At 71.7% G+C, this 51190-nt stretch carries 53 protein-coding genes and 2 pseudogenes; 32 read left to right on the top strand and 23 right to left on the bottom strand.

Features of this window, described 5'->3' with window-relative positions; all coding sequences use genetic code 11:
- Positions 1-152 precede the first annotated feature (152 nt).
- The 4 genes from ACIQV3_RS38165 (at position 153) to ACIQV3_RS38150 (ending at position 3045) form a co-directional block, all read left to right on the top strand.
- On the top strand, positions 153-467 hold the full coding sequence (locus tag ACIQV3_RS38165; RefSeq protein ID WP_403721266.1) for an SCO5918 family protein: 315 nt from the start codon (positions 153-155) through the stop codon (positions 465-467).
- Positions 468-644: 177 nt separating this feature from the next.
- Positions 645-1448: an alpha/beta fold hydrolase gene (locus tag ACIQV3_RS38160; protein ID WP_403721278.1), complete on the top strand. Its 804-nt coding sequence runs from the start codon at positions 645-647 to the stop codon at positions 1446-1448.
- Positions 1448-2722, top strand: coding sequence for a PP2C family protein-serine/threonine phosphatase (locus ACIQV3_RS38155; protein ID WP_403721262.1), 1275 nt, complete (start codon positions 1448-1450; stop codon positions 2720-2722). Before ACIQV3_RS38160 ends, ACIQV3_RS38155 begins: the two co-directional genes overlap by 1 nt.
- Positions 2719-3045, top strand: coding sequence for an STAS domain-containing protein (locus tag ACIQV3_RS38150; RefSeq protein ID WP_403721258.1), 327 nt, complete (start codon positions 2719-2721; stop codon positions 3043-3045). Before ACIQV3_RS38155 ends, ACIQV3_RS38150 begins: the two co-directional genes overlap by 4 nt.
- A 160-nt stretch (positions 3046-3205) precedes the next feature.
- On the opposite strand, the gene ACIQV3_RS38145 is transcribed toward ACIQV3_RS38150, so the two are convergent.
- Positions 3206-3550, bottom strand: coding sequence for an STAS domain-containing protein (locus ACIQV3_RS38145; protein WP_403721255.1), 345 nt, complete (start codon positions 3548-3550; stop codon positions 3206-3208).
- Positions 3551-3899: 349 nt separating this feature from the next.
- On the opposite strand from ACIQV3_RS38145, the gene ACIQV3_RS38140 reads away from it, so the two are divergent.
- From ACIQV3_RS38140 to ACIQV3_RS38125, 4 genes are all read left to right on the top strand, one after another.
- Positions 3900-4694, top strand: coding sequence for a SigB/SigF/SigG family RNA polymerase sigma factor (locus ACIQV3_RS38140; RefSeq protein ID WP_403721276.1), 795 nt, complete (start codon positions 3900-3902; stop codon positions 4692-4694).
- A gap of 36 nt (positions 4695-4730) precedes the next feature.
- Positions 4731-5069 carry an STAS domain-containing protein gene (locus ACIQV3_RS38135; RefSeq protein WP_403721251.1) on the top strand — a complete coding sequence of 113 codons (339 nt, stop codon included), beginning with the start codon at positions 4731-4733 and terminating at the stop codon, positions 5067-5069.
- Positions 5066-6022, top strand: coding sequence for an anti-sigma factor RsbA family regulatory protein (locus ACIQV3_RS38130; protein ID WP_403721248.1), 957 nt, complete (start codon positions 5066-5068; stop codon positions 6020-6022). The genes ACIQV3_RS38135 and ACIQV3_RS38130 overlap by 4 nt, the downstream gene beginning before the upstream one ends.
- A 74-nt stretch (positions 6023-6096) precedes the next feature.
- On the top strand, positions 6097-6561 hold the full coding sequence (locus ACIQV3_RS38125) for an ATP-binding protein (protein WP_403721245.1): 465 nt from the start codon (positions 6097-6099) through the stop codon (positions 6559-6561).
- Between the two features lie 138 nt (positions 6562-6699).
- Here the strand turns inward: ACIQV3_RS38125 and ACIQV3_RS38120 are convergent, their stop codons facing one another.
- A complete protein-coding gene (locus ACIQV3_RS38120; protein ID WP_403721240.1) occupies positions 6700-7134 on the bottom strand; it encodes a VOC family protein in 435 nt (144 codons plus the stop codon).
- 166 nt (positions 7135-7300) lie between these two features.
- A complete protein-coding gene (locus ACIQV3_RS38115) occupies positions 7301-7783 on the bottom strand; it encodes an ATP-binding protein (RefSeq protein ID WP_403721274.1) in 483 nt (160 codons plus the stop codon).
- A 414-nt stretch (positions 7784-8197) separates the two neighbouring features.
- Here ACIQV3_RS38115 and ACIQV3_RS38110 point away from each other — a divergent pair, with 414 nt between their 5' ends.
- On the top strand, positions 8198-8743 hold the full coding sequence (locus tag ACIQV3_RS38110; protein ID WP_403721234.1) for a hypothetical protein: 546 nt from the start codon (positions 8198-8200) through the stop codon (positions 8741-8743).
- Between the two features lies 1 nt (position 8744).
- On the top strand, positions 8745-9302 hold the full coding sequence (locus ACIQV3_RS38105) for a hypothetical protein (RefSeq protein WP_403721231.1): 558 nt from the start codon (positions 8745-8747) through the stop codon (positions 9300-9302).
- A 46-nt stretch (positions 9303-9348) separates the two neighbouring features.
- Here the strand turns inward: ACIQV3_RS38105 and ACIQV3_RS38100 are convergent, their stop codons facing one another.
- Positions 9349-10107 carry a restriction endonuclease gene (locus tag ACIQV3_RS38100; protein WP_403721228.1) on the bottom strand — a complete coding sequence of 253 codons (759 nt, stop codon included), beginning with the start codon at positions 10105-10107 and terminating at the stop codon, positions 9349-9351.
- 89 nt (positions 10108-10196) lie between these two features.
- On the bottom strand, positions 10197-10370 hold the full coding sequence (locus ACIQV3_RS38095) for a CsbD family protein (protein ID WP_403721225.1): 174 nt from the start codon (positions 10368-10370) through the stop codon (positions 10197-10199).
- 161 nt (positions 10371-10531) lie between these two features.
- On the opposite strand from ACIQV3_RS38095, the gene ACIQV3_RS38090 reads away from it, so the two are divergent.
- The gene (locus ACIQV3_RS38090) at positions 10532-11647 is read left to right on the top strand and encodes a glutamate--cysteine ligase (protein WP_403721222.1); all 1116 of its coding nucleotides are present in this window, start codon (positions 10532-10534) and stop codon (positions 11645-11647) included.
- 796 nt (positions 11648-12443) lie between these two features.
- Here the strand turns inward: ACIQV3_RS38090 and ACIQV3_RS38085 are convergent.
- Both ACIQV3_RS38085 and ACIQV3_RS38080 read right to left on the bottom strand, forming a co-directional pair.
- The gene (locus tag ACIQV3_RS38085; RefSeq protein WP_403721220.1) at positions 12444-12797 is read right to left on the bottom strand and encodes a PRC-barrel domain-containing protein; all 354 of its coding nucleotides are present in this window, start codon (positions 12795-12797) and stop codon (positions 12444-12446) included.
- A 328-nt stretch (positions 12798-13125) separates the two neighbouring features.
- Positions 13126-13395 (bottom strand): GlsB/YeaQ/YmgE family stress response membrane protein, encoded by a 270-nt coding sequence (locus ACIQV3_RS38080; RefSeq protein WP_403721218.1) that lies wholly within the window; start codon positions 13393-13395, stop codon positions 13126-13128.
- A gap of 376 nt (positions 13396-13771) precedes the next feature.
- Between ACIQV3_RS38080 and ACIQV3_RS38075 the strand changes: the two genes are divergently transcribed.
- From ACIQV3_RS38075 to ACIQV3_RS38060, 4 genes and pseudogenes are all read left to right on the top strand, one after another.
- On the top strand, positions 13772-15001 hold the full coding sequence (locus ACIQV3_RS38075) for a PP2C family protein-serine/threonine phosphatase (protein ID WP_403721214.1): 1230 nt from the start codon (positions 13772-13774) through the stop codon (positions 14999-15001).
- Positions 15002-15235: 234 nt separating this feature from the next.
- Positions 15236-15428 (top strand): annotated as a pseudogene (locus ACIQV3_RS38070) (NAD(P)-binding protein); the annotation flags it as partial.
- 4 nt (positions 15429-15432) lie between these two features.
- Positions 15433-15633: pseudogene (locus ACIQV3_RS38065) on the top strand (hypothetical protein); the annotation flags it as partial.
- A 50-nt stretch (positions 15634-15683) separates the two neighbouring features.
- Complete coding sequence (locus tag ACIQV3_RS38060; RefSeq protein ID WP_403721212.1) at positions 15684-16082, top strand: ATP-binding protein; 399 nt, start codon at positions 15684-15686, stop codon at positions 16080-16082.
- 135 nt (positions 16083-16217) lie between these two features.
- Here ACIQV3_RS38060 and ACIQV3_RS38055 read toward each other — a convergent pair whose 3' ends face one another.
- Complete coding sequence (locus ACIQV3_RS38055; RefSeq protein ID WP_403721210.1) at positions 16218-16484, bottom strand: DUF4235 domain-containing protein; 267 nt, start codon at positions 16482-16484, stop codon at positions 16218-16220.
- Positions 16481-17227, bottom strand: a complete 747-nt coding sequence (locus ACIQV3_RS38050; protein WP_403721208.1) for a phage holin family protein — start codon at positions 17225-17227, stop codon at positions 16481-16483. The genes ACIQV3_RS38055 and ACIQV3_RS38050 overlap by 4 nt, the downstream gene beginning before the upstream one ends.
- A 194-nt stretch (positions 17228-17421) precedes the next feature.
- Between ACIQV3_RS38050 and ACIQV3_RS38045 the strand changes: the two genes are divergently transcribed.
- The 5 genes from ACIQV3_RS38045 to ACIQV3_RS38025 all read left to right on the top strand — a co-directional run bounded on the left by ACIQV3_RS38045 (position 17422) and on the right by ACIQV3_RS38025 (position 22064).
- Positions 17422-17832 carry an STAS domain-containing protein gene (locus ACIQV3_RS38045; protein WP_403721206.1) on the top strand — a complete coding sequence of 137 codons (411 nt, stop codon included), beginning with the start codon at positions 17422-17424 and terminating at the stop codon, positions 17830-17832.
- Positions 17833-18205: 373 nt separating this feature from the next.
- On the top strand, positions 18206-20485 hold the full coding sequence (locus ACIQV3_RS38040) for a catalase (RefSeq protein ID WP_403721204.1): 2280 nt from the start codon (positions 18206-18208) through the stop codon (positions 20483-20485).
- Positions 20486-20714: 229 nt separating this feature from the next.
- Positions 20715-21080, top strand: a complete 366-nt coding sequence (locus ACIQV3_RS38035) for an STAS domain-containing protein (RefSeq protein ID WP_403721202.1) — start codon at positions 20715-20717, stop codon at positions 21078-21080.
- Positions 21081-21183: 103 nt separating this feature from the next.
- Positions 21184-21471 (top strand): hypothetical protein, encoded by a 288-nt coding sequence (locus ACIQV3_RS38030; protein ID WP_403721199.1) that lies wholly within the window; start codon positions 21184-21186, stop codon positions 21469-21471.
- 305 nt (positions 21472-21776) lie between these two features.
- Entirely contained in the window at positions 21777-22064 is a 288-nt protein-coding gene (locus ACIQV3_RS38025) for a hypothetical protein (RefSeq protein WP_403721197.1), read from the top strand.
- 837 nt (positions 22065-22901) lie between these two features.
- Here the strand turns inward: ACIQV3_RS38025 and ACIQV3_RS38020 are convergent.
- Both ACIQV3_RS38020 and ACIQV3_RS38015 read right to left on the bottom strand, forming a co-directional pair.
- Entirely contained in the window at positions 22902-23255 is a 354-nt protein-coding gene (locus tag ACIQV3_RS38020; protein ID WP_403721195.1) for a PRC-barrel domain-containing protein, read from the bottom strand.
- A gap of 72 nt (positions 23256-23327) precedes the next feature.
- On the bottom strand, positions 23328-23513 hold the full coding sequence (locus ACIQV3_RS38015) for a hydrophobic protein (protein ID WP_403721271.1): 186 nt from the start codon (positions 23511-23513) through the stop codon (positions 23328-23330).
- Positions 23514-23780: 267 nt separating this feature from the next.
- Here ACIQV3_RS38015 and ACIQV3_RS38010 point away from each other — a divergent pair, with 267 nt between their 5' ends.
- Together ACIQV3_RS38010 and ACIQV3_RS38005 are read left to right on the top strand one after the other, a co-directional pair.
- Positions 23781-24035 (top strand): hypothetical protein, encoded by a 255-nt coding sequence (locus ACIQV3_RS38010; protein ID WP_403721191.1) that lies wholly within the window; start codon positions 23781-23783, stop codon positions 24033-24035.
- Positions 24036-24472: 437 nt separating this feature from the next.
- Positions 24473-24886 (top strand): TraR/DksA family transcriptional regulator, encoded by a 414-nt coding sequence (locus ACIQV3_RS38005; RefSeq protein WP_403721189.1) that lies wholly within the window; start codon positions 24473-24475, stop codon positions 24884-24886.
- Between the two features lie 107 nt (positions 24887-24993).
- Here the strand turns inward: ACIQV3_RS38005 and ACIQV3_RS38000 are convergent, their stop codons facing one another.
- The 5 genes from ACIQV3_RS38000 to ACIQV3_RS37980 form a co-directional block, all read right to left on the bottom strand.
- On the bottom strand, positions 24994-25395 hold the full coding sequence (locus ACIQV3_RS38000; protein WP_403721187.1) for an SsgA family sporulation/cell division regulator: 402 nt from the start codon (positions 25393-25395) through the stop codon (positions 24994-24996).
- Between the two features lie 168 nt (positions 25396-25563).
- Entirely contained in the window at positions 25564-25992 is a 429-nt protein-coding gene (locus ACIQV3_RS37995; protein WP_403721185.1) for a hypothetical protein, read from the bottom strand.
- A 49-nt stretch (positions 25993-26041) separates the two neighbouring features.
- The gene (locus ACIQV3_RS37990; RefSeq protein WP_403721183.1) at positions 26042-26263 is read right to left on the bottom strand and encodes a hypothetical protein; all 222 of its coding nucleotides are present in this window, start codon (positions 26261-26263) and stop codon (positions 26042-26044) included.
- A gap of 95 nt (positions 26264-26358) precedes the next feature.
- Positions 26359-26589 carry a DUF6479 family protein gene (locus ACIQV3_RS37985; protein WP_403721181.1) on the bottom strand — a complete coding sequence of 77 codons (231 nt, stop codon included), beginning with the start codon at positions 26587-26589 and terminating at the stop codon, positions 26359-26361.
- Positions 26590-26598: 9 nt separating this feature from the next.
- Entirely contained in the window at positions 26599-27087 is a 489-nt protein-coding gene (locus tag ACIQV3_RS37980; RefSeq protein ID WP_403721180.1) for a hypothetical protein, read from the bottom strand.
- Positions 27088-27782: 695 nt separating this feature from the next.
- On the opposite strand from ACIQV3_RS37980, the gene ACIQV3_RS37975 reads away from it, so the two are divergent.
- A complete protein-coding gene (locus tag ACIQV3_RS37975; RefSeq protein WP_403721177.1) occupies positions 27783-28727 on the top strand; it encodes a helix-turn-helix domain-containing protein in 945 nt (314 codons plus the stop codon).
- On the opposite strand, the gene cynR is transcribed toward ACIQV3_RS37975, so the two are convergent.
- Complete coding sequence (cynR, locus tag ACIQV3_RS37970) at positions 28712-29623, bottom strand: transcriptional regulator CynR (RefSeq protein WP_403721175.1); 912 nt, start codon at positions 29621-29623, stop codon at positions 28712-28714. The genes ACIQV3_RS37975 and cynR overlap by 16 nt on opposite strands.
- A 124-nt stretch (positions 29624-29747) precedes the next feature.
- Here cynR and ACIQV3_RS37965 point away from each other — a divergent pair, with 124 nt between their 5' ends.
- Together ACIQV3_RS37965 and cynS are read left to right on the top strand one after the other, a co-directional pair.
- The gene (locus tag ACIQV3_RS37965) at positions 29748-30347 is read left to right on the top strand and encodes a carbonic anhydrase (protein ID WP_403721174.1); all 600 of its coding nucleotides are present in this window, start codon (positions 29748-29750) and stop codon (positions 30345-30347) included.
- Between the two features lie 100 nt (positions 30348-30447).
- Positions 30448-30918 carry a cyanase gene (cynS, locus tag ACIQV3_RS37960; RefSeq protein ID WP_403721172.1) on the top strand — a complete coding sequence of 157 codons (471 nt, stop codon included), beginning with the start codon at positions 30448-30450 and terminating at the stop codon, positions 30916-30918.
- Positions 30919-30928: 10 nt separating this feature from the next.
- Here cynS and ACIQV3_RS37955 read toward each other — a convergent pair whose 3' ends face one another.
- Genes ACIQV3_RS37955 through ACIQV3_RS37945 form a run of 3 tightly spaced genes read right to left on the bottom strand, consistent with a single transcriptional unit; the run spans position 30929 to position 34439 of the window.
- A complete protein-coding gene (locus ACIQV3_RS37955) occupies positions 30929-31282 on the bottom strand; it encodes a UBP-type zinc finger domain-containing protein (RefSeq protein ID WP_403721170.1) in 354 nt (117 codons plus the stop codon).
- Positions 31279-32766, bottom strand: coding sequence for an ATP-binding protein (locus ACIQV3_RS37950; RefSeq protein ID WP_403721168.1), 1488 nt, complete (start codon positions 32764-32766; stop codon positions 31279-31281). The genes ACIQV3_RS37955 and ACIQV3_RS37950 overlap by 4 nt, the downstream gene beginning before the upstream one ends.
- Positions 32763-34439 carry an FAD-dependent oxidoreductase gene (locus tag ACIQV3_RS37945; RefSeq protein WP_403721164.1) on the bottom strand — a complete coding sequence of 559 codons (1677 nt, stop codon included), beginning with the start codon at positions 34437-34439 and terminating at the stop codon, positions 32763-32765. Before ACIQV3_RS37945 ends, ACIQV3_RS37950 begins: the two co-directional genes overlap by 4 nt.
- Before the next feature lie 286 nt (positions 34440-34725).
- Between ACIQV3_RS37945 and ACIQV3_RS37940 the strand changes: the two genes are divergently transcribed.
- Positions 34726-35379: a TOPRIM nucleotidyl transferase/hydrolase domain-containing protein gene (locus ACIQV3_RS37940; protein ID WP_403721161.1), complete on the top strand. Its 654-nt coding sequence runs from the start codon at positions 34726-34728 to the stop codon at positions 35377-35379.
- Between the two features lie 60 nt (positions 35380-35439).
- Here the strand turns inward: ACIQV3_RS37940 and ACIQV3_RS37935 are convergent, their stop codons facing one another.
- Together ACIQV3_RS37935 and ACIQV3_RS37930 are read right to left on the bottom strand one after the other, a co-directional pair.
- Positions 35440-36309: an alpha/beta hydrolase family protein gene (locus tag ACIQV3_RS37935; protein ID WP_403721159.1), complete on the bottom strand. Its 870-nt coding sequence runs from the start codon at positions 36307-36309 to the stop codon at positions 35440-35442.
- A 55-nt stretch (positions 36310-36364) separates the two neighbouring features.
- Positions 36365-37618, bottom strand: a complete 1254-nt coding sequence (locus ACIQV3_RS37930) for a serine hydrolase domain-containing protein (protein ID WP_403721156.1) — start codon at positions 37616-37618, stop codon at positions 36365-36367.
- Between the two features lie 308 nt (positions 37619-37926).
- Between ACIQV3_RS37930 and ACIQV3_RS37925 the strand changes: the two genes are divergently transcribed.
- The 6 genes from ACIQV3_RS37925 to ACIQV3_RS37900 all read left to right on the top strand — a co-directional run bounded on the left by ACIQV3_RS37925 (position 37927) and on the right by ACIQV3_RS37900 (position 50746).
- Positions 37927-40836: a collagenase gene (locus tag ACIQV3_RS37925; RefSeq protein WP_403721153.1), complete on the top strand. Its 2910-nt coding sequence runs from the start codon at positions 37927-37929 to the stop codon at positions 40834-40836.
- 145 nt (positions 40837-40981) lie between these two features.
- Complete coding sequence (locus ACIQV3_RS37920; protein WP_403721150.1) at positions 40982-42307, top strand: ROK family protein; 1326 nt, start codon at positions 40982-40984, stop codon at positions 42305-42307.
- A gap of 562 nt (positions 42308-42869) precedes the next feature.
- Positions 42870-44627, top strand: coding sequence for a glycosyltransferase family 2 protein (locus ACIQV3_RS37915; RefSeq protein ID WP_403721147.1), 1758 nt, complete (start codon positions 42870-42872; stop codon positions 44625-44627).
- Positions 44628-44644: 17 nt separating this feature from the next.
- On the top strand, positions 44645-47680 hold the full coding sequence (locus ACIQV3_RS37910; protein ID WP_403721269.1) for an acyltransferase family protein: 3036 nt from the start codon (positions 44645-44647) through the stop codon (positions 47678-47680).
- Between the two features lie 160 nt (positions 47681-47840).
- Entirely contained in the window at positions 47841-48569 is a 729-nt protein-coding gene (locus tag ACIQV3_RS37905) for an SOS response-associated peptidase (protein WP_403721144.1), read from the top strand.
- 362 nt (positions 48570-48931) lie between these two features.
- Positions 48932-50746, top strand: a complete 1815-nt coding sequence (locus tag ACIQV3_RS37900) for an IPT/TIG domain-containing protein (protein ID WP_403721141.1) — start codon at positions 48932-48934, stop codon at positions 50744-50746.
- 165 nt (positions 50747-50911) lie between these two features.
- On the opposite strand, the gene ACIQV3_RS37895 is transcribed toward ACIQV3_RS37900, so the two are convergent.
- The gene (locus ACIQV3_RS37895) at positions 50912-51109 is read right to left on the bottom strand and encodes a hypothetical protein (protein WP_403721139.1); all 198 of its coding nucleotides are present in this window, start codon (positions 51107-51109) and stop codon (positions 50912-50914) included.
- Positions 51110-51190 lie beyond the last annotated feature (81 nt).

Here is a 51190-nt window from a genome sequence, read left to right as displayed (position 1 = left end):
CGATGGCCGAGGCCGAGCACGCGATGCGCTACCGCAACGTCACCGCCCTGCCCGTCGTCGATGAACAAGGCAGCGCCCTGGGCGTCCTCGCCCTCGCCCGCTGAACCACCCACCCTGGCAAGACCCTTCACCTCTTCACTCTGTGAGGCAACATGCGCTGTGTCATCGCCCGCTTCCCGTTCGACCTCACCAAGAGCGGCGTCCTGGAGTCCATGAAGGGCATCAAGCCCGAGCAGGTCATCGGCGAGTCCGTGATCATCGGCCGGCGCACCTACCCCGTCAAACAGGTCGGCCAGGTCATCACCCGCCAGGACCGCCGCGACTTCAGCGCCGGCGAAGTCCTCCGCGCCATGACCCAGCTCGGGTTCACCTGCCGTGAAAGCCTTCCGCGGACCGCCGTGGCCACGCACGCGCCCAGTCCGCTCCAGCGGGCCTCCGCGATGCTCGGCACCCCCGTCACCGCCTGACCGGTGGGCCCGGCACCTACCGCCACCCGAACGACGAAGAGGGCCCGACCGGCACGCGCCGCTTGGGCCTTCCGCGTACCCGCAGTCGGCCGAGAACACATGTGAAGGCGACGGGTGGGGCGTGGGGGATCGGACAACACACGGGGTAGGCGAGTGACTCCTGGGAAGCAGCGGTACATGGATATAGAGCACAGGAACAACGTGACCGTGGCCGGCAACCCGCAAGGCCGGACGGTGGTGCTGGCGCACGGGTTCGGCTGTGACCAGAACATGTGGCGGCTGACCGTACCCGCGCTGACCGATGACTACCGGGTGGTGCTGTTCGACTACGTGGGTTCGGGCCGCTCAGATCTATCGGCGTTCGCGGAGAACCGTTACAGATCCCTGGACGGCTATGCCCAGGACGTGGTGGAGGTGTGCGAAGCGCTCGACCTGCGCGACGCGGTGTTCGTGGGGCACTCCGTCAGCGCGATGGTCGGTGTTCTGGCGGCCGGGAGGGCCCCGGAGCGCATCGGTGCGCTGGCGATGATCGCTCCCTCCCCCCGGTACATCGATGACGACGGCTATCGGGGCGGCTTCAGCGAACAGGACATCGACGAGCTCCTGGAGTCGCTGGAAGCGAACTATCTGGGCTGGTCGGCGGCGATGGCGCCGGTGATCATGGGGAATGCGGAGCAGCCCGCGCTCGGTGAGGAGCTGGCGAACAGCTTCTGTGCCACCGACCCGGACATGGCGCGCGTCTTCGCCCGGACCACGTTCCTGTCCGATTCGAGGGACGCGCTGGGGAACGTGAGCGTGCCGACGCTGGTGCTGGAATGCACGCAGGACGCCATCGCACCTCGGGAGGTCGGCGCCTTCGTCCACAAGGCAATCCCCGGCTCGACGCTCATCACCCTTGACGCGACCGGGCATTGCCCGCACCTGTCCGCTCCCGAGGCCACCAACGAGGCGCTCACCGGGTTCCTGGCAGGCCTGCGTTGATGTGCCGCACAGAGCAGCAGCCCGACCCACACGGCGCCGGCGAAGAGGAGACGCCGGACGCGGCCTTCGCCGGCCTGCTGGAGGACAGCGCCGAGGAACTCTACGAGAGCGCACCGTGCGGGTACCTGTCCACGCTGATGGACGGCACCATCGCCAAGATCAACACCACCTTGCTGGACTGGCTCGGCCTCCAGCGGGACGCGGTGGTGGGCCGGATGCGGTTCACCGACCTGCTGACCATGGGCGGCAAGCTCTACCACGAGACCCACTTCGCACCGATGCTGCGCATGCGGGGCGAGATCGGCGGCGTCGCCCTGGAGATCCGACAGGCCGAAGGCGTCCGGCTGCCCGTGCTGGTCTCCTCCGTGGTCAAGCGCGGAGCCACGGGCGAGCCGCTGCTGATCCGCACCACCGTCTTCGACGCCCGCGACCGCCGCGCCTACGAGGAGGAACTCCTGCGGGCCCGCAAAGCGGCCGAGGACGCGCGCAGGGAAGCTGAGATCGACCGTGCCCGGCTGCAGGACGCCCTCGCGGTACTCCAGCAGTCGCTGTTGCCCGAAACCCTGCCGGCCATCCCCGGGATGGAGACGGCCGCCCACTACCGCACCGCGTCCACCGACCGGCTCGGCGGCGACTTCTACGACGTCTTCCCCATCAACGCCCGGCGTTTCGCCTTCTTCCTCGGCGACGTGTGCGGCAAGGGCCCCCAGGCCGCCGCGGTCACCTCACTGACCCGCTACACCCTGCGCGCCGCCGCCCTGCACGACCCCGACCCCGTGTCCGCCCTGTCGACCCTCAACAAGGTGCTCCACGAGCGCTACAGCGGCGGCGACCCCCGCTACTGCACCGCCGTCTTCGGCATCCTCGAAACCGCCCCGGCGACGGGGCACGTCGCCGTCGTCCTCGCCTCGGGCGGCCACCCGCCGGCCCTCCTCCTGCGCGCCGACGGCACAGCCGACTTCCTGACGACCCCGGGCGGCCTCCTCGTCGGCATCCTGCCGGACGCGCACTTCACCACCGCCACGACCACGCTCGCCCCCGGCGACACCCTCCTGCTCTACACCGACGGCCTCACCGAAGCCCGCACCGGCGAAGGACGCACCTCCTTGTACGGGGACGAGGCCCTGCACGCCTTCGCGACCGGCCACGCCGGCCGGCCCCCGGCCGAGATCATCGAAGCCCTGTCCGGTTTGCTGGACGGCTTCGGCGACGGCCTCGACGACGACACCGCCCTTCTCGCCCTCGGCGTCCCCACGACGAAGAACCAGCGATGACACCACTGAAGATCACCACCCGAGACTCCCCGACCGGCACCGTCCTGCAGATCATCGGCGAACTCGACTACACCACCGCCCCCGACCTGCGTGACGTCCTCGGCACGCTCGACATCGAACCGGGCCGGCTCCTCGTCCTGGACCTCGCCCGCATGGAGTTCTGCGACTCCAGCGGCATCAGCGCGCTGATCGCCGCCCGCAACCACGTACAGGCCGCCCAAGCCGACATCGCGCTCGCCGGCGTCCCCGCGCACACGCTGCGCGTCCTGCGGATCATCGGCCTGGACCAGGTCTTCCGCCTCCTCCCCGGCACCGAGCCCTGACCGCCGGGAATCCACACGGAGCCTGGAAAGGCCGAGCAGTCGCGCCAGGCCGGAATGCCGGTCAAGCGCGACCGCACGGCCGCTGACGTACCCGAGGTATCCGGAGACCGCCGGCCGGTCCGAACACGACGGGCCCGTACACCGGCTGACCGGTGCGCGCTCACGCCCCGAGGGCGTCCTCGACGCTCGCGTGTACGGAAAGGACCGTATCGGCACCTGTCACGGCGAAGAGCCGGCGCAACTGCTCGCCCGGGGCGGCGATGCGCAGGGCCGTGAGGTGGTGCAGTCGCAGCAGCAGGTTCAAGAAGGAGGAGTCGCCGAAGGTGACGGCCCCCACGTCCAGGACCACCAACGGGTACCGGTCCGCGGCGGAGACGAGAGCCTCCTCCAGCGGAGCCAGCGTGTCCTGGTCCAGCTCTCCGCGGGCCGCCACCACCCACCCGCTCCCCGCCGGGTAGCCGTCCCCGACCACACCTGGCTGGAACTCGTCCCCTGCTCCGGTCATGCCCGCCTCCCGGCTCGCCACCTGTAACGTCGTCGTCAAGGGAGTATGCCTGGTCGCTAGATCGACTCGTTCACCGCAGGGCGCGGTGCGGGCCGCCGGGACGCACCGGATGGCCCGGGAACGAAAAGATTCCGTGCGAAGGGTGTAGGACCGATGAACCGGGGCACAAGCGCCCGGGCAGCCGTCAGCCAATCGGGAGGGAGTGGCCACCATGTATCGCTCGGCCACCGTCATGGGACCCATTCGCGCTACAGACGTACAAGCCCCCGCTTGTGACCGGGGCATCGTGGGAGCGCCAACGCGGGACGTCGACCGCCTGGACCACGTCGAGGTAGAGAACGCCCGCGAGATGGCGCCGGCTGACGCCCGTGAGCTGTCGCGGCACTTCTTCGCGAGACTGCGCACGCTGGAGGAGGGGACGCGCGAGTACCAGTACACGCGCAACACCCTGATCGAGATGAACCTCTCGCTCGTCCAGTTCGCCGCGCGGCGCTTCCGCGCCCGCGTCCTCGGCGGCGGTCTCGACATGGACGACATCATCCAGGTGGGAACCATCGGCCTGATCAAGGCCATCGACCGCTACGACCTGGAGCGGGAGGTCGAGTTCTCCACGCTCGCGCTCCCCTACATCATCGGTGAGATCAAGCGCCATTTCCGTGACACCACCTGGGCCGTGCACGTACCGCGCCGCCTGCAGGAGCTGCGTACGGAACTCGCCAAGGCCCAGGAGGCCCTGAGCGACGACCTGGGCAGGGCGCCGACGGTCAAGGAGCTGGCCCTCCACCTGAAGTTGTCCGAGGACGAGGTCATCGACGGGCTGGTGGCCGCGAACGGCTACACGAGCAGCTCCCTGGACGCCACCGCCGACGGCGACGAGGCGTCCTCGGCGGGCCGGAGCGCCCGGCCGGTGGCGGAACGCCACGGCGCCGTCGACCCCGGCATGGAGCTCTTCGAGGATTTCCACACCCTCGCGCCCCTGCTGGAGCAGTTGGACGAACGCGACCGGCTCATCCTGCGGATGCGATTCGGCCAGGAGCAGACCCAGGCCGAGATCGGCGCCGAGCTGGGCATCTCCCAGATGCAGGTGTCGCGCATCCTGTCGCGCACGCTGGCCCGGCTGCGCACCGGCATGCTCACGGAGTAGGGACGGAGTAGGGGCAGAATAAGGACGGAGTGGGGAATGGACCCGGCGACTCCTGCGGCGCCCGCGACGCCGCTGACCGCCCAGCCGCTGCGGGACCGGCCCGGAGCGCGGCTGAGCGGCAGCTGCGACCTGGACTCCCGTCCAGCCCTGGGGGCCGCCCTAGGCTTCGTGACGGGGATTCCCGGCCCCGTCGTCCACCTCGACCTGTCCGCCGTGGTCTTCCTCGACACGGCCGCGGTCGCCGCCCTCGTAGGGGTGGCGGCCGCCCTCAACGGGCAGGGCAGGCGCCTGCTGCTCCACGACCCGCCGCACTCGCTCCGCAAGGTCGTGGAGATGTTTCCGGACGAATGCGCCGCGCTGGAGGTCGCAGCATGATCCCTCTTCCCGCGCCCGCCGCACACGGGGCCTTCGTCCACCCCGCCCTCTTTTACCGGGACCTCCCCGAGTACGTGGCCGGAGTGGGCGGCTTCGTACGCGACTCCCTCTCCGCCGGCGCGCCGGTGCTCGTCGCCGTGCCGGGTCCGCACCTGGACTCCCTGCGCGAGAGCCTCGGCGCGGACGCCGCCGGCGTCACCTGGACGGACATGACGGAGCTGGGCCGCAATCCCGGCCGCATCCTGGCCGCCCTGCAGGACTTCGCCGACCTGCACGTGAGCCGGCCGGCCCGGATCGTCGGAGAGCCGATCTGGCCCGGCCGCTCCCCCGCCGAGGTCCTGGAGGCCACGCGCCACGAAGCCCTCATCAACACGGCCTTCTCAGGCCGGCAGGCGACCATCCTGTGCCCCTATGACGTACAGGGGCTGGCTCCCGCGGTGCTGGCCGACGCACGGCGCACGCACCCCACGCTGATCGAGGACGGCCAGGACCTGCCGAGCCCGGCCTACACCGACGCCGCGCGGGTGTCCGCGGACTGCGACCGGCCGCTGCCCGAACCCGAGGGCGAGGCGGCCCGGTTCGCGTACGCCCACGGAGGACTGGCCGAGGTGCGCGAGTACGCCGAGGCCTGGGCCCGCGGGACCGCACTGGCCCCGGCCCGCCGCAGCGATCTCGTCCTGGCCGTCAGCGAGGCGGCGGCCAACTCCCTCTCCCACGGAGGCGGGAAGGGCACCCTGCGCCTGTGGACCACCAGCGGCGCCCGGGTGGGAGTCGTCGCCGAGATCCACGACGGCGGCCACCTGGCCGACCCCCTGGCGGGGCGGCGCCGGCCCTCCCTCGCGACGACGAACGGCGGCCGCGGCCTGTGGATGATCCACCAGCTCTGCGATCTGGTCGAGGTCCGCGCCACGGACACGGCCTTCACCCTGCGGCTCCACATGGCAACGACGTGAGAACGGCGGCCTAGACTGTCACGGGCGGGGCCAGGGAACACAGACCAGTACCAACGTGGGGGTGGAAGACCTCGGTGGCGACCATCGGACCTGAAACGGGTGATCCGTTCAGCGCGGGCCTTCCCACCGGAGGACAGCGCCGCAGACTCGCCCTGAGGGGCGTCCGCGGCGCCGTGGCCAAAGGCCGCGACTTCACGGGCGAGGCCCTGCGGGACTGGGGCTGGGACGGGACTGAGACAGCCGAGGACGCCCTGCTCCTCGTGTCCGAGCTGCTGACCAATGCCTCCCTGCACGCGGACGGCTGTCACGAGCTCGTCCTCACGGCCGGGGAAACCCTCCGCATCGAGGTCTACGATGGCGCGACCACGCTGCCCAGCCGTCACCCGGCTCCGCAGCGCGGCATCCCGGGCGGCCACGGCCTGTACATCGTGGAGCGCCTGTCCGACCGCTGGGGCTCACACGCCCACGAGCACGGCAAGGCCGTCTGGGCGGAGATCGAGGCATCCCGACTGAAGTCCGGCAGGCCCACCGGTCGCTGACCGGTCCGGCGCACGCCCGCTCGTACGGTCGGACCGTCCGCCCGGGCGGCGATCGAATACCTGCCGGACAACGTTCCATGAGGCGCGCACCCTCGTCCTCAAGAGCCGGACTCCGTCAGGGAGCGAGCACCCCGCGCGTCACCCGTCGGCGCCGTGGGCGGCGGGGTCCTCGCGTACAGCCGCGAGGACGAAGGCGTGCCCTGCCGGATCGCTGAACCGGCGCAGCGTCGTACGGTCGTCCAGCCGGGTTCCGTCGTCTTCGGCCGCCAGCGGGCGCGCGCCGAGTGACACGGCCTCCCGCTCGGCTTCGTCGAGGTCCTCGGCCGCCACCAGGATCCGCAGATGGGTCTGCTGGGAGTCCTCCGGCGCCGGCCAGCTCGGCGGCAGGTGGTTCGCATCGCGCCGGATCCCCAGGAGCACCACGCCGGTGCCGCCGGTGACGAGGATCAGTTCCCCGTCCCCGTCCCCGATGGCCGGACCGGCTCCGGCTCCGAGCAGTTCGGCGTAGAACCTGGCCAGGGGTTCGGGGTCGGCACAGTCCAGGACGAGCACGCTTGTCTTGAGTACGGTCATGACCCGCGTGTGCCCTGGGCCTTCGCCCGTACGCGCACCGTAGGACCGCTGTCCGAAAGTGAGTGGGACCAGTGTCCGTGACCGGCCGTCGCACGGCCGGCCGCGTGGGCTGGTTCGGCGACGCGAGGGTTCCCGTACGCCCTCCGGTCTGCCGCTTCGGGGCTCTTCACCCTGTGCACGGGGCCGGGGGCCCGGGCATTCGGTCCCCGCGCCCGCAGGCCAGGCGGGAGGACTCGATCTCCGCCCAGACGACCTTGCCCGCGCCCGCGGGGTAGGTGCCCCATCGGTCGGAGAGCCGCCGCACGAGGTGCAGGCCGTGGCCGCCGGGGACGCCCGGCCGGCGTACGGCCCCGGGCCGCGGCGGCTCCGTCATGCCGTCGAGCACCTCGATCCGGAGGGTCTCGCCGGCGGTCAGTACCAGCTCTTCGCAGCCGTCCGCGTGCAGGGCGGCATTGGTGACCAGCTCGGAGACGACGAGCAGCGCGTCCTCGGCGCTCTCCCGTCCGTCCCACCCCCAGTCCCGCAGGGTCCGGCGGGTGAAGTCACGGCCCTTGCCCACCGCGCCCCGGACCCTGTGCAAGGCGAGCCGGCGGCGCTGGCCCAAGACCGGCCCGCGCACGCGCCGAGGGTCGCCCTCGGCCTCTCCCATCACGTTCACTGCTGCCTCACTCCGACCGTTGACTCACCGTGTTCGTGCGGGGCGGTCGCCCCGTCCGCGGACCGGCCGGACCGGCCGTCCTGCGGCCGTCCCCTGTCCCGCGTATGCCCGGCCTGATCGCCCGGACACGTGGACGCCGTCCCCACGGCGGATTCCCGGTCGGAAGGGTTCTAGCGTGGGAAACCAGCACCTGGCCCGGCTGTCGCCCCTCGGGCGGCTACGCGGTGCGGGCCGCCGCGCGCGGGCCGGAGGCCGCTGGGTGCACGTCCGGGACCTCGACCCTTCGGAACCGTCTTCGGAGACTTCGCGAGGGCGTCCGCCCGGTCCGCGTCCCGTTCGTTTGCGCGCCACCCGGCGGGGCAGCCGCGTGTACAGACACGATGAGCCCCCGGACGGAGGCAGAAGATGTCAACCAATTCGCTGATAGTCGTCATCGTCGTGGCGGCGGTCGTCGTGCTCGCGCTCACGGCACTGCTGTGGACGCTGTCCCGACGACGCCACCACCTGCGTGAACGGTTCGGGCCGGAGTACGAGCGCACCGTCGAGGAACAGGGCGACAAGCGCTCTGCCGAGCGGGACCTGCGCGCCCGTGAGGAGCGGCACGACCGACTCGACATCAAGGAGCTCTCCCCCGACCGCCGACAGCAGTACGCAGACGAGTGGGCCGGTGTGCAGCAGCAGTTCGTGGACCGGCCCGAGGGGTCCGTGGCAGGTGCCGACGAGCTGGTGACCCGGCTGATGGGTGAGCTCGGCTATCCCACCGAGGGGTACGAGAACCAGTTGCGCGATCTCTCGGTGGAGCACGGCCGCACGCTGGAGGAGTACCGGGCCGCGCACGCGGCGAAGGTGCGCAGCGACGCGGGACAGGCAACGACAGAGGAGCTGCGCGGGGCGATGGTCCATTACCGCACCCTGTTCGAGGAGCTGCTCGCCGACCAGAGGAGCCGATAACATGCAGAACCACGACGACACGGCGGGACGGGCACCGGATCCCGTCCTGACCACGGAGGACCTCGCACGCCCCGAGCCGTCCGCTGACAGCGACGCTCCCCTCTTCCCGGGCGAGGCCACGGACGAGCGGCGCGATGCGGGCCAGGTTCGCGATGCGAGCACATTCCCGGCCCCCCAGCCCGCCGGGGACCCCGAAGGGGCTCAGGGAGCCGGATGGGAACCGGTTCCGGTACCCCGGGACGTACCGGAACCCGACCCGGCAGAGTCCGTAATCGCGGCCGGGACCGAGGAGGAACCGCTGCTGGGAGCCGCCGAGGCCGAGCGCTATCGCACGCAATGGGGCGAGATCCAGGGCCGGTTCGTGGACGACCCGCAGGAGGCGGTCCGGTCGGCGGACACCCTGGTGGCGGAGGTCATGCAGACGTTCGCCGGCACCCTTTCCGAACACCGGAGCGGGCTGGAGAAGCAATGGGACCGTGGCGAGCAGGTGGCCACCGAGGACCTGCGGCAGGCCCTGCGGGCCTACCGCTCACTGGTCAACCGGCTGCTGGACACCTGAGCCTCGAGGTCGAGGAGGGTCTTCGTGGTGGGGCCGGTGCGGCTCGTCAGGCTGTGGACATCCGCGCGGCTACATCGCGGCTGTCCGGTTCCCAGGGCGGGGCCGCGGCCGAGTCCGTCCAGGCCGCCAGCGCCTCGCCGTCGATGCAGACGATGCCGCATGCGGCGGCGTACTCGAGGGCCGGGGCGGTGTAGGAGCTCGTGGTGACGACGATCGCCACGTCGGCGTCGTGAACGGCGAAGCAGGTGCCGCCGAAGCGCTGCAGGTCCTGCGAGCCGACGCGATGGGTGTCGGCGTAGCGCTTGCACTGAACGACGACCCGCAGTCCGTCCGGGGTCGTGGCGATGACATCGGCCCCCAAGTCGCCCGCACCGCCCACCACTTCCACGGGCGTGCAGCCGTCACGCGCGCACAGCGCGGCTATCGCGTGCTCGAAGCCGTCGGCGTCGGCCGCGGCGTGGTCCAGCGCATCGACACCGACCTCCGGCACCCCTCCGGCTGCGGGCACGTCCGGTACCGCCGTCACCTCGGTGGAGAGCGGATCCCTGCGCTGGTACGGGATGGGCGCCGGAGGGGCGGTGGAGCGCCGCCGGCCGGGCGACACGGTCCACTTGGCCAGTGTCACCCCGACCGCGAGGACCACCGCGCCGGCGACGGGTACGGCCCATGCCCCCGTGGCGGTCTTGAGGAAGACGGCCAGGCCGCCGACACAGATCCCCGCCAGTCCCACGGCCAGGACCACATCGCGCCCGAGCGTCGCGGCACCGCCCCCGGCCTTCCTTCTGCCTTCCCCCGGCAACGTCATGCGGGAGCCCTCCCTCGATCGGTTCGGACGCGCCGCGGTCCCGGACCCATCGGGGTCCGGGACCGCGGCGGTGGACGCCGGGCGTGCGGTCAGTGCTTGAAGACGTCCTTGATCTTTTCCTTGGCCTGGCGGGCGTCGCCCTTCGCCTGCTCGGCACGACCCTCGGCCGTCAGTCGCTCGTTGCCCACCAGGCGGCCGGCCGTCTCCTTGACCTTGCCCTTGGCCTGCTCGGTCTTGGCCCGGCTCTTCTCGTCGTTCGACACAGCTGATCACTCCCTGAGGGACGGGGAACTCCTTGCCCTTCCTCGTTTGACCCGGATCACGGCCCGCAAACAGCAGACTGACCACCTGGTCGGCGCCGCATGGTCGGGATGGGACAGGGCAGGCGTGAGGTGACGTGAAGAGCGGATCGATGGGCGGCGGCATGCGAAGCGTAGGCGTGGAGGAAGAGCTGCTGCTGGTGGACGCCCGCAGCGGTGAGCCGCTGGCCCTGTCGGGGGCCGTGCTGGCGGCTGCGGACCGGTCCGTCGAACGGCAGCCGGCGTGCGACGAACCGCAGGGGCACACCTTTGAGAAGGAACTACAAAAGGAGCAGCTGGAGTTCGCCACCAAGCCGGTGACCGAAATGGGCGAGCTCCTCAAAGAGATCACCCGCTGGCGGAGGGAAGCCGCCCGGCACGCCGCGTCCGCCGGGGCGCTCGTCGCGGCCCTCGGCACCTCCCCGCTGCCGGTCCGGCCCTCGTTGAGCCCGGGCAAGCGGTACCAGTGGGTCGGCGAGCAGTTCGGCCTGACCGCGCAGGAGCAGCTGACCTGCGGCTGCCACGTCCACGTGTCGGTCGAGTCGGACGAAGAGGGCGTCGCCGTCCTGGACCGGATCCGCCCCTGGCTGCCCGTACTCACCGCGATGAGTGCGAACTCTCCTTTCTGGCAGGGTGAGGACAGCGGGTACGCCAGCTACCGCAGCCGGGTCTGGAACCGGCTGCCTTCGGCCGGGCCCACGGACCTCTTCGGGTCCGCCGACCGCTACCACGAGCAGGTGCGCGCCATGCTCGACACCGGCGTACTGCGCGACAAGGGGATGATGTACTTCGACGCCCGCCTGTCCGACGCCTACCCGACGGTGGAGGTCAGGGTCGCGGACGTCTGCCTGGACGCGTCGACACCAGTCCTGCTGGCGGCCCTGGTACGCGGACTGGTCGAGACGGCCGCCCGCGCCTGGCAGGACGGACAGCCCCCTGCTCGGATCAATACGGGCCTGCTTCGGCTGGCGGCCTGGCGCGCCGGCCGTTCCGGGCTGGACGGCCCGCTCATCGACCCCCGGACGATGCGCGAGACGTCGCCCGCCGTGGCCGTCGAAGCGCTCCACGCCTACGTACGCGAGGCCCTGGCCGACCACGGCGACGACGAACGCGTCGGGGAGGGCATCACCCGCCTCCTGGAGCACGGCAACGGGGCGCACGTCCAGCGCGCGCTGCTGCGCGCGGAGGGCACGCTCGGCGCCGTGGCCACCCGCTGCGCGGAGATCACCGCCGGAGCCTGAGCCTGGGCCTGGGCCTGAGCTGGATGAGGTGCGCAGGTACCAGGCTTCTCGAAAGCTGGGCGCTGCCCCGTTTGACCGGTCTGATCCCGGCGACAAGCCTGCTGAGGAAGCCCGCGGCAGTGAGCGGCGCGGGATCCCGCAGCGCAGCGCACATCCCCCACCACTTACGCAACCGGCGCTCCGCCATGCGGTCTCCCGTTGCCGAAGCCCAGCCGACCCGCCTGCCCGCCCGCCCGCCCGCCCGCCCGCCCGCAAGGAGATCTGCCATGCGCAATGCCCCGTCGGAGCCTGAGCTGCCGGACCGTGTTCCGGAGAGGCGTGACGCGATCACCCCTGACCTGCCCCCCTTCGGCCCGGGCGCCCCTGACCTCCCGGGCGCAGCGGGTGAACCGCCTCGGCTCGACGGACCAGAGGAGGGCGGTAGCGAGGGCATCGGGAGCGAGGAGGACGAGCAGCCCGCCGCAGGCCCCGGCAACGCGAAGCCTCAAAACCCGACCGACTGACAGATCCTGCGAGACACCCGGGCCGAAGCGCCACGGCCGGCATCGACAGGCCTGATCAGGTGTCCCCCGATTTCCTCGAGATTCCAGCAGACGGGAGTGGCCACCTCGACCCCGAAGGTGATCACCTCCTGCGGCCACCCGCACGTCCCATGATCACCCCACCTGCCCGGTCGGATCCCGCACCGCTGCCCTCGGGCCCGCGAGAGGGGCGCGCACCGGGCATCGAGAGATGACGACGGGGGCGGCAACCGATTGGCTGCCGCCCCCGTCTCACTCATCCGGCTCCGCGCGAGCTACATACGGTGCGGGCCTTCGTAGTAGCCGCCGACTTCGCGGTGGTAGTCGGCGTCACCGAGGTGCTTGTCCTTGTCGAACTCGGGAGCGTTCTTGATCTGCTCCTTCGTCCGGTCCACGTAGATCTTCTCGTCGCTCGCGTCGATCCGGCTGATCGTGCCCGCCGGCAGCAGCACTTCCTTGCCGAAGATCCACGGACCGGTGTCGACCACGATGTAGGACGAGCCCACCTCGTCCGAGTGCTTGTCGACCTTGCCGATGGAACCGTCCGTCGCCTCGACCTTGTATCCCGCCAGATCCGCACCAGCCAGACGGCCGGCGGTCTCTCGGTAACCCCAGAAATTCTCAGTCATGCGAAAAACAACTCCTCCGGTCAATGGGAGAGGGAAGGGAACTGATTTCCCCGCCTGTCTACCTTTTCCGTATTGCCTACTGGGCGGAATTCGCCTCCCGCCCTGACCTCCTCCTGCCCCGTCTATTCTCCCGCACACCTCTTGGGTCAAGTCCGAGAGAGGGCGGCCGTCGATCGCTGGAGGTCGAGAGTTGAACTCGAACTCAAGCCGTCAACCGAGGCCGTCGGCGTCCAGCGGGGCACGGCATGTTCGCGGAGATCGGGAGATGCGGAAACGGCTCCCACCTCGGCAGAGGGGGAGCCTTTTCCGTACGAGGGGGACGCGTCGGTCAGGCGTGGCGCCTGTTCCCGGTAACCAGCCGGTAGACCGTCAGGAGGATGAGGGAGCCGACGATGGCGGCGATCCAGGTGGAGAGGTCGAAGAAGCCGTCGATGGAGTCGACGCCGAAGATGACCTTGCCGAGCCAGCCTCCGAGCAGGCCGCCGGCGATGCCGATGAGCATGGTGATGATGATGCCGCCCGGGTCCCTGCCCGGCATGAGCGCCTTGGCGATGATGCCCGCGAGCAACCCTATGAGAATCCAGGCCAGAATGCCCATGATGCGTCTCCTGCCTCAGTGGATAAAGTTGGTGTTAGTGAGCGTCTGCGCCGTGCGGAGATTTCCAAACGCCCCGAGCCCTTGATCATTTCCCGTGAGGCAGGGGTCCTGTCCTCAACAGAGGCGCTCCGCGGCACACGCCGACGACAAGTCCTGACCGACTCCGACGCTCCGCGCGGCCCGCGAGGCCCGAGAGGACTGGTGCCGTGCAACGCAGCCGGGCCTGGGGGTCCCTCGTGGTGCAATGTGAGTCCGATGCCACCCTGGCGCGGGTCCGTCGAGCATTCGGGACGGAGTCGAGCGTCATCAAGTAGTGAGGGTCTCTGTGAGCGCAGCAGGTCCGGACGGCGCGGACGGGAGTCGGCGGGCTGAGCCGATGACTCTGGCGGGGACGCTGGAGGCGGCCGAAGCAGCGGCACCCGTGGAGTCGCTCGACGTTGTCGCGCGCATGCTCAGGGAGCACCTCGGGGCCGCGTCGGTGTCGTTCCTGATCGCTGACTTCACCGGCAGTTCGGTCGTACGGATCGGTACCGCGGGCAGCGTCGAGACCGACGAGCCGGCCCGGCGCATTCCGCTCCGGGGCACCCTGTACGACGACGTGATCCGCACCCAGCAGCCCCGGGTGGAGGAGCCGGGCGAAGGGCAACTGGTGCGGGTGGTCGCTCCGGTGACCAACCGCGGGGACGCCATCGGACTCCTCGAACTGTTCCTGCACGCGGCACCGGGCGCGGAAGTGATGCGGGAGATCAGCGAGACCGCACACGCTCTGGCGTACATCGTCATCGCGAACCGGTCCTTCACCGACCTGTACCAGTGGGGCCGCCGCACCACGCCGCTGAGCCTGGCCGCCGAGATCCAGCACCGGCTCCTCCCGGCATCACTCGCGTGCGAGGCGGCGCAGTTCGCGGTGGCCGGGGCACTGGAACCCGCCGACCACGTGGGAGGTGACACCTTCGACTACGTGATCGACCGGGACACGGTCCAGCTCTCCGTGACCGACGCCATGGGTCACGATGTCGGCGCCGCGCTGCTGGCAACCCTCGTAGTGGGCGCGCTGCGGCGCGCGCGGCGGGCGGGCGCCGACCTGGCGGAACAGGCTCGGCAGGCCGACCGAGCCATGCGCGAACACGGCCGCAAGGGCTACGTCACCGGCCAACTGCTGCGCATCAGCCTGCTCGACGGCGAGACCGAGTTCGTCAATGCCGGGCACCCCTGGCCGCTGCTGATGCGGGACGGGGAAGTGCGGGAGATCGTTCCGAAAGTCGACCTGCCGTTCGGTCTCGGCTTCCACGCCTCGCTCGACTACGCCTACCGCGTGCAGTCGCTGGACCTGCGGCCGGGTGATCGGCTGGTCATGCTGACCGACGGCATGCTGGAGCGCAATGCCCAGAGCTTCGACCTGGCGGACCTGATCATCCGCACCCGCGCGCTGCATCCCCGCGAAGCCGCCCGCACCCTCATCAGTGCGATCGTCGACGTCGGCCATGGTCATCTGGACGACGACGCGACCGTCATGTGCCTGGATTGGCACGGCGTGGCCAACTCCGAGCGCGACGCCGCCACTGGGGCCGACCTCACCGATGCCTCACCCCCCTCAAGGTCGTGACTGCCCGCTCCCGAACGATGGGCCTCAGGCTTATGGGCCACATATAGCCCTGTGCCGGGGCTCTCAGCTGCGGTACACGACCCGGCTGGGGCCGTGAACGACCGAGGGCAGGGCGTCACGACCGTCCGCCACCGGAGAACCGGCAGCAGGGAACTGGAGCTGGAAGCGCCCTTCAAGGCCCTCAGCACCGCGGATATTCCTCCAGCTCGAGCGCCGGGGCATGCTCTCGCCCGCCTGGCCAGGCTCGGGAAGGAGCCGCTCGCCGAGGTACTCCGTGCGTACTCCGTCCCCAACGCGGTGGTGATCGGCGCCGGCCCCGACGGATTCGTCGCCGCTAACCTGCTGGTCGACGCCAGATGGACCGTGGCAGTCCCACGAGGCGCCGGAAGAGCCCGGCGGAGCCGTACGAAGCGACCGCGGGGTGCACGGCAACCGTCGACCTACCCGCGCTTCTGCGCAAGACCGCCACCGAGCACCCGCGCGAAGTCGTGCGCACCCTGGTCGCCGCGGTCAGCGGCGCTTATGGCGGCGAGCCGCCGAAAGACGACGCCACCGTCCTGTGCCTGGACTGGCACGGCCCCCACATCTTGGGGCGGCAAGATCTCCACGACGCGACAGAGTGGGGTAATTAGGCACATAAGGGGCAGGTGTCTTGTAGGCCCAGCACGTGGAAGGAGAAGCCGTGGCCCCCGCCCCCGTTCTCGACCAGCCCGTGTCACGCACCGGCAAGCCCACGACATCAGCACGCGAGGCCACCCGCCGCTTCCTCCACCACGCCGCGCGCGTGAGGCCCCCCACCCACCCCGAAAGCGCCGATGCGGTGCTCCTGATCGTCGCCGAACTCGTCAGCAACGCGATCCGCCACACCAGCGGACCCTGCACCCTGCACCTGGAACTGCGCGAGGATCACATCGAGATCCGCGTCACGGACGCCAGCCCCCACCCACCTCGGCCACGCCCACCCCACACCGACGGAAGCGGCGGCTGGGGATGGTTGCTGATCAACCACCTCACCACCCACACCCACACCGAACCCACCCCCGACGGAGGCAAGACCATCTACGCCGAAACCCCCTGGTAGCCCGGAGCCCGAGCGAGGGCTCCATGTGGCTCGGCGCCCGGCCGCGCCCTTCGGCCTGATCGAAGGGCGCGGCGGCGAGCCGGCCGTGTGGGCTCCGGCCGCCGGCTTCGGGGCCCCGCCAGTCGCCGCGCGCGCCTACCCCGGCCAGGAGCCCGTGACCTTCCGAGTCGCAACGGCCCCGGACCGGTCGACGGCCGCCTTCACGACGGCGAAGATGGCACCCTGGAGGGCGGCCGCTATGAGGATCTCCTTCCAGGAGCGGTCCTCATCTGTGGCCTCTGGGGCGTTGCCCTCCCCTTCGATCACCTTCCAGGCGTGCTTGAACGCCATCGCGGCGAGCATGCCGCTTGCCGCCCCCAGTGCCAGCCCGACCGGCTTGTACGCGACCCCGGACGCCTTCACTTGCGCCCCCGGCCACGACGCACCACCAGGACGACGATCAGGGCCGTGCCGATGGCGATCAGCGGAGTGCGGATGGCCCATGCCCTGGCGGCAACCCGGTCTGCTTCCTCGAGTACCGGGTCCGGTGTTTTGTCCTTCACGAAGTTCGCGGCCTGCTCCGTCATCACGGACGCCTTCTCCGTGGCTTGTGCCGTGAGGTCCTGGGCCTGAGCCTTGACGTCGGCCGCCGCGTCCATGGCCTGAGCCTTGATATCGGCGGCCTTCCCCTCGCCCTGGACCCTGCCATCGGCCTTGTCCGCGAGGGCTTCGGCGGTCTCGCCGAGCTCATCGCGGGTGTGCTCGATCCGGTGGCTCGGTTCCTCGGACGAGGGGGTGGAGTCCCTGTTGTGGGGCTGGTTCGGCTGGTTCGGCTGGTTCGGCTGGTTCGGCTGGTTCGGCTGGTTCGGCTGGTTCGGCTGGTTCGGCTGGTTCGTCATCGGTGGGCCCTCTCCTTGATCTCGACCACAACGGCCTTGACGCTGTTCACGGTCTGCTCGGGCTCGGGTGGGAAAGCTGAAAGCCCGTTCGAGCTGCTTCCTGCCGGCCACCGCCGACACCCCGGCGATCGCCGCCAGTACTGCGGCGCCGAGCAGACCGCCGCCCGTCCCGAAGCGTTTACCCGTCCCGCCCAACTCCACCCGGGCGATCCGCATCTCCCGTCGGATCAGTTCGGAGATCTGCTCCGACGCGCGCGAGACCAGCACACCCACCGATTCGTTCGCGGTGGGCGGTCTCCGTTCAGCCGTACTAGTCACAACGCGCTCCCTTCCTTCCGGCGAACCGATCAGGCCGTCGTCTGCCCTCCCCTCTTCAGCGAGCCGCGCATCGGCCGGGGGCGGGCCACGCCAGGATGGAGGCCCGCGGGCGCCGACGCGTGCGGGCGGCGGAGGAGAATGTCTTGGTCACTGTCGACGTTCAGCACTGCGGCAGCTCGGTCCTGGTCAGAGTCACCGGCAAACTCGACGGGGCCGCGGACCAAACGCTCCAGCAAGCGCTGGACGGTGTCACTGCTTGCCAGCGGGACCTTCTGGTGGACCTGCACGGCGTCGCGGTCATGGACGGTGACGGGCTGCTGCTCCTCCTGGATCTGCACCGGCGCGCGGAGTGCCTGGGCTTGCGGGTGCTGGTTACCGGCTGGCAGTCGCAGCCCCAGCAGTGCATGGCCGAGGTGGTCGGCATCCCGGGGCCCGGCTCGGCGATCGGAGAGCGGTACGCGCTGGCGGGCTTCCGCCGCCTCATCGAGGACCGGGCGCAGCGCGGCCGGGACCGTACGGATTCCGCTGCCGGGTGGCCGTCGCCGCTCGCCTAGCGGGGCGGAGGGCAGGGACGGCCAAGCCATTGATCCCGCAGGGGAAGAGCTGACCGTCCCCGGTGCAGCGCACCGGAGAGCAAGCGGCGGACCGAGATCACGTGCGTCCTGCCCGTCGGCCAGCCGCCGGCGAAGTCACCGTGTCGGGGACTGCAACGACTCGCAGCCCGGCACCCACGCCATGGCCGAGCGCCCGGGCGGCAGCGTGCCGCCGATCACGCGGCCCGGAGCCCCTTAGCCGAGATGGACGTACCCGGCGTGCCCGAGGCGTGAAGGAGCCGAAGGCTTACCCCTGGGGCATGACCGCCGCCTGCCGGGTAGACGGCAGGAGATCTCGCATGCCCCTCAGTCCGCCCAAGAGGAGACGTCACACATGGTGCAGAAGAAGGCGACCAAAACCACGGCCAAGAAGGCCGCGCCTGCCAAGCCGAAGGAGCGGGCCGGCTCCCCCGGCTCCCCCGGCGTGTCCGGCCGGCCCGCCCCGCGACCGCCCGGGGCAGCCGAGCCGGCGGTCCCGCACGAGCCGTTGCCGCCGAAACCGGACCAGGACGGCCCGGACACCCTCAGCCCCACGGGACAGCCCACCGGCGCGGCCCAGGCCGCGGTGGCGCAGGGCGGCGCGTACCTGACGACCGCGCAGGGAGCCCGGCTGTACGAGAGCGACCATTCGCTGAAGGCGGGTGCGCGGGGGCCGGTGCTGCTGCAGGACCACCACCTGCGGGAGAAGATCACGCACTTCGACCACGAGCGGATTCCCGAGCGCGTGGTGCACGCCCGGGGCGCGGCCGCCCACGGGGTCTTCCAGGGCTACGGCACTGCGGGAAAGGTCACCAAGGCGGCGTTTTTGGCGAAGGGCGTCGAGACGCCGGTCTTTGTACGGTTCTCCACCGTCCTCGGATCACGCGGCTCGGCGGACACCGTGCGCGACACCCGCGGGTTCGCCACCAAGTTCTACACCGGGGAGGGCACGTTCGACCTGGTGGGCAACAACATCCCGGTGTTCTTCATCCAGGACGCCGTGAAGTTCCCCGACGTCATCCACGCCGGGAAGCCGCACCCCAACCGGGAGATCCCGCAGGCCCAGAGCGCGCACGACACGTTCTGGGACTTCGTGTCCCTGCACACCGAGGCCACCCACCACACCATCTGGAACATGTCCGACCGGGCGATCCCCCGCTCGTTCCGGATGATGGAGGGCTTCGGCGTCCACACCTTCCGCCTCGTCAACGCCAAGGGCGGCACCACGCTGGTGAAGTTCCACTGGAAGCCGAAGCTCGGCGTCCACTCCCTGGTCTGGGAGGAGGCCCAGCTCACCAGCGGCATGGACCCCGACTTCCACCGCCGGGACCTGGCCGACGCGATCGAGGCGGGCGCGTACCCCCAGTGGGAACTCGGCATCCAGACCTTCCCCGACACGCCGGAGCAGACCTTCGAGGGGATCGACCTCCTCGACCCCACCAAGATCGTCCCGGAGGAACTCGCCCCCGTACGGCCCGTCGGACTGATGACCCTCAACGCCAACCCGACCAACTACTTCGCCGAGACCGAACAGGTCGCCTTCCACCCCGGGCACCTCGTCCCCGGCATCGACGTCACCGACGACCCCCTGCTCGCCGGCCGGCTCTTCTCCTACCTCGACACACAGATCAGCCGACTCGGCGGGCCGAACTTCGGCCAGATCCCCATCAACCGCCCGCACGCACCCGTCAACGACATGCTCCGCGACGGCATGCACCAGACCGCCGTCCACACCGGGACCGCGCCGTACCGGCCCAACAGCCTCGACGGCGGCTGCCCCTTCCTCGCCGGTGCCGATGCGGGCGCCTTCATCGAGGTGCCGGTCGAGCTCACCGCGGCGCGTAAAGTCCGCGAGGCGCCGGCCTCGTTCGGCGACCACTTCACCCAACCGCGGCTCTTCTGGCTGAGCATGACGCCGGTCGAGCGGGAACACATCATCGCCGCCTACACCTTCGAACTCACCAAGTGCTCGGAACAGGCCGTCAAGGAACGCGCCCTGGCCGTCCTGGCGAACATCGACCCTCAGCTGTGCGAAGAGGTGGCCACCGGGCTCGGACTTCCCGCGCCCGCCCCCACCCAGTCCCTCACCGACCCGGCCCCGAGCCCGGCGCTGTCCCAAGTCGGTGGCACCTGGCCGCTCGACGGACGGGTCATCGGCATCGTCGCCGACGCCGATTCCGATCTGAAGGGTGTCCGTACCGTACGGAACGCCGTCCTCAAGGCCGGGATGGTACCCCTCGTGATCGCCCCCACCGGCGGCACACTCGGAACCGGGAAGAACCCGGTCACGGTCCAGCGGACGTTCGCCGCCACGCGTTCCATCGAGTTCGACGCCCTCCTCCTCGCCGGCACGCCCACGGCGGCGGCCGACGCCCGCGGCGCCCGCGACTCCAAGGCCGGAGCCCCGGAGCAGGGCGGCCCCGATCCCCGGGTCGTACTGCTGCTCGCCGAGGCCTACCGCCACGGCAAGGCCATCGGCGGCTGGCACGACGCGTCCCGCATCCTGCAAGCGGCCGGCATCCGGGAGGGTGATCCCGGTATCGCGTTCGCCGACAGCCCCGCCGCCGCCCTCAAGGGCATCACCCAGGGGCTGACGGAACACCGCGCCTGGGACAGGTTCCCCACCTCGGTCTGAACCAGGCCCAGCCGGACCGTACCGGCACGAAGTGGCCTCGGCCCCTGCTCACCCATGGCAGGGGTCGCTGGGGGCCCTGTGCGCGGCGGTGCTTCACACCGCCCTCGCGAAGCGGCCCCTGTCCCCACCGCCGCTGATGATCCCGACCGTGAAGGTCGCGCATACCGGTCCCAGACGCGGGCATCCGCACGATACCCAGCCGGGGTGATCGTGAGGACAAGGAGTGTCTGTGCTGCCCTTCAACGTGACCGAGAGCGGTGTCCTGATCATCCGGCTGCGGGCCGACCTGGACATCGCCGACCGGGCCGCAGCCGCCTGGGCGATCGACGGATACCTCGCCGCCCACCCGTCCGCACCCGTCATGCTGGAACTCTCGGACGTGCCGCTGAGTGCCGCCGCGGTGAGCACGGTCGTACGAACCCAGCGCATGTGCCGTTCCGCAGGCGCACCGCTGGCCGTCCTCGCGGCGACCGCCGAAACGCGCCGGGCGCTGGAGGCACAGGCGGGGGCCGAGGACCTGGCCGTCCAGCCCACCCGCGCCCTGGCCACCGCCGCGCTCTCGGCTGTCCCGACCCCGGTAGCCACAGCAGCATAAGCCGCACCCTGGCCCCGCCGGGGGGATCGTGCCACCCGATGGCCCGCGCGCCCGTGGGTAGCCACGGCTTGCGCACCCCCCCCTTGCACGAGGAGATCCCCTCATGAGCACGACCCCGGCCCTGGAAGTCACCACCCGCCAGTCGGCACAGGCAGGCGCCCGTATAGCCGTCGGCCTCCCGCATTCGGCGCTCGACGCGATGCTGGACGCCGCCTACGAGACGCACCGCCGTTTCCGGCACGGTGCGTTCGCCGAATCCTGCCCGACCTGTCACGTCTCCGCGGGCGAGCTCTGCCTGGCGCGACGCAGTGTGCACGCCGCCCGCCGGCTGGCACACCGCGCCCAGAAGACACAGAGCGGCCGGGGCTTCCTTCCTTTCACGGCACGGTGACCCGCTCAACCGGTGGATGGCAACGGCGTCACGTCACGTGCTGGCCGAGCTGTCTCGGCTCGTGCGCCGGGTGGCCGCGTCGCGGCCGGTGACCTTCTCGGAGATCAACAGACGCAGGACCTCTCTGCGGGATACCCGCGTTGGGTGCGTGCGGTGGCCAGGACGCCGGGGGCCGCTTTGCGCATGTATGGCAGGCGCATGCGACGCATGAGTTTGTCGAGTTCCTCGGGCAGAGCCGGGGCCTGGGCAAACTTCATGGCTTCTCATTCCTTCGTCGGTCTGGGTGGCGCCGATACGCTCGGCGGATGATCGATATGCAGGTGCGTGGTGACAGCGGCGACGTCGTGGCCCGGGCAGGCGGGGTGGAGTGGACGCCTGCTTTCGGTGATTTGGATCCGAGTCTGTTCCCGATGCTCTGGGGCCTGATCCCGTATGGGGATGCGGTCTTCAACCATCGGCAGGTGTCGCTGCTGATGACGGAACTCGACCGACTCCCGGCCGCTTGCGGTGGTGACTGGGTCGAACAGGCCCGTGAGTTGTGCCGAGTCGTCGAGCAGGGGTCACACCGGTATCTCTGGTTTGTCGGCGACTGACCGCGGGGTCGTGCGTGATCCTGAGGGCGTCGCCTACTGGCCCAGGGCCTGCCAGGCTTTAGTTCCGTTCTGGACGGAGTGAGCCTCGTCCGCGCGGACGACCTCGCCGGCGGGCTTGCTGTCCGCGATGTGTCCCAGGACCGAGAGCAGGTCGTCGTCGGCGAAGCGCCCGGCCGTGGCCGCCAGGCCCAGGGCCTGGTCGACCCGGTCGTTGCCCAGGACGGTGGCCGGCTCGACCGCGCGGGCCGTCTCGGCGCGGATGCGGGTATCGCCGGCGGGTTCGGCTTCCTTGAGCCAGCGGTCGGCCCAGGGGCCGATGTCCGCGAACGCGATCTCCGCTTCCGAGCGGGGCCGCAGCCGGGGCTGGTGGATGCCGCGGCCGCCGAGGGGTCTCCTTCAGATATGGAAGCGATCAGGAACACCGCAGGTCAGACGGCCATACCGAGAATTCCGGTGGCCGTCAGCCTGGACTCAACCGGCCGCACACCTGGACTTTGCCACGGCCGCCGTCACACCGCCGAGCCGCGCACGCAGGGCCCGGTGCCGGCCGTAGAGCTGGAGAAGCAAGATGGGCGACTCCGCCAGCCCCAGCCACATCCTCCAGGCCCGCCTCACCGCGGAGAACACGGCTGGCGCATCAGCCTCCGCGCACCCAACCAGCAAGTCACCAAACTCCTCGCACTCATTGAAGCGGAGCGCCCGCCGTGTCGCCCTCGGGTTGCACTCTCAACACGGTCATCGGACCGCTCCGAGTCGCCGGATGGGGCGCAGCAGCAGGGCGGGGGCGACAGCTTGTTGCTGTCGCCCCCGCCCTGGAGTGCTTGGCGCCCGCGCGTGCTACAGACGGTGCGGTCCGTCGTAGTAGCCGCCGACCTGGCGCTGGTAGTCGGCGTCACCGAGGTGCTTGTCCTTGTCGAACTCGGGAGCGTGCTTGATCTGCTCCTTCGTCCGGTCGACATAGATCTTCTCGTCGTTCGCGTCGATCCGGCTGATCGTGCCCGCCGGCAGCAGCACTTCCTTGCCGAAGATCCACGGACCGGTGTCGACCACGATGTACGAGGAGCCGACTTCGTCCGAGTGCTTGTCGACCTTGCCGATGGAACCGTCGCTCGCCTCGACCTTGTACCCCGTCAGGTCCGACCCGCCCAGACGGCCGGCGGTCTCGCGGTAACCCCAGAAATTCTCAGTCATGCGAAAACAACTCCTCCGGTCATGGCGACGGAAGGGAAGAGAAATCCCTACCGCACCTTCCGAGAAAACGAACTACCAGCGATACCACCGGCCGCTGCTGCCCTTCGGGCGGGCGACAAAACCGATCAGCCAGAGCACGAGGACCGCGATGGCGACCCACCAAAGAATTTTGATCGCGAATCCCGCACCGGCGAGAACCAGAACCAGTAGAAGAACAAGAAGCAGGGGAACCATAGTTATCAACCTCCGAGGCATCATCTGCCCGACCACGCCCCGGACATGCACACGAAAATCACCTGTTTCATACCGCCGCACGTGGGAAAACGTTTCGACCGTCTTCGGCGAGAGAGATCAGGCAACCTCGTCATGCCAGTCCATCGCCCTACCTGCGATCGGCGAATCGCCGGACGATTCTCCATTGGCGGCATCGGCAGCTCGGTGCGGCAGAGCAGACAAGCTCCACCCAATTTCCAACCGCCGAGTGCGGCTTCCGTTTAGCCCACACGGGCGGGGTAGGAGGGCCGCATGTTCAAGCACCGAAGGTTTCGCACGCTAGCCGTACTGACCATCAGCTGGGTGGCCTTGACGGGCGTCGAGCATGTCAGCGAGAACGCACCCTGGCGGATGGCCCTGTTCAGCGGGCTGGTGTGGGCGCTCGCGATCGCCGGTGCCTGGTGGTTTGCCGAATGGACGCAGATGGGCCGCCGCACCCGGAGCGAACTCGCAGATCCGGCTGCCACCCGCCGGGACCCGAACGGGACGACGAGGAGCACCACATGACAGGCCGACGTCGCTACCCCCTACGGTTCTCCGTCGGCCTGCCGCTTCGGTCGCCCTCGCTCGGCCCCCGCCTCCTGACGGAGGTCCTTGACGTCGTTTCACGCCGCGTGGGGTTCATCCGCGCTGCAGGCCCCAAAGCCGCCGTCTGCGCGTCTGCTTCCGGGTACCGGTCGCAACCCGACCGGCAGAGCGGATCCGCAAGGGGCGCAGCAGCCGGGCCCCGGCACCCGAGCCCCTTCCCGGGCTTCACGGATCCTCACGAGCGTGCCCGAGAGGTGATCGAGTCTCATACCACCAGCCCCAGCGACCTGGCCTCGCTCCTCGAGATGTTGGGCCTCAAGGTTGCCGCAGAACGTCCGTGATATCGACGTGACCGCCCCGCAGCCCGATCGAAGACCACGGGGAATCGGGACCCGTGGCCCGGCGTTGTCCCACACATGAGCGATGCACCCCGGCACGGCCATGACGAGCTCGACCCGTCCCGCATCGCGACTGCCCGCGCCCGACTCGTGGCCGACCGCGACGACACACTCGACCGGGTGGCCGCGCTGGGGCGCGACTTCGACGGGATCGTCGCGGCGAACGCCTTGGTCGCGGTCGACGACGAGCACGACCCGGAAGGGGCCAGCACGGCCTTCGAGCGTGCCCACGTGGCCACCCTGATGGCCCGGGCGCACGACCATTTGGAAGAGCTGGACCAGGCGCTGAAACGGCTCGAACGGGGCGACTACGGGCAGTGCGAGGGGTGCGGCGCGACGATTCCGCCCGAGCGCCTGGAGATCCGGCCGGCCGCGACCACCTGTGTGCTCTGTGCCCGGTCCGACCCGCGCCGGCCATCGCGCCCCGCCTGACGGACGTCGGTGGTCTCTCGTCGGCCGGTCGCCTGAACACCACTTCATGCGGTCGCCACGTCCACAGGAGACGGCACGCGGCAGTTCTGGTAGGAAGCTCGGACTCTTCAGCGAGCCAGGAACTCGTCGAGGAGCTTGTCGAGGTCGAGGAACTCCTCCCCGGCGGCGATGACCGCGTAGGTCTCGTCCAGGAAGCCCCTCAGTGCGCGGGCATCCACGAAGACAACGGCGTTGTCCTCCCGATCGGCGCTCGCGCCGACCAGGTCGATGCGAAGTTCATCGCGGCCGGACCCTTTGGCGGGGCGGAATGCGACATCGCCCTCCCCCACCGGACGGTGGAGCCCCTCGGCCAGCATCTGCCGGTCGAAGTGCCACCGTGCCAAGACGTTGGCACCGTCCAGGAACTCCGCCTGCACCACGTACGGGTCTCCGCCGTCATACGAGAAGCGGGCAAGAAAATTCACGTGACCCGTCGCCGTCTCGAGGCGCACAACGATCAGAGCAGACACGCAGGACATTGATGGGCCTCCAGGATGGGCTGCTGCACAGCTCTGCGCGTGTGCCCCACTCCGCCCCCGCCACGCAGGACCGATTGGGGGAACCGCGAGACTTCAGGATCTGGAGGCCACCAGATGGAGATCGTGAGGCCCGCCTCCTCCAGGTCGATCGCCCGGCCGTCAGAGTTCGGCGCGCGTGGCGGACTGGGCGGCCCGTACGGCGACGTTGGCCGCGCCCTCTACGAGCGGCGCTGTCTGACCTTCGCCTCGGGTCAAGGTCCAGCCGCAGAGGGCTGCCCAGCCCAGCGCGGCCGCGGCCGCCTTGGCGCGCTCGTTCCGGTGGGGCAGGAACGTGCCGAAGAGCAGCGCGTCCCCCGCGTCGATGGCGACCCGGCACAGTACGGCCGTGCGCAGCGCGCTGCCCGCGGGGACCGCGAGCATGGCCGCACCGATGACGGCGTCGCGGACGCCGAGGGCCCGGGTCAGCAGTGCGGAAGAGCCCTGTTCGGCGAGGCCGCAGGGGCGGGCCAGTACCTGGGGCCGGCAGGCGACCGCCACGCCGTAACCCAGGGTGGCCACACCCATCACCCGTGCCGCTGTGGTGCGCATCAGCGATCACTCCGTTTCATTGGTTCTGGCTCGTCGATTCCCTGCCGACCTACGGCTTCGGGGCGTGGGGGCGGTCCTGCTCCTCGCGGCCGAGGCCCGGGCGCTGCCGCTTGGCCTCGTGTCCGCCGGCATCCGCTTCGCCGTCGCCTCCGTCGGAACGCCGGACGACGGCTTCGTCCGCCTCCCGGCGGGCCTCGCGGTCACCGCTCTCTCCCTCGGCCTCGGACGGGGTGGTGCGGGGGTGGCGCCGGGAATGCTCGTGGGCCGTCATATCGTCCTCCTCAGGTGGTGCGGTCCTTCGGCGCCTACCCCGTGCCGGCGCCCCCAGACGCTTCGCGCCCCGGGGAAGGGGAGCGCAGGGAACGTTCAGGTGCGCGGTGCGTGGCCGGGGCCGTCGTCATCGGGGGTCTGCCAGGAGTCCTGGCGAGCCCGTGCCTCGGGGTTCTGCTGAGCCGGGCCGGCAGGGGCTCGGCGTCGTGCGCTGCGTCGGCTGCCGTACCAGAAGGCGCCGATCAAGAGGACGGCCACGGCCACTCCGATGATGATCAGGAGCAGGGAGCTGATGGCCTCGGCCGCGAGGAATTCGGTAGCAATCATGCGTAGCCCCTACCCGCGATCTGCACATTTACGGGGCGACTGCTCCATATGGCCGCACAGGCCGTCTCCGTCGAGGATGCGTGAGCGGCGCAGAAGATCGCGTGTACCGCGCAGGTTGAGCGTGCTGTGCCAGACCAGGCCCGGATGACGGGCTCGCAGGTGGGACAGGGCTCGGGTGTCCAGGCCCGTACCGAGGAAGAACGCGTCGATGTCGAGGCCTGTGATCACTGCCTCCGCGCACAGGGGGCACATCCGGTAGTGGACCTCGCCGACGACCTTGCGTCCGTGGACCAGGAGCAGTACCTCCTCGCCCGTGCCGACGTCGCCCGGGATGTGCGAGGACAGGAGATCGATGTGCCGGTAGGCGAGGATCCTGCGGCGCAGCCGCCGAAACGTCCCTCCCCCGGCCGCGTGCCGGACCGCTCCCGCCGGGGGCGCTTCAGGACGCGAAGTCGTACGGAACAGGGTGGCCGTGGGACGCGCATGATGTCCGTGCATGCCGCTCGCGTACCCCCGCGATCCGCGCACATGCCCGCGTACGAGGACGGCAAGACCGGCGCAGTGCCGGTTCCCGGGAGGGAACACGCCTCGGCCGAGGGCGGGCACCGGCTGACCGTGACCGGCTAGCGGCGACCGGGCGGACACCGTGGCGCTGCGCGCCGGACGGGAGGCGGGCCGGTTCCGGCTCGATGTCCGGTGCACGGGCGACGCCGCCTACACCGCGAACGTCCCGCGCGACCAGCGGTACGCGGTCGCCACCACCTCCGCCCGCTACCCGGCCGTCCAGGTCGTGCGGCTGGATCGCGAGCCCCCCACCCCCGTGGGGGGACTCCGCTCCAGCCGCTCCAGCCGCCGCGATCCGTGGCGGGTCCGTGGCGGCCGTACCGCCCGTACCGCCCGTACCGCCGTTCCGTGCGGGAACGACCGTCACGGTATCGCCGGGAAGATCATCTCCCCAGGGCCGTACGCGCCAGCAAAGGGACCGGACGCGCCAAAGGGGGACCCCGCGCGCCATGTTGGGGACAGTGGGCCCCAACCCCCGCAATGACCTGGTAATTCACGCTGAACTATGCTCTGCCGCTGTGGTCTCGCACGCACATCAGGGAACAACCTCCTCCGCCCTCGCCCGGCTGAGCGTCAATGTCGCTCGGCTGGTCGGCATAGGTCCGCACGGATACGCGCACTTGCCGGGCATGGCGCCCCACCACCTCAACGACGACCTGTGCCGCACCCCTTCGGCGACCGCCATCCGCATCGCGGAACTGACCACGGTCCACGCGCCCTGGACCGAGATGTCGGTGCTGCTGGCACGGCAGTCGGACATCGGCACCCTCGGGGTCTGGGACTACCTGATCACCTCCGCGCCCACTCCGCTCGAAGGGATCCGGGACGCCGCGGCCCACTTCGCCACCGTCGCCGACCCCCTGACGGACGGCATGCGGATCACCGAGGACGGCGGGCACGTCACCATCGGCCACGTGAATCGGGCGGACATCACCCACGAGGCGGCCTGTGGCATCCGCGGCTACGCCCTCGGCCTGTACCGGCGCCGGCTCGGCGAAGCCGCGGGGCGGCGCCTCGTGCCCCTGCGCGTCTCCCTCGCCGCCAAGGCGCCCGCGCGGCACGAGGCCCTGGTCGAGCTCTACGGCACCCGGCGCATCGAGTTCGAGGCGCCGGCCAGTTCGATCACCTTCCGCACCGCGGACCTCGACTCCCCGGCCCCGCACGCCCAGCCCGGGCTGTCGGCCGTGCTCCGCCGGCACGCAGAGCAGAGCCTCGCGAGCGCGATCCCGCTGCGCGACTGGCCGGCCCTGTTCCGTACCGCCCTGGCCTCCGCCCACGACGAGGGCGCGCCGACGCTGTCCTCGGTGGCCCGGCGGATGGCCCTCAGCGCGCGCACCCTCCAGCGACGCCTCGAAGAGCACGGCACGACCTGGAGCGAGGAGGTCGAGACCGTGCGGCGGGAGCACATCGCCCGGCTGCTCCACGACACCGACCTCAGTGTCGATTCGATCGCCGCCCGGAGCGGTTACGCGGATGCCCGCGCCCTGCGCCGGGCCGTCAAGCGCTGGTACGGCACGACGCCCGCCGCCCTGCGCCGCGCCGGGCGCGGCGCCGACGCTCAGGCCGGGGTGTAGCCCCGGGCCCGGACGTGGTCGTGTGCGAGCCGGGTGAACGCGCGCGCGGCGGCGCTCCGGTAGGCGTTCTCGCGCCCGAGGAGCGCCACGGTGCGGGTGGGCAGGGGCGGTTCGAGGGGAACCGGGACGAGGTGGGGGTGGTCCTCCGTGACCGCGTCGGGCAGGACGGTCGAGAGGTCGGTGCGACGGACGATTTCGGTGAGGGTCTGGACCGAGTTGGCCTCCACCGCGATGCGCGGCCGTACCCGGTGGCCGGCCAAGTAGGCGTCGATGTGCCCGCGGGTGGCGAAGTCGTCGCTGAGCAGCGCCAGCTGACGGTCCGCCAGAGCCGACACGGGCAGGGGTCGGGGTGCCTGCGAGCCCGCGGCGGGGTGGGCGGCGGTGACCAGGCCGAGGGTTTCGGCGTACAGCGGGGTCGCGGTGATGCCGGGCGGGTGCGGGCCGTCGAAGCCGATGCCCAGGTCGAGCTCGTCGGCGAGCAGGCCGGCCTCGATGCGGTCCTGGGCCATGTCCTTGACGTCCAGGGCGACGCCGGGGTGGCGGGCGTGGAGCTCCGCCGCGAGCGGCCCGACGAGGTAGGCGGTGAACGTCGGCGTCACGGCCAGCCGGAGGTGGCCCCGGGAGAGGTCGGCGACGTCGTGGACGGCGCGTTCGGCTGCGGCGAGGTCGCCCAGGGCCCGGCGGGCGTGCTGGACGTAGGCTTCCCCGGCGTCGGTGAGGCGGACGCCGCCGCGGCCGGTGCGGTCCAGGAGCTGGACACCGATGGTGCTTTCGAGCTGCTTGACCTGCTGGGACAGGGTCGGCTGGGAGATCCGCAGCTCTTCGGCGGCGCGGGTGAAGCTGGCGTGTTCGGCGACGGCGAGCAGGTAGCGCAGGTGACGGAGTTCCAGGGCCATGGAGCCGAGTATAGATGCCATCTATAGGAGACATGAGTAATGCGTCTTGGACACTATAGATGCAGGTCGTGCATGGTGGATCTCGTCGGCCCCACGGGTCGGCAGTCATCGAAGGGAGTGACCCATGCACGACCTAATCGAGGGAGTCGCCCAGTTCCGGCGGGAGGTCTACCCGGGCAAGGCGGAGCTCTTCGCCCGGCTCGCGACGACCCACCGCCCCCGCACCCTGTTCATCAGCTGCTCCGATGCCCGTGTGGTACCGGAGCTGATCACCCAGAGCGAGCCGGGCGAGCTGTTCGTCATCCGCACCGCCGGCAACCTCGTCCCCGCGCACGCCCCCGGCACGGACGGGGTGGCGGCCAGCATCGAGTACGCCGTCGCGGTCCTGGGCGTGAGCGACATCGTGGTGTGCGGGCACTCCGCCTGCGGCGCGATGACGGCCCTGGCCGAGCGGCACGACCTCAGCGGCGCGCCGGCGGTCGCCGGATGGCTGCGCCACGCGGACGCCTCGCTCGCCCGTACCGGCGACGGGGAGGACCCCCTGAGGGTCGAGGCGCTGGTACGGGAGAACGTGCGAGCGCAGCTGGCGAACCTGGCCACCCACCCCTCGGTGGCCCACGCCCTGGCCGCGGGGTCCGTGACCTTGCGCGGCTGGGTCTACGACATCCGGGCGGGGGGCGTGGAGGAGCTCGGTTCCTCCGTGCCCGCCTCCCCCGCGGCCTGACCGGCCGCCACTCCTCGGGCCCCCGGCCCGCGTCTCCCCCACTCCATCCGCCGCTCGCCCCCACCCCCGGTGGGCGGCTCACCCGAAAGGAAGCCCTCTCATGGTGCACGCCCAGTTCGACAACACCGCCCGCCGGGCCCTGGCCGTCAAGGCCGTGGACGCCAAGATCCGCGAGGACCTGACCTGGCAGCGGATCGCGGACGCCGCGGGCCTGTCCGTGGCCTTCGTCACCGCGGCCGTGCTCGGCCAGCACCCGCTGCCCCGGGCCTCGGCCGAGGCCGTGGCCGCCCTGCTCGGCCTGGACGCCGACGACGCGGTGCTGCTGCAGACGATCCCGACCCGCGGCTCGGTCCCCGGCGGCGCCCCCACCGACCCGACGATCTACCGCTTCTACGAGATGCTCCAGGTCTACGGCACCACGCTGAAGGCCCTGGTCCACGAGCAGCTCGGCGACGGGATCGTCTCCGCGATCAACTTCAAGCTCGACGTGAAGAAGGTCGCCGACCCCGACGGCGGCGAGCGCGCGGTCATCACCCTGGACGGCAAGTACCTGCCGACGAAGCCCTTCTGATCCGCCCGGATCAGCGGTGGAGCCGTCGGCTCCAGTCCTCGGGGAGCCGGTCGGCCGGGCCCGGGGCCGGCTGGCCCGCCGGATGGCCGGAGGGCGGGGTCAGCTCGGGGCCGGACTCGTAAAGCTCGTTCGCGGCGTAGTCCCAGAACCAGGCCTCACCCGGTTCGTAGCTCTGCACCAGGGGATGGCCGGTGGACTTCCAGTGGGCGGTGGCGTGCTGAGCCGGCGAGGAGTCGCAGCAGCCGACGTGGCCGCACCGGGCACAGCGCCGCAGGTGGAACCACCAGCCGCCCAGCGCATCGCATTCGACGCAGCCGTTGCCGCTGGGCGGGACGTTCGGGTCGACTCCGTCGATGGCGGTCATGCGGGCTCCTCGGAGGGCTCGGGATCGGGCTGGGGATCGCGATCAGCCTCGGGTTCCGGTGGGGTCAGCGGGAGAAGCACCTGGAAGCGGGTGTCCCCCGGCGCGGACTCGACCTGCAGGCTTCCGTGGTGCTTGTTGACGACGATCCGCCAGGAGATGTCCAGGCCGAGGCCGGTGCCCTCGCCGACGGGCTTGGTGGTGAAGAACGGGTCGAAGATGCGGCTGCGGATCTCGGCCGGGATGCCGGGCCCCGTGTCGCGGAACTCCACCAGCAGCCGGTCGCCCGATCGTGCCGTGCGGACGGTCAGCGTGCCCTCTCGGCCGGTGCTCCCGACGGCGAAGACGGCGTTGTCGATGAGGTTCGTCCACACCTGGTTGAGCTCCGCGGGATAGGCCGGTACGTCCGGCACGGAGCGGTCGTACTCCTTGACCACCCGGATCCGGGGCCCGATCTTGCCGGAGAGCATCACCAGCGTGCTGTCGAGGAGTTCGTGGACGTCGACGACCCGGTACGGGGCGCGGTCGAGCTGCGAGTACTGCTTGGCGGCGTCGACGAGGTGGGAGATGCGGGTGGTGGAGTCGTCGATCTCGTCCATCAACAGCTCTGTTTCCACCGTGTAGTTGAGCCAGCCGATGGCTCCCGGGAGGAGGTCTTCGGCCACGCTCGCCGCGACCTGCTCCAGCCAGTCCGTGTCCAGGCCGGCCTGGACGAAGACCGGGGCGATCCGCCAGCCCTCGGGGACGCCGTGGTCCTCGAGCCAGTCGGCGAGTTCGTCCTCCCGGTCGGAGGCTTCCAGGGGACTCAACACCGGTGCTTTCGCGACCCGTTCGACGGTGCGTTCCTGGATCTCGATGAGTTCGGCGATCGCCTCGCGGGGGTAGTTCCCCTGGGAGATGTGGGCCAGCTTGTGCCGCATCTTGCCCACGCGCTCGCGCAGGGTGGCCGTGGCCCGGACGGCCGCCGCGGCCGGATTGTTGAGCTCGTGGGTGAGTCCGGCCGACAAGGAGCCCAGGGCGAGGAGCCGTTCGCGCTGGCCGATGGCCTGCTGGGTGCTCCTGGAGCCGAAGAAGAGCCCCTCCAGCAGGTGCGCGGCCATCGGGAACCATTCCCGCATGACGTCCGCGAAGGACTGGGCGGGCAGGACGAAGAACCGCGTCGGCTCGGTCACCCGCATCGAGTTGTTGTACGTCTGCGGGACGCGGTCGCCCAGGTAGGCCTGCATGGCTCCCGCGTACACCCCGCGCTGGGAGGTCCGGCCGACCTCCACCTCGTCGCCGCCGACCCGGCGGGACAGCACCACGGTGCCTTCGATCATCACGTAGAAGCAGGTCGCGGGGTCGCCCTCGGTGTACACGGGTCCGGTGTCGAACCGCTCCACGCAGCCCTCGGCGCACAGCCGCCCGAGCTGCTCCGGGGTGAGCTTCTCGAACAGGAAGAGCGAGCCGATCTCCTGCGGGGAGCACGGCATCGCCTGCCCGCTCACGACTCCTCCAGGTACCGGTGGACGAGCATCACGGCCATGGCTCCTTCTCCGACGGCGGACGCGACCCGTTTCGCGGACCGGGCGCGCGCGTCGCCCGCCACGAACACGCCGGGCACGCTGGTCTCCAGGTGGTAGGGCGGCCGGTCCAGTTCCCATTCGGCCGGCGGCCGTCCGTCCGGGGTGAGGTCGGGCCCGGCCAGGATGAAGCCGTGGTCGTCGCGCAGCACCGTACCGTCCAGCCAGTCGGTGAGCGGGGCCGCGCCGATGAAGACGAACATCCACTGGGTGTCCACGAGTTCGGACGCGCCGGTGTCCACGTCGCGCAGCGTGAGCTGTTCCAGGTGGCCTTCGCCGTGCGCCGATTCGACGGTGGTGCGGGTGCGCACCGTGATGTTGGGCGTCCGCTCGATCTGCTGGATCAGGTAGTACGACATCGAGGCGGCCAGGGACCCGCCGCGCACCAGGAGCGTCACCGATTTCGCGCCGCGGGCGAGGTACATGGCCGCCTGTCCGGCGGAGTTGGCGCCGCCGACGATGTACACGTCCTGTTCCAGGCAGGAGGAGGCCTCGGTGAGCGAGGAGCCGTAGTACACCCCGCGGCCGGTGAGGCCGTCGCAGCCCGGAGCGGCGAGCTGGCGGTAGGAGACGCCGGTCGCCAGGATGATGCCGCGCGCGCCGATCGCCGAGCCGTCGGAGAAGCGGACGACGCGGGCCGCGCCGTTCACCTCCAGTGCGGTGACCTCGCGCGCGGTGAGGATCTCGGCGCCGAACCGGCCGGCCTGGCGTCGGGCCCGTTCGGTGAGCTGAGCGCCGGACACCCCGTCCGGGAAGCCGAGGTAGTTCTCGATGCGGGAGCTCTGCCCGGCCTGTCCGCCGGTCGCGGACCGCTCGACCAGTACGGTACGCAGCCCCTCGGACGCCCCGTACAGCGCGGAGCCGAGCCCGGCCGGGCCTCCGCCGATCACGACGAGGTCGTAGAAGTCGGCGGTCGGCGTGGTCGCGAGCCCCACGTGGGCGGCCAGGTCGGGTGCGTCCGGTTCGATCAGCACGGTGCCCCCGGGGGTGATCACCACGGGCAGCCGTCGTCCGTCGGCTCCGGCCGCCCGCAGGAGGCGCCGTCCCTCCGGCTCCTCGCAGGAGTACCAGCGGTACGGCACCTGGTTGCGGGCCAGGAACTCCCGCACGCTCGACGAGGGGGCCGACCAGCGGTGTCCGACCACCTTGGTGGCGGGGACGGGCCGGTGATCGCCGGTGCGCCAGGCGGTGAGGAGGTCGTCCACGACGGGGTAGAGCTTCTCCTCGGGCGGGTCCCAGGGTTTGAGGAGGTAGTGGTCGAGGTCGACCACGTTGATCGCGTCGATCGCCGCGTTGGTGTCGGCGTAGGCGGTCAGCAGGACGCGGCGCGCGCCCGGGTACACGGAGAGGGCCTGTTCGAGGAACTCGATGCCGTTCATCTGCGGCATGCGGTAGTCCGCGAGGATCACCGCCACCAGGTCGCCGCGGAGCTTCAGCTCGCGCAGTGCCTCCAGGGCGGATTCGCCGGACTCGGCGCGCACGATCCGGTACCCGGAACCGTAGCGCCGGCGCAGGTCGCGGGCGATGGCACGGGACACTCCCGGATCGTCGTCCACGGTCAGGATCACGGTCCGCGCCGTATCGGCGACCTCTGTCATGGCTCTCCCAGCCCGAGCGGCCTGGACTGGCGGCGTCGCGGCGAGCCGCTCCCACCCGGTTCCCGTCCATCGTAGGGTCGATCGTCCGGGTCCGCGCGGACGGGCGGAGCGGGCCGGACGGCCTGGGCGGACGGGTCAGGCGGGCGGCCCGGGCGGGCGGGTCGGGCGGGATCCCGGGCGGTCGGGGTGGCGGGGCGGTCGGGTTCCGGGGCGGTCCCGCCGGCCGGACGCGCCCGCCGGCGGAAATTCCGTACCGCGGCGCCGGGAAGTCGATCAGACTCGCCCCATGGCTGACATGGCGGCGTTCGGGGATGCGGTGACCGCGTGGGCGGCCGGTGACGCCGGTGGGCTCGGTGACGTGGGGGACGCCGCGGAGGCGGCGGACGCGGCGCGCGGGCTCGCCGCGCGGCTGCCCGTACGCACCGTCGTGCTGCTCGAAGGGGCGAGCGACGCCGAAGCGGTCGGCGCCCTGGCCGCGGGACGGGGCCGGAACCTGGCCGCCGAAGGGATCTGCGTCCTGCCGATGGGCGGGGCGATGAGCGTCGCGCGCTTCGCCCGGTTCCTCGGACCGCTGGGCCTGGGCCTGCGCCTCACGGGCCTGTGCGACGAGAGGGAGCGAGACTTCTACGCACGCGGCTGGGAGCGGGCCGGCGCCGGACCCGAGGGCTTCTTCGTCTGCGCGGCGGACCTGGAAGACGAGCTCATCCGGGCGCTGGGCGTGTCCCGGATGGAGGAGCTCGTCCGGGAAGAGGGGGACCACCGCGCCCTGCGGACCTTCCTGCGCCAGCCCGCGCAGCAGGGCCGCACCGCGCAGCAGCAGGTGCGTCGCTTCCTCGGCACGAAGAAGGGGCGCAAGATCCGCTACGGGCGCGTGCTGGTCGAGGCCCTCGGCCCCGACCGCGTACCGGCGCCCCTCGACGACCTGTTCGCGATCCTGTGATCCGCCGCCGCCCGCCCGCGGGGTGGTGGCGGAGTGGTGGCGGAGTGGTGGCGGATCGGGTCAGCCCAGTCGCTCCAGGAAGAACGCGGCCGCGTCCTCGCCGGCCCGTACCCGGGCGGTCGGATCGGCGGGTTCCGGGGCGAAGAAGTCGTCGTGCCGGACCGCGGGGCCGATCGAGTGGCCGCTCGCGGTGGGGATGTGGTCCAGGTAGGGCCTCGTGTCGATCTCGTACGGGGTGATCGTGTCCGCTCCGGCCCAGCGGATGGCGACCGGAACCCGTACGGACTCCAGGCTCTCCCGGGTGACCAGGGCACCGACTCCCGGGGACACCAGGAAGACCGCCCGCACCCGGGGGTCGGAGAGGTCGCCGCCGACGCCCTCCAGGCTGCGCCGGGCGGCCTCCTCCTGCGCATACTTCGCGCGCAGGGCCTCCAGTACGCCGGGGAACTCGGGAATCTCCGGCAGCGGCGCCCCGCCCGTCAGCACGGCCCACAGGATCCCCGGATCGACGCGGGCTCCGGCGAGCGCCGCGGCCGTGTAGCCGCCGATGGAGAAGCCCGCCACGCCGACCGGGCCGAGGGGCTCTTCCCCGGCGAGCGCGTCGAGGGCGAAGGAGATGTCCTTGGGTCGTTCCCAGGGGTGGAGGAAGCCTTCCGGCTCGTAGCCGTCGACGAAGTTGTTGCCGTGGTGGTCGGGGGCCACCACGCGGAAGCCCGCCGCGTGCAGCGGGTCCACCAGCCACTCCATCTCGCTGCCCGAGCCTCCGGTGCCGTGCGAGACGAAGACCAGCGGGGCAGGTGCGTCCGGCTCCTTGCGGCTCGGCTCCCACACGTACAGGCGGACCGGCCGCGGACGGGACGCGTCGCGCAAGTCCGGACGGGACTCGTCGTACAGGACGCGTATCAGCGGCTCGGGCGCGGAGGGGATCATGGCGGCATCGTAGCGACCCGGCGTGCGCCGGGGGCGCCGGTCAAGCCCCGGCGGCTCAGCGCATCTTGAGCTCGTGTCCGGGAGCGAGGGCCGCGGAGATGCGTTCGGCTATGGTCTGGGCCGAGTTGCCGGCGGGGCTCTTGGGGCCCTGGGTCACGGTGACGGAGATGGCGAGCTTCTCCGCCGGCAAGTAGGCCTGGATGGCCGCGTAGCCGGAGAAGGACGGGTTCGTCAGGATCCAGTCGTTGACGACGATCACGCCCAGGCCGAAGTGGTGGGCAGCCGTATTGGTCAGGAGGCAGACGGTGTCCGGGCAGGAGTCCGTCGGATGGCCGAGGCCGATGGTGCCCGGGTCGAGCTGGGTCTTGAAGGACTTCGCGGACAGCAGCTCCCCGGTCCCGATGCCGCGTGCGGACCGGTCCAGGTCACAGATGTTCTGGACGAGGACCGCCCCGGGTGTGGTGGTCCACGAGGGGTTCCAGAAGGTGGATTCCTCGTAGGTGCCGCGCTCGGAGGTGAAGGCGTGCAGGGCCGGTTCCGGGATCCGCGGGGTGTACTGGTTGCTGGTCCCGCTCAGTCCGAGCGGTCCGTACACGCGCTCCTTCAGCAGCCGGTCCAGCGGGAGTCCGCTGATCTTCTCCAGCGCCTCGCCGAGCAGGTTGAAGTTGGCGTGTGAGTAGCTCCAGTTGGTGCCCGGCTCGTAGAGCAGCGGTTTGTCCGTCGCGATGCCGATGACCTCGGCGGAGGTCCACGCGCGGAACGGCTTGGCCTCCAACTCGGCCAGGAACTCCGGGTCGGTGACGTAGTCGTGCAGGCCGGAGGTCGAACTGCCGAGCATGCGCAGGGTGATCTCCGAGCCGTGCGGCACGTCCGGCAACCAGCGGGAGACGGGGTCGTCGAGCGAGGCCTTGCCCTCGTCCACGAGTTGGAGCAGTACGGCGCCCATGTAGACGATGGCCACGGACCCCGTACGGAACTTCATGGACGGCTCGGCCGGGACTCCCGTCATCGATTCCCCGAGGGCCGTGGTGAGCACCTCGCGGCCGTCGGAGGAGACCCGCAGCACCACCGAGTTCAGGCCGAACTCCCGCTGGGCCTGCTGCGCGATGGTGCGGACCTTGAGCGCGTCGCCCCGGGCGGGGCCGGGTGAGTTCACGCATGTCCCCGGAGCCGGGGCGGCCATGGCCCGGGCCGGGGCGACCGCCCCCGCCGGGGCGGCCGGCTGAACGCCGGCGGCCGCCGTCCCCGCCGGAAGGGCCGCGCCCATCAGACCGGCGACGCACAGCATGACCGTACGAGTACGCCTCACGGATTCAGTATGGGCGGGCCCCGCGCGCAGCGCATGCGGTGGCCAGGGAACCGGACGAACACAGGTGAACCGGGCGGATCCCCCTCGCATCCCCTTCGCATCCCCCTCTGACAGTCACTCAGATCCCGAGAACTGCGCCGCGGGGACTTCCAGAGCCATGTGATGTGTGCCATGTTACATCGCACACTGCATAGCCGTGTACACGACAGAGTTGACGTCCCCACCAACTCCCGTCGACGTCACGGTGCGCATTCCCCATCCGCCGCGTTGTCAGCGCGGCGGCAGACCGGCTCGGAGGCCCACCCCTCATGCGCAGTTCCCCCACCACGAAGGGCCGTGCCCGGCCCCTGATAGCCGCCCTGGCCTGCTGTCTGGGCCTGACGATGCTCGCCCCCGCCGGCCAGGCCTTCGCGCGCGAAGTGAAGCCCGCCGCGCCCGCTCCGGCCGTGAAGTCCGGCGCCGCCCCGCAGCCCTCGACCCCGGCCGCCGCGGCCGCCGCGCTCAGGTCCGAACACGCTGCCCGTCCGGACGCGGACCTGTCCCAGCGCGCACCGCTCCGCGCCACCAAAGAGGCCGCGCGCACGGAGCAGCGCTCGTCCAAGGCGATGCTGGCGCCCGGCGCCGCTGCCGCCGCCGATGCCCTCGCCGCTGCCTGCAACGTCGCGGACTTCACCTCGAAGACCGGGGCCGCGCTGGTCCAGCAGATCAAGGCCTCCGAGATGGACTGCGTGAACTCGCTGTTCCTGCTCAAGGGCAACGACGCGCAGGCCGCCTTCCGCGAGGCGCAGATGGTCTCGGTGGCCGACGCCCTGCGCACCGCCTCCGCCACCTACCCGGGCGACAACAGCACCAAGACCGGGCAGCTCGTGCTCTTCCTGCGGGCCGGCTACTACGTGCAGTGGTACAACGAGTCCACCGTCGGGACCTACGGGCCGGCTCTGAAGACCTCGATCCGGGGCGCCCTGGACACCTTCTTCGCCGCTCCGCGCGCGGCCGACGTGACCGACGCCAACGGCCCGACCCTGGGCGAGAGCGTCATCCTGATCGACAGCGCCCAGGAGAACGCGCGCTACCTCGGCGTGGCCAAGCGCTTGCTGACCGGCTACAACTCCTCGTACAACAGCAGCCCGTCGATGGTCGCGGCCGTCAACAACGCCTACACGGTGCTCTTCCGCGGCCACCAGACCGCCGAGTTCCTGCCGGCCGTACAGGCCGACCCGAGCATCCTCACGGTGCTGCGCGACTTCGCCGTCACCCATGACGCGCTCCTGGGCACGGACAAGAGCTACCTGACGGCCAACGCCGGCCGTGAACTGGGCCGTTTCCTCCAGCACTCCGCGCTCCAGGCGACCGTACGGCCGCTCGTCAAGCAGCTGCTGGACCGCACCTCGATCACCGGCCGGACCTCCTCGCTGTGGGTGCCGCTCGCCGAGATGACCACCTCGTACGACGCGGCCAACTGCTCCTCCTACGGGACCTGCGACCTGCCGGCCCGGGTGCGTGCCGCCGTCCTGACGGTCAACCACACCTGCAGCCCCAGCCTGCGGATCGTCGCGCAGCAGATGACCGCCGCCGAGCTCGGCGCGAGCTGCACCAGCCTGGCCAACCAGGACGCCTTCTTCCACAACGTGGTCAAGGACAACGGCCCGGTCGCCAACGACAAGAACACCGCGCTGGAGGTGGTGGCCTTCGACTCCAGCGCCGACTACCAGGCCTACGCCGGTGTCATCTTCGGGATCAGCACCGACAACGGCGGCATGTACCTGGAGGGTGACCCCTCGGTCACGGGGAACCAGCCGCGCTTCATCGCCTACGAGGCGGAGTGGGTCCGGCCGGAGTTCCAGATCTGGAACCTCAACCACGAGTACACCCACTACCTCGACGGCCGCTTCAACATGTACGGCGACTTCGACGCGGGGATGACCACCCCGACCGTGATGTGGGTCGAGGGCCTGGCCGAGTACATCTCCTACTCGTACCGCGGCGTCAGCTACGACCAGGCCGCCGCCGAGGCGGGCAAGAACACCTACAAGCTCAGCACGCTGTTCGACACCACCTACGACAACTCCGACTCCACCCGCGTCTACCGCTGGGGCTACCTGGCGGTCCGCTACCTGGTCCAGTCGCACCCGCAGGACGTGGCCACGCTGCTCGGCCACTACCGCGCCGGCAACTGGGCGGCCGCCCGCACCCTGCTCACCTCCACCATCGGCACCCGCTACGACGCGGACTTCGCCGCCTGGCTGGTCAAGTGCGCGGCCGGAGACTGCGGCGGCACCACCACCCCGCCGGTCAACCAGGCCCCGGTCGCCGGATTCGCGGCCTCGGTGAACGCCCTGGCGGTCACCTTCACCGACACCTCCACGGACGCGGACGGCACCATCGCCTCCCGCGCCTGGACCTTCGGTGACGGCACCACCTCCACCTCGGCCAACCCGGCCAAGACCTACGCCGCGGCGGGCACGTACACCGTCAAGCTCACGGTCACCGACAACAAGGGCGCCACCGCCACCACCAGCAAGGCGGTCACGGTCGGCAGCGCCGGGCCCGGCGAATGCGCCGCCCCCGACGTGCGGGTGCTGGGTGACAACTGCCACCGCTCCAACGTCTCCGCGACGACCGGCAACTACGGGTACTTCTACCTGGACGTCCCGGCCGGCACCGGCTCCCTGAAGATCTCGGTCTCGGGCGGCACCGGCAACGCCGACCTCTACTACAGCCCCACCGGCTGGGCCACCACCAGCAACTACACGGCCCGCTCGGCGCAGAGCGGCAACAGCGAGTCGCTGACCGTCAGCAACCCCGCGGCCGGCCGCGTCTACATCAGCCTGCACGCCGTGCAGGGCTTCGCGGGCGTCACCGTCTCGACGCGGTTCGGGACGGCCCAGGTCGAATGCCCGGGCACCGACGTCCGGGTACTGGGCGCCGACTGCAGCCGCTCCAACGTCTCCGCCACCGCCGGGAACCACCGCTACTTCTACGTGAACGTCCCGGCCGGCACCGCCTCCCTGAAGATCTCGGTCTCGGGCGGCACCGGCAACGCCGACCTCTACTACAGCCCCACCTCCTGGGCCACCACGGGCAACTACACCGCCCGCTCGGCCCAGACCGGCAACACCGAAACCCTCACCATCACCAACCCCCCGGCCGGCTACCTCTACGTCAGCCTGCACGCCGCGCAGGACTTCGCCGGAGCCACCGTCTCCAGCCGGTTCTGAGCCCGTTCGGCACACCGCCCCCACCCCTCTCCGGAGGGGTGGGGGCGGTGTGCCGCATCAGCTGCGGAACGGGAGCCGGGGCGGGACGGGCAGGGCCCGGGCGCACGGGTGGCAGACTCTCGGGGGACAGCAGTGAGGAGTACCGGTGAGTACAGATCCGCGAAGCGTGCGGCGCGGCGGCGGCGAGGGCAGCGGGCAGGGCGATGCCGGCATCGCCCCCGTCGTGATCAACGGCCCGGCCAGGCCCGCCGGCCGGGCCACCATCCGCCGGGCCAATCTGGGTCTCGTGCTGCGCCTCCTGCGCGAGACGGGACCGCGTTCCCGTGCCCGGATCGCCGATGACGCGGGACTGCCGCGGCCCACGGTCACCGGGCTGGTCACCGAGCTGATCGAACTCGACCTCGTCCGCGAGGGGGACGCCGAGCGGGACGGCTCGGTCGGGCGCCCCGGCCAGAACGTCCGGATCGACGGCCGCGCGCTCTGCGGGATCGGCCTGGAGATCAACGTCGACTACCTGGCCGCCGTGGCCCTGACCCTGGGCGGGGACACCGTCTTCGAGCGGCGGGTCGCCCTGGACGTCCGCGCCGCCGGGCCCGAGGCCGTCCTGGACCGCGCCGCCGGACTGGTCCGCGAAGCCCTCGCCACCCTCGACGCGGCCGCGATCGCCACGGCCGGGGTCACCGTCGCCACCCCGGGAGTCGTGGACATCTCGGCGGGCACCGTCGTCTACGCCGCGAACATCGGCTGGCGCGACATCGACGCGGTCAGCGGGATCCGCGCCCGCCTGGGGCGCGGGGCGCCCCCGCTGCGCCTGGAGAACGACGCCAAACTCGGCGCGGTGGCCGAGTACTTGGAGGCCTCCGCGGCCGGCATCCACGACCTCATCTACGTCACCGGCGAGACGGGCGTGGGCGGCGGCATCATCAGCGGCGGCCGGCTGCACCGCGGCGCGGCCGGGTTCGCGGGGGAGATCGGCCACATGCCGCTCGACCCGGGCGGCGCGCTCTGCGCCTGCGGGCGCCGGGGCTGCTGGGAGACCATGGTCGGGCTCACGGCCCTGTTGCGGCACGCCGCCGCCCCGGAGGATCCCGTACACGACCCCTCCCTGGACCTGGAGGCACGGCTGACGGACCTCCAGGCGCGGGCGGGCGCCGGGGACTCCCGCACGCTGGAGGCCCTGGACCGGATCGCCGACGGTCTCGGCCTGGGGCTGGCGCTGCTGGCGGACGTCCTGAACCCGCGCGCGGTGGTGCTCGGCGGCTACTTCACCTACTTCGGCGACCGGCTGGCCCCGCGGGTGGAGCGGCTGATGGCCGAGCGGGTCATGGCACCGGACACCGGCGGCTGCCGCCTCCTGCTGTCCACGCTCGGCTTCACCGCTCCGGCGCGCGGCGGGGCGCTCCTCGCCCTCGACCCGGTGTACGAGGACCCGGCCCGGACGGTGGCGACGGCCACGGCCACGGGGGCCTGAGGGCCCGGGACCTGGACCCTGCCCCCGTGCGGCGGGGCCAGGATCGCGTAGCCCCGGCAGCCGCCACGGGGCCGCCTCGGGCTCCTGAGGCCCGTCCGCACCTCAGGCCCCTGAGGCCCCTCCGGTCCAGAACGGCCGGGCCCACAGCGTCATGCGTGCGTCCTCGCTGTCCTCCGGGCCGCCCCGGGCGGCCTCGTACCCGCTGACGACCATCGTCGGTCCGCGCGCGCTCGATGACACCTGTGGGGTCGGGTACGTGCTCACCAGGAGGCGGGGACGCGCCGCGCGCGTGGGCCTCCACCTCGATCTCGAGCCCGCGCGGCCGCCCGGCCGCGCAAGTCTTCGATGTCTGTTCACTCCCCCGTGACCTGCATCTTCCCGGCGGGAGGCGGCGCGGCCGGTCGAATGGGTGGAGTAGAGGTCTGGACCACTTGAGATGCGCCAATCCCGTGGCCGATTACGCGTGTTGGCCGCACGGAAACAATTGGTCTATACCTCTGGCGCTATGGTGACCGTGGTCAGGTCAGCCGAAACGGGCGCATAGACAGCCGTGGGGGGCTTTATGAGTGTTCATCATCTTCCACAACCACCTTCCGACGAGGAGCTCTACTGGTACTTCGGCCCGCAACGACGCTGGGTCCTCATCAGCACGAGCCTCGCCTTCGTCTTCACCGCGGCGACCATGTTCACCTTCGCGCTGCGCACTCCGGCCCTGTGGGCCTTCCTCGCCGTCCTCGGGCTCAACCTCGCCGCCCTCGTCCTCTCCTCCGTGAACAGCCTGCGCCAGCGCAGGCTCACCCGGCCCTCGCACGAGGTGCTCGTACGTGCCTGGCAGCCCGCCCGACTGCCGGGCGTGGACCTGTACTTGCCGACCTGCGGCGAGCCGCTCCCCGTCCTGGACAACGCCTACCGCGCGGTCGCGTCCGTCGACTGGCCGGGCGCGCTGACCACTTGGGTCCTGGACGACGCCGACCGGCCCGAAGTCGCCGCGCTGGCGGCCTCGTACGGGTACGAGTACGTGGTACGGCCCGACCGCGGCCACCTGAAGAAGGCCGGGAACCTCAATCACGCGCTGACCCTGAGCAGCGCCGAGTTCATCGCCATCCTCGACGCCGACTTCGCACCCCGCCCGGACTTCCTGCGCCATCTCGTGCCCTATCTGGCCGACCCGGCCGTCGGGATCGTGCAGAGCCCGCAGTGCTTCGACACCGACGGGTCCATGGGGTGGATCCAGCGCGCCGCGGGCTCCGCCCAGGAGTGGTTCTTCCGCTGGATCCAGCCGTCCCGGGACGCGAGCGACGCCGCCATCTGCTGCGGCAGCAACGCCGTCTACCGGCGCGCCGCCATCGACCTGGCCGGCGGCTTCGCCCGCCTCGACCACAGCGAGGACCTGTACACCGGCCTCGCCCTGCACGCGCGGGGCTTCCGCACCCTGTACGTGCCGGTGCTGGTCGCCAAGGGCACCTCCCCCGACGAGGTCACCTCCTTCGTCAACCAGCAGTACCGGTGGGCGATGGGCAACCTCCACCTGCTCACCTCGCCCGTCCTGCGGAGGATGGGCGCGCCCTGGCGGATGCGCCTGTGCTTCTACGAGGGCGTCGTCGGCTATCTGGCCGCCGCCGTGAACACCTTCGCGGCGCCGCTGCCGCCCCTGGTGATGATGTTCTGGTACCCCGACGACATCCGCCCCTGGCACGTCCTGCCCCTGCTCGCCCCGCTGTGGCTCTGGCACGTGCTGCTGCCGCGGATCAGCAGGACCCGCTGGCGGGTGGAGGTGATCCGGGCGAACGTCCTGACGAGCGTCGCGGCCGCCACCGCCTTCCTGCACACGCTGCGCGGCCGCAGTGCCGACTGGGTGCCCACCGGCACCCGGGGCCCCGCCCGTTCCGGCGGGATGGCCCGCCGGGTGGTGGGCGTCTCGCTGCTCTGGCTGGTCCTCTCCAACGGCGCGGCCGCGGCGGGCCTGGCACTGGCCGTGGCCCGCAACGGCTGGGAGCCCAACTGGGGGCTGCTCCTCTACTTCCTGGTGCAGTGCCAGATCAACGGGCCGCTGGTCCGGGACCTGATCGCCGAGCTGCGGCCGGCGGCGGCCTCCGGGAAATCCGCCGGGGACCCCGTCGCCGGGGACGCCCCGGCGGGGCCCGGACCGGATCCGCGCGGCGGCCGTCGCCGCAGCCTCGTACGGGCCTTCGGCGGCCACTCCCCCAGCGGCGTGCTGCCGCGCCGCTGGCCCGAGACCCTCGCCGCCTCGGCGGTGCTCCTGCTCACCGGCCTGCTGGCATCCGGGTGGGTCAACCCCATGCTTCCCTGGCTGAGTTGAAAGGCTCCACGAACACCATGCACTCCCCCGCCCCCTCCTCCCCGCCCGTTCCCGTGCCACCCCCCGAACCCACCCCGTCGGCCGCCGCCCCGTGCGCGCCGGCCGCACGATCCGGGGGCGAGTCCGGACCCAGTCCGCACCGCTCCGCGTTCCGGCCCGACATCGAGGGGCTGCGCGCCGTCGCCGTCCTCGCGGTCCTCGCCTTCCACGCCGGGGTTCCGGGGCTCGCGGGCGGATTCGTCGGCGTGGACGTCTTCTTCGTGGTGTCCGGCTACCTGATCACCGGCCTGCTCGTCCGCGAGGCGATCACCACCGGCCGGATCGGGCTCCTGGACTTCTTCTCCCGGCGGGCCCGGCGGCTCCTGCCGTCCGCCGCCGTCGTCCTCGCCGCGGTGGCACTGGCCGGGGCCTGGCTGACCGTGCCGCTGCGCCGCGCCGACCTGGAGCACGACGTGGTCGCGGCGGCGCTCTCCGTCGCCAACTGGCGGTTCGTCGCCCAGCGGACCGACTACCTCGCCGCCGGGCACGAGCAGAGCCCGCTGCTGCACTTCTGGTCCCTCGCCGTCGAGGAGCAGTTCTACCTCCTCTGGGCGCCGCTGCTCGCCCTGATCGTGCTCGGCGCGGCCCGGGCCGTACGCCGTGGCCGCGCCGTGCGCTCCACCGTCGCGCTGGCCGCCGTACCGCTGGTGCTCGCGTCGTTCGCGCTGTCGCTGCGCTGGACGGACCACTCCCCTTCGCTCGCGTACCTCGCCACGCCCTCGCGGGTCTGGCAGTTCGGGGTCGGTGCGCTGGTGGCCCTGTTGCCCTGGCACCTCATGCGCGGCCCGCGCCCGCTGCGGCTGCTGTGCGGCTGGGCCGGGGGCGCGGCGATCGTCTGGAGCGCGCTCGCGTACGACGCGTCCACGCCGTACCCCGGCTTCCCCGCCCTGGTTCCGACCCTGGGGGCGGCGGCCGTGATCCTCGCCGCGATACCCGGCCGGGGCGAGCGCAGCGCACCGGGCAGCTACGGGATCGGCCGGTTCCTCGCGGGGCGGGCGCCCCGGGCGGTGGGGCGGCTCTCCTACACCCTGTACCTGTGGCACTGGCCGGTGCTGGTCCTGGCCGAGGCCCGCTTCGGCCCCCAGGACTGGCCGGTGAAGGCGGCACTCACGCTGGCCGCCGCACTGCCCGCCTACGCCACCATGCGCTGGGTCGAGCAGCCGCTGCGCCGCAGCCGCACCGTCTCCGAACTCCCGCGCCGCGGACTGTCGGTGGGCATCACGGCCGTGGTCCTGCCGTTGGTCCTCGCGCTCGTGGTGGGAACGACCACGCTGAACCTGCTGGGTCCGGCGACGCCCGTCCAGCCGGCCGGTCTGCCCCCGGGCGCCGCCTCCGGCCCGCACCTGCTCGCCCGTACGGGCTCCGCGCCGCCGCAGGCGGGACCGGTCGTGCCCGGCCCGGCGCAGGCGCGGGCCGACTTCCCGCCGGACGGGGCCTGCGAGGTCGCCCCGGCCGTGACCCGCAGCCCGGACTGCCTGTTCGGCGCGGTGGACAGCCCGGACCGGATCGTGCTGCTCGGCGATTCGCACGCCGGACAGTGGTTCTCGGCGACGCTCGCCATGGCCGCACAACGGGGCTGGGCCCTCCAGGAGTTGGTGAAGCAGGGCTGCCCCCTGCCGCAGCTGGCGGTGGACAGTCCCCAGCTCGGCCGCGCCTACCGGGAGTGCGACACGTGGCGGGCCGACGCCCTGGAGCGGCTGCGGCGGCAGCCGAAGCCGCGGCTCATCGTGATCTCCTCGCTCAACCGCTACACCGCCGATTCCGGGTTGCTCGCCGAGGCCTGGGAGAAGACCCTCGAACCCCTGCGGGCGATCGGTGCGCCGATCGTCTACATCGAGGACACCCCCGTGCCCGGTACGGACGTCCCCGCATGCGTGTCCGGCAGCCCCGAGGACCCCGCCGCCTGCGCGTTCGACCGTACGGGCTCGCGCCGGCCCGACCCGCTGGCCCTGCGGATCGCCGCCGGCGCCCTGCCCGGCGTACGCGCCGTGAGCGTGAACCCGGTGCTGTGCCCGGGTGACGGGCCGACCTGCCCGGCCGTGCTGGACCGCATCATGCTCTACCGGGACGACGCCCACCTCACCAACGCGGCGGTCGTCGTCCTGACCCCCCGGCTCGAACGGCTGCTCACGGATTCCGGGGCGCTGCCCGCCGTGGGCGCGTCCGCCACCACACCCGGGGAGGCCCGGCCGGCGGGGTGGACCGAGGTCTTCCGGGAGGAGTTCGACGGCCCCGCGGGCAGCCCGCCGTCCTCCGCGAACTGGCTGCACGACACCGGCACGTGCTACCCGGGCTGCCCCGCGGCCCAGTGGGGCACGGGTGAGATCGAGACGATGACCGACTCGACCGACAACGTCCGCCTCGACGGCAAGGGCGCGCTGGAGATCGTCCCCACCCGCACCGACGGCGCGTGGAAGTCGGGCCGCATCGAGACCCGGCGCTCCGACTTCGCGCCCCCGGCCGGCGGGACCCTGCGGATCGAGGCCGCGATCGCCCTGCCCGCGGTGACCGGAGCCGGGGCGGCGGGCTACTGGCCGGCGTTCTGGACCCTCGGGGCGCCGCTGCGCGACGGGTACACGGGCTGGCCGGGCGTCGGGGAGCTCGACATCATGGAATCGGTCAACGGCCGGGACAGCGTCTTCGCCACCATGCACTGCGGAACCCTGGAAGGCGGCCCGTGCCGGGAACCGGCGGGCCTGAGCTCGGGCCCGCAGCCGTGCGGGGACTGCCGTACGGGCTTCCACACGTACGCCGTCGAGGTCGATCTCTCCGCGGGCGCCGAGGAGGTGCGCTGGTACCTCGACGGCCGCGTGCACCACCGGGTGGCCGCCTCCCGGATGGACCCGGACACCTGGAAGCGGGCGGTGGACCACGGCCTCTTCCTGATCCTCAACGTGGCCATCGGCGGCAACCTCCCCCTGGCCGACGGCAAGACCCCGGGCCCAGCCACCGAACCGGGCCACCCGATGCGGGTCGACCGGGTGACGGTCTCCACGCGGGCCCGGCCGGCCTGAGCGCACGCCTCCGCCCTCCCGGCTGTCGCCTCAGCCGGGAGGGCACGTCGGCGTACTCCGCGAAGTCCGTGGTCGAGGGGCTGAGGTCGGCCGACCCGTCGGGGGACTCCGTCCGGCGAGCTCCACCCCGCCCGGACGGGAAGGGTGGGACAGTGGAGGCATGTGTGGTCGATACGCCTCCTCCCGCGCGCCGGAAGACCTCTCGGGACTCTTCGATGCCCGGCTCGAACCCGGACGGGAGCTCGGGCCCTCGTGGAACGTCGCGCCCACCGACGAGGTGTGGGCGGTGCTGGAGCGCGCCGACCGGGACACCGGGGAGCTCGGGCGGCAGCTGCGTCCGGTGCGGTGGGGGCTGGTGCCGTCCTGGGCCAAGGATCCCGCCGTGGGAGCGCGGATGATCAACGCGCGGGTGGAGACCGTCCACGAGAAGCCGGCCTACCGCAAGGCCCTGGCAAAACGCCGCTGCCTGCTGCCCGCGGACGGGTTCTTCGAGTGGGTCGCCGTACCCGCCACCGGGTCGGCCAAGGCCTACAAGCAGCCCTATTTCATCCGCCCCGAGACCGGCTCCGTCATGGCCATGGCCGGTCTGTACGAGTTCTGGCGCGACCCCGCCGTCGAGGACCGGGACGATCCGGCCGCCTGGCTCACCACGGCCACGATCATCACCACCGAGGCCACCGACGCGGCCGGCCGCATCCATCCCCGGATGCCGCTCGCCCTCGATCCCGGTGACTACGAGGCCTGGCTCGACCCCTCCCACGAGGACACGACGGATCTCCGCGCCCTGCTCCACACCCCCGCCGGCGGGCGGCTCGCGGTGACCCCGGTCTCCACCGCCGTCAACAGCGTCCGCAACAACGGCCCCCACCTCGTGGATCCCGCCGGCTGACGACAGCCCGCCGGCACGACCGCACGACAGCCCGAGAGACCGGGCCCACACCACGGCAACCCACCATCTTGTCGGACATCCGTACGACTTCGGTGGCCGATTTCGGGGTTTCCAACGGTTTGGCGGGACGATCCGGCATTTGGTGCCCGCGGCGCCCCGGCCGCTGCGATGCTTCCGCCGGTATCACTGGGCGTCGTCCTTCCAACGCGCCCTGGAATACCGGCGAACGGGCGGCACCGCCGGACGGGACCGCGTTCCGGTTCGTCGTACGGCAGCGCCCGGCCGCGGCTTCCCGGGAGTATGCGACTCCGGCCGCTGCCGGGCGGAGGCGAGAGGGGGAGACTTCGATGTCTTCGACTGCTGTGTTACACGGTCCGCGCACCCAGTGGCGGCGCCGCCTGCTGGCGGTGGCCGCGTCCTCGGCACTGGCCGCGGGCGGCCTGACGGTTCTGGCGCCCCCGGCTTCGGCCGAGGGGGTGTGCGCCGCTCCGGTCCTGGTGGGTGCCACGACCACGATCACCTGCTCCGCGGGGGGTTCCGGAAGCGTCACGGTGCCCGACGGCGTCGTGAGCGGTGTGGTGACCCTGGACGGCGCCGGAGGCGGGAACGCCGCCGACGGCACCGCGGGCGGCAAGGGCGCGCACCTCGTCGCGACCGTTCCCGCCACGCCCGGGCAGACCTTCAACGTGACGGTCGGCCGGCGCGGTGCCAACGGCGCTCCGAGCGCGCAGTTCGGCGTGCCGGGATCCGGCGGCGCCCTCGTCGCGGTGACCACGGCGGCCAACGCGCCTCTGCTGACGGCCGGTTCGGGCGGCGGGGCGGGCGGAGCGGGCATCGGATCGCCCGCCTTCCGGGGCGCTGCCGGCGGTGACAGCGGCAGCGCGGGAGCCCACGGCAACGGCCTGGTCCCCGACGCCGAGGGCGGTACGGGCGGCGGCCCGGGCAGCGACACGGCCGGCGGGGCCGCCGGGACCGGAGGGCCCGGCGCGGACAACGAGGGCCCGAACGGCTCCCCGGGCGCCTACCCGAACGGCGCGGGCGGCTCCGCCGCCCAGGGCGTGTTCAGCCCGACGGGCGCCGGCGGTCGGGGCGGCGCCGGGTACGGCGGTGGAGGCCGCGGCGGCGCCGGCGGCAGATACGGCTCCACCGGTGGGGGCGGGGGAGGCGGAGGCGGAGGGTCCAGCCTGGTCTCCGGGACGGTTCCCGACTCCTCCGTCACCCTGACCGAGGGGGCCAACTCCGGTGACGGGCGCATCGTGTTCGCCTTCACCCTGCCGCCCACGGTCACGTCCGTCGGCCCGGCCGCCGGACCCACGGCCGGCGGTACGGCCGTGACGGTCACCGGCACCAACCTGACCGGCGCCGTCCTCACCTTCGGCGCGGGCAACCCGGCCACCGACGTCACGTGCGCGGCGACCTCCTGCACCGCCACCGCTCCGGCCGGTTCGGGCGCCGTGGACGTCCAGGCCACCACCCCCGGCGGCACCAGCGCCCCGTCGCCCGGCGGCCGGTACACCTACGTCCCCGCCCCCGTGGTGACCTCCCTCAGCCCGTCCACCGGCACGACGGCCGGCGGTACGGTCGTCACCGTCACCGGCACCGGCCTGGACGGCGCCACCGCGATCGACTTCGGCCCCGGCAACCCGGGCACCGGCCTCTCCTGCACCGCCACGAGCTGCACCGCCACCGCGCCCGCCCGCGCGGCCGGCTCCGTGGACGTCCAGGTCACCACGCCCGGCGGCACCAGCGCCGTGACCGGCGCGGGCCGGTACACCTACCAGCTGCCGCCCGCCGACATCGATGTGGACCTGGCCGCACAGCCCGGCCTCGGCCTGCTGGTCCCCTACCTCACCTACACCCTCACCACCCGCAACACCGGTCCCGGTACGGCCACTTCGGCCACGGTCAGCGCGAGCCTGCCGCCGGGCGCGTCCGCCAACACCCTGTCCCCGGGATGCACGGCTTCCGGATCCACCGTCACCTGCGCCTACGGGACCATCGCCAACGGGGCCGCCGCCACCAAGACGTTCCGGGTACCGCTGGGCCTGCTCTCACTGGGGCGCGTCTCGGTCTCCGCCACCCGTACGGCGTCCTCGCCGACCGACCTCAACCCGCTCAACGACAGCGCGACCGCGAGCTGCACGGTCATCTCCGTCCTCCTGGCCACCTGCCCCTGACGCCGACACCGCCCCGCGGCCTCCCTCCCCCACCCACGGGAGTCCGCACCCACCCGATTGCCGCCGGCCCGCCTCGTCACGAGGCGGGCCGGCGGTGCGTCCGGGCCGACGCCGCGTCCGCTTCGGCCGTCAGTCCGGGCGGTCGTAAGTCCGGCCGCCCCAAGGTCAGATGGGGTCCGCCCGCTCTCCGTCGCTCAGTCCGTGCCCCGTGACCGCCCGGGCGTACGAGCGCAGGGCGGCGATCACCTCGGTGCGCGTGCGCCGTCCCGCGAGGACCTCCATCTGGTAGCCGTCCTCCATGGCAACGAAGTTCGCGGCGAGCAGCCGGGGCGGATCCTGGAGCAGGAAGTGAGCCTTTTTCAACCTGACGGTGGGGCTGTGGTGTTGGTCGGTGTGGGCTGTACGGAACGACGAAGCTCCTGGTAGATGGGTTCTCGACCAAGA

Source organism: Streptomyces sp. NPDC099050, assembly GCF_044759865.1.
Classification (GTDB): Bacteria; Actinomycetota; Actinomycetes; order Streptomycetales; family Streptomycetaceae; genus Streptomyces.
Note: the sequence above shows the minus strand (reverse complement) of the source record. Positions and strands in the feature narration are given on the sequence as shown.

Bases quoted from the DNA above. Each gene is read 5' to 3' on its own strand.
- ACIQV3_RS37990 (WP_403721183.1), bottom strand. From the start codon at position 26,263: ATGACGGCCCACGAGCATTCCCGGCGCCACCCCCGCACCACCCCGTCC.
- ACIQV3_RS37910 (WP_403721269.1), top strand. From the start codon at position 44,645: ATGCACTCCCCCGCCCCCTCCTCCCCGCCCGTTCCCGTGCCACCCCCC.
- cynS (WP_403721172.1), top strand. From the start codon at position 30,448: ATGGTGCACGCCCAGTTCGACAACACCGCCCGCCGGGCCCTGGCCGTC.
- ACIQV3_RS37915 (WP_403721147.1), top strand. From the start codon at position 42,870: ATGAGTGTTCATCATCTTCCACAACCACCTTCCGACGAGGAGCTCTAC.
- ACIQV3_RS38090 (WP_403721222.1), top strand. From the start codon at position 10,532: ATGCGAAGCGTAGGCGTGGAGGAAGAGCTGCTGCTGGTGGACGCCCGC.
- ACIQV3_RS37985 (WP_403721181.1), bottom strand. From the start codon at position 26,589: ATGATTGCTACCGAATTCCTCGCGGCCGAGGCCATCAGCTCCCTGCTC.
- ACIQV3_RS37935 (WP_403721159.1), bottom strand. From the start codon at position 36,309: ATGATCCCCTCCGCGCCCGAGCCGCTGATACGCGTCCTGTACGACGAG.
- ACIQV3_RS38120 (WP_403721240.1), bottom strand. From the start codon at position 7,134: ATGACCGTACTCAAGACAAGCGTGCTCGTCCTGGACTGTGCCGACCCC.
- ACIQV3_RS38165 (WP_403721266.1), top strand. From the start codon at position 153: ATGCGCTGTGTCATCGCCCGCTTCCCGTTCGACCTCACCAAGAGCGGC.
- ACIQV3_RS37925 (WP_403721153.1), top strand. From the start codon at position 37,927: ATGCGCAGTTCCCCCACCACGAAGGGCCGTGCCCGGCCCCTGATAGCC.
- ACIQV3_RS37980 (WP_403721180.1), bottom strand. From the start codon at position 27,087: ATGCACGGACATCATGCGCGTCCCACGGCCACCCTGTTCCGTACGACT.
- ACIQV3_RS37965 (WP_403721174.1), top strand. From the start codon at position 29,748: ATGCACGACCTAATCGAGGGAGTCGCCCAGTTCCGGCGGGAGGTCTAC.
- ACIQV3_RS38085 (WP_403721220.1), bottom strand. From the start codon at position 12,797: ATGACTGAGAATTTCTGGGGTTACCGAGAGACCGCCGGCCGTCTGGCT.
- ACIQV3_RS38005 (WP_403721189.1), top strand. From the start codon at position 24,473: ATGAGCGATGCACCCCGGCACGGCCATGACGAGCTCGACCCGTCCCGC.
- ACIQV3_RS38040 (WP_403721204.1), top strand. From the start codon at position 18,206: ATGGTGCAGAAGAAGGCGACCAAAACCACGGCCAAGAAGGCCGCGCCT.
- ACIQV3_RS38130 (WP_403721248.1), top strand. From the start codon at position 5,066: ATGATCCCTCTTCCCGCGCCCGCCGCACACGGGGCCTTCGTCCACCCC.
- ACIQV3_RS38025 (WP_403721197.1), top strand. From the start codon at position 21,777: ATGATCGATATGCAGGTGCGTGGTGACAGCGGCGACGTCGTGGCCCGG.
- ACIQV3_RS38075 (WP_403721214.1), top strand. From the start codon at position 13,772: ATGACTCTGGCGGGGACGCTGGAGGCGGCCGAAGCAGCGGCACCCGTG.
- ACIQV3_RS38140 (WP_403721276.1), top strand. From the start codon at position 3,900: ATGGCGCCGGCTGACGCCCGTGAGCTGTCGCGGCACTTCTTCGCGAGA.
- ACIQV3_RS38105 (WP_403721231.1), top strand. From the start codon at position 8,745: ATGCAGAACCACGACGACACGGCGGGACGGGCACCGGATCCCGTCCTG.
- ACIQV3_RS38110 (WP_403721234.1), top strand. From the start codon at position 8,198: ATGTCAACCAATTCGCTGATAGTCGTCATCGTCGTGGCGGCGGTCGTC.
- ACIQV3_RS38160 (WP_403721278.1), top strand. From the start codon at position 645: ATGGATATAGAGCACAGGAACAACGTGACCGTGGCCGGCAACCCGCAA.
- ACIQV3_RS38015 (WP_403721271.1), bottom strand. From the start codon at position 23,513: ATGATGCCTCGGAGGTTGATAACTATGGTTCCCCTGCTTCTTGTTCTT.
- ACIQV3_RS38030 (WP_403721199.1), top strand. From the start codon at position 21,184: ATGAGCACGACCCCGGCCCTGGAAGTCACCACCCGCCAGTCGGCACAG.
- ACIQV3_RS37995 (WP_403721185.1), bottom strand. From the start codon at position 25,992: ATGCGCACCACAGCGGCACGGGTGATGGGTGTGGCCACCCTGGGTTAC.
- ACIQV3_RS37905 (WP_403721144.1), top strand. From the start codon at position 47,841: ATGTGTGGTCGATACGCCTCCTCCCGCGCGCCGGAAGACCTCTCGGGA.
- ACIQV3_RS38150 (WP_403721258.1), top strand. From the start codon at position 2,719: ATGACACCACTGAAGATCACCACCCGAGACTCCCCGACCGGCACCGTC.
- ACIQV3_RS38135 (WP_403721251.1), top strand. From the start codon at position 4,731: ATGGACCCGGCGACTCCTGCGGCGCCCGCGACGCCGCTGACCGCCCAG.
- ACIQV3_RS38115 (WP_403721274.1), bottom strand. From the start codon at position 7,783: ATGGGAGAGGCCGAGGGCGACCCTCGGCGCGTGCGCGGGCCGGTCTTG.
- ACIQV3_RS37940 (WP_403721161.1), top strand. From the start codon at position 34,726: ATGGCTGACATGGCGGCGTTCGGGGATGCGGTGACCGCGTGGGCGGCC.
- ACIQV3_RS38155 (WP_403721262.1), top strand. From the start codon at position 1,448: ATGTGCCGCACAGAGCAGCAGCCCGACCCACACGGCGCCGGCGAAGAG.
- ACIQV3_RS37955 (WP_403721170.1), bottom strand. From the start codon at position 31,282: ATGACCGCCATCGACGGAGTCGACCCGAACGTCCCGCCCAGCGGCAAC.
- ACIQV3_RS38100 (WP_403721228.1), bottom strand. From the start codon at position 10,107: ATGACGTTGCCGGGGGAAGGCAGAAGGAAGGCCGGGGGCGGTGCCGCG.
- cynR (WP_403721175.1), bottom strand. From the start codon at position 29,623: ATGGCCCTGGAACTCCGTCACCTGCGCTACCTGCTCGCCGTCGCCGAA.
- ACIQV3_RS37945 (WP_403721164.1), bottom strand. From the start codon at position 34,439: ATGACAGAGGTCGCCGATACGGCGCGGACCGTGATCCTGACCGTGGAC.
- ACIQV3_RS38145 (WP_403721255.1), bottom strand. From the start codon at position 3,550: ATGACCGGAGCAGGGGACGAGTTCCAGCCAGGTGTGGTCGGGGACGGC.
- ACIQV3_RS38010 (WP_403721191.1), top strand. From the start codon at position 23,781: ATGTTCAAGCACCGAAGGTTTCGCACGCTAGCCGTACTGACCATCAGC.
- ACIQV3_RS38080 (WP_403721218.1), bottom strand. From the start codon at position 13,395: ATGGGCATTCTGGCCTGGATTCTCATAGGGTTGCTCGCGGGCATCATC.
- ACIQV3_RS38020 (WP_403721195.1), bottom strand. From the start codon at position 23,255: ATGACTGAGAATTTCTGGGGTTACCGCGAGACCGCCGGCCGTCTGGGC.
- ACIQV3_RS37975 (WP_403721177.1), top strand. From the start codon at position 27,783: ATGGCGCCCCACCACCTCAACGACGACCTGTGCCGCACCCCTTCGGCG.